Annotated in this window: 44 protein-coding genes, 7 tRNA genes and 1 pseudogene; 29 read left to right on the forward strand and 23 right to left on the reverse strand. The window is 54.3% G+C overall.

Annotated features, from left to right (window positions below; all coding sequences use genetic code 11):
- Positions 1-35: 35 nt before the first annotated feature.
- Positions 36-518, reverse strand: a complete 483-nt coding sequence (locus tag ACT3XD_RS14485; protein ID WP_192538964.1) for an FKBP-type peptidyl-prolyl cis-trans isomerase — start codon at positions 516-518, stop codon at positions 36-38.
- A gap of 180 nt (positions 519-698) precedes the next feature.
- Here ACT3XD_RS14485 and ACT3XD_RS14490 point away from each other — a divergent pair, with 180 nt between their 5' ends.
- On the forward strand, positions 699-977 hold the full coding sequence (locus ACT3XD_RS14490) for a hypothetical protein (protein WP_192538963.1): 279 nt from the start codon (positions 699-701) through the stop codon (positions 975-977).
- A 161-nt stretch (positions 978-1138) separates the two neighbouring features.
- Here ACT3XD_RS14490 and ACT3XD_RS14495 read toward each other — a convergent pair whose 3' ends face one another.
- The 9 genes from ACT3XD_RS14495 to ACT3XD_RS14535 all read right to left on the reverse strand — a co-directional run bounded on the left by ACT3XD_RS14495 (position 1139) and on the right by ACT3XD_RS14535 (position 9430).
- The gene (locus tag ACT3XD_RS14495; RefSeq protein ID WP_192538962.1) at positions 1139-1606 is read right to left on the reverse strand and encodes an outer membrane lipoprotein; all 468 of its coding nucleotides are present in this window, start codon (positions 1604-1606) and stop codon (positions 1139-1141) included.
- Positions 1607-1842: 236 nt separating this feature from the next.
- The gene (locus tag ACT3XD_RS14500; RefSeq protein WP_192538961.1) at positions 1843-3441 is read right to left on the reverse strand and encodes an isocitrate lyase; all 1599 of its coding nucleotides are present in this window, start codon (positions 3439-3441) and stop codon (positions 1843-1845) included.
- 45 nt (positions 3442-3486) lie between these two features.
- Positions 3487-3651: a hypothetical protein gene (locus tag ACT3XD_RS14505; RefSeq protein WP_192538960.1), complete on the reverse strand. Its 165-nt coding sequence runs from the start codon at positions 3649-3651 to the stop codon at positions 3487-3489.
- A gap of 176 nt (positions 3652-3827) precedes the next feature.
- On the reverse strand, positions 3828-5006 hold the full coding sequence (locus tag ACT3XD_RS14510) for a cupin domain-containing protein (protein ID WP_192538959.1): 1179 nt from the start codon (positions 5004-5006) through the stop codon (positions 3828-3830).
- A 30-nt stretch (positions 5007-5036) separates the two neighbouring features.
- Positions 5037-6425 carry an adenylosuccinate lyase gene (purB, locus tag ACT3XD_RS14515; RefSeq protein ID WP_192538958.1) on the reverse strand — a complete coding sequence of 463 codons (1389 nt, stop codon included), beginning with the start codon at positions 6423-6425 and terminating at the stop codon, positions 5037-5039.
- A 75-nt stretch (positions 6426-6500) separates the two neighbouring features.
- Positions 6501-7142, reverse strand: coding sequence for a high frequency lysogenization protein HflD (hflD, locus tag ACT3XD_RS14520; RefSeq protein ID WP_192538957.1), 642 nt, complete (start codon positions 7140-7142; stop codon positions 6501-6503).
- Positions 7139-8296 carry a tRNA 2-thiouridine(34) synthase MnmA gene (mnmA, locus tag ACT3XD_RS14525; protein ID WP_192538956.1) on the reverse strand — a complete coding sequence of 386 codons (1158 nt, stop codon included), beginning with the start codon at positions 8294-8296 and terminating at the stop codon, positions 7139-7141. The genes hflD and mnmA overlap by 4 nt, the downstream gene beginning before the upstream one ends.
- Before the next feature lie 73 nt (positions 8297-8369).
- Positions 8370-8825, reverse strand: coding sequence for an NUDIX domain-containing protein (locus ACT3XD_RS14530; protein ID WP_192538955.1), 456 nt, complete (start codon positions 8823-8825; stop codon positions 8370-8372).
- Entirely contained in the window at positions 8822-9430 is a 609-nt protein-coding gene (locus ACT3XD_RS14535) for a pseudouridine synthase (RefSeq protein ID WP_192538954.1), read from the reverse strand. Before ACT3XD_RS14535 ends, ACT3XD_RS14530 begins: the two co-directional genes overlap by 4 nt.
- A gap of 233 nt (positions 9431-9663) precedes the next feature.
- Between ACT3XD_RS14535 and ACT3XD_RS14540 the strand changes: the two genes are divergently transcribed.
- From ACT3XD_RS14540 to clpA, 3 genes are all read left to right on the forward strand, one after another.
- Entirely contained in the window at positions 9664-11898 is a 2235-nt protein-coding gene (locus ACT3XD_RS14540) for an NADP-dependent isocitrate dehydrogenase (protein WP_192538953.1), read from the forward strand.
- 269 nt (positions 11899-12167) lie between these two features.
- Positions 12168-12488 (forward strand): ATP-dependent Clp protease adapter ClpS, encoded by a 321-nt coding sequence (gene clpS, locus ACT3XD_RS14545; protein WP_371827760.1) that lies wholly within the window; start codon positions 12168-12170, stop codon positions 12486-12488.
- Between the two features lie 139 nt (positions 12489-12627).
- Positions 12628-14904, forward strand: a complete 2277-nt coding sequence (gene clpA, locus ACT3XD_RS14550; protein ID WP_192538952.1) for an ATP-dependent Clp protease ATP-binding subunit ClpA — start codon at positions 12628-12630, stop codon at positions 14902-14904.
- A gap of 138 nt (positions 14905-15042) precedes the next feature.
- On the opposite strand, the gene infA is transcribed toward clpA, so the two are convergent.
- The 3 genes from infA to aat all read right to left on the reverse strand — a co-directional run bounded on the left by infA (position 15043) and on the right by aat (position 16931).
- Positions 15043-15261, reverse strand: a complete 219-nt coding sequence (gene infA / locus ACT3XD_RS14555) for a translation initiation factor IF-1 (protein ID WP_007111068.1) — start codon at positions 15259-15261, stop codon at positions 15043-15045.
- Between the two features lie 148 nt (positions 15262-15409).
- Positions 15410-16144 (reverse strand): arginyltransferase, encoded by a 735-nt coding sequence (locus ACT3XD_RS14560; protein WP_192538951.1) that lies wholly within the window; start codon positions 16142-16144, stop codon positions 15410-15412.
- A gap of 40 nt (positions 16145-16184) precedes the next feature.
- A complete protein-coding gene (gene aat, locus ACT3XD_RS14565; RefSeq protein WP_192538950.1) occupies positions 16185-16931 on the reverse strand; it encodes a leucyl/phenylalanyl-tRNA--protein transferase in 747 nt (248 codons plus the stop codon).
- A 118-nt stretch (positions 16932-17049) separates the two neighbouring features.
- On the opposite strand from aat, the gene ACT3XD_RS14570 reads away from it, so the two are divergent.
- Positions 17050-20364, forward strand: a complete 3315-nt coding sequence (locus ACT3XD_RS14570; RefSeq protein ID WP_192538949.1) for a DNA translocase FtsK — start codon at positions 17050-17052, stop codon at positions 20362-20364.
- Positions 20365-20548: 184 nt separating this feature from the next.
- A complete protein-coding gene (gene lolA / locus ACT3XD_RS14575; protein ID WP_192538948.1) occupies positions 20549-21202 on the forward strand; it encodes an outer membrane lipoprotein chaperone LolA in 654 nt (217 codons plus the stop codon).
- Between the two features lie 80 nt (positions 21203-21282).
- Here the strand turns inward: lolA and ACT3XD_RS14580 are convergent, their stop codons facing one another.
- Complete coding sequence (locus tag ACT3XD_RS14580) at positions 21283-22617, reverse strand: replication-associated recombination protein A (RefSeq protein WP_192538947.1); 1335 nt, start codon at positions 22615-22617, stop codon at positions 21283-21285.
- A gap of 453 nt (positions 22618-23070) precedes the next feature.
- Here ACT3XD_RS14580 and ACT3XD_RS14585 point away from each other — a divergent pair, with 453 nt between their 5' ends.
- The 5 genes from ACT3XD_RS14585 (at position 23071) to ACT3XD_RS14605 (ending at position 31934) form a co-directional block, all read left to right on the forward strand.
- Positions 23071-23616: a hemerythrin domain-containing protein gene (locus ACT3XD_RS14585; RefSeq protein ID WP_192538946.1), complete on the forward strand. Its 546-nt coding sequence runs from the start codon at positions 23071-23073 to the stop codon at positions 23614-23616.
- A 142-nt stretch (positions 23617-23758) separates the two neighbouring features.
- Positions 23759-24547: a glutamate racemase gene (gene murI / locus ACT3XD_RS14590; RefSeq protein WP_192538945.1), complete on the forward strand. Its 789-nt coding sequence runs from the start codon at positions 23759-23761 to the stop codon at positions 24545-24547.
- Positions 24548-24626: 79 nt separating this feature from the next.
- Complete coding sequence (gene trmA, locus ACT3XD_RS14595; RefSeq protein WP_192538944.1) at positions 24627-25751, forward strand: tRNA (uridine(54)-C5)-methyltransferase TrmA; 1125 nt, start codon at positions 24627-24629, stop codon at positions 25749-25751.
- 145 nt (positions 25752-25896) lie between these two features.
- Complete coding sequence (locus ACT3XD_RS14600; protein ID WP_192538943.1) at positions 25897-30720, forward strand: NAD-glutamate dehydrogenase; 4824 nt, start codon at positions 25897-25899, stop codon at positions 30718-30720.
- Between the two features lie 200 nt (positions 30721-30920).
- Positions 30921-31934, forward strand: a complete 1014-nt coding sequence (locus ACT3XD_RS14605) for a quinone-dependent dihydroorotate dehydrogenase (protein ID WP_192538942.1) — start codon at positions 30921-30923, stop codon at positions 31932-31934.
- A 107-nt stretch (positions 31935-32041) separates the two neighbouring features.
- Here the strand turns inward: ACT3XD_RS14605 and rmf are convergent, their stop codons facing one another.
- The gene (gene rmf / locus ACT3XD_RS14610; RefSeq protein ID WP_192538941.1) at positions 32042-32251 is read right to left on the reverse strand and encodes a ribosome modulation factor; all 210 of its coding nucleotides are present in this window, start codon (positions 32249-32251) and stop codon (positions 32042-32044) included.
- Between the two features lie 343 nt (positions 32252-32594).
- On the opposite strand from rmf, the gene rlmKL reads away from it, so the two are divergent.
- Together rlmKL and ACT3XD_RS14620 are read left to right on the forward strand one after the other, a co-directional pair.
- On the forward strand, positions 32595-34799 hold the full coding sequence (gene rlmKL / locus ACT3XD_RS14615; RefSeq protein WP_192538967.1) for a bifunctional 23S rRNA (guanine(2069)-N(7))-methyltransferase RlmK/23S rRNA (guanine(2445)-N(2))-methyltransferase RlmL: 2205 nt from the start codon (positions 32595-32597) through the stop codon (positions 34797-34799).
- A 19-nt stretch (positions 34800-34818) separates the two neighbouring features.
- Positions 34819-35151 carry a glutaredoxin family protein gene (locus ACT3XD_RS14620; protein ID WP_192538940.1) on the forward strand — a complete coding sequence of 111 codons (333 nt, stop codon included), beginning with the start codon at positions 34819-34821 and terminating at the stop codon, positions 35149-35151.
- 60 nt (positions 35152-35211) lie between these two features.
- Here the strand turns inward: ACT3XD_RS14620 and ACT3XD_RS14625 are convergent, their stop codons facing one another.
- Positions 35212-35493 carry a hypothetical protein gene (locus ACT3XD_RS14625; protein WP_018916661.1) on the reverse strand — a complete coding sequence of 94 codons (282 nt, stop codon included), beginning with the start codon at positions 35491-35493 and terminating at the stop codon, positions 35212-35214.
- Positions 35494-35753: 260 nt separating this feature from the next.
- Here ACT3XD_RS14625 and pdxB point away from each other — a divergent pair, with 260 nt between their 5' ends.
- From pdxB to ACT3XD_RS14640, 3 genes are all read left to right on the forward strand, one after another.
- Positions 35754-36899 (forward strand): 4-phosphoerythronate dehydrogenase PdxB, encoded by a 1146-nt coding sequence (gene pdxB / locus ACT3XD_RS14630; protein ID WP_192538939.1) that lies wholly within the window; start codon positions 35754-35756, stop codon positions 36897-36899.
- A 171-nt stretch (positions 36900-37070) separates the two neighbouring features.
- On the forward strand, positions 37071-38186 hold the full coding sequence (locus tag ACT3XD_RS14635) for a cobalamin-independent methionine synthase II family protein (RefSeq protein WP_225736240.1): 1116 nt from the start codon (positions 37071-37073) through the stop codon (positions 38184-38186).
- Positions 38179-39123 carry a diguanylate cyclase gene (locus ACT3XD_RS14640; RefSeq protein WP_192538938.1) on the forward strand — a complete coding sequence of 315 codons (945 nt, stop codon included), beginning with the start codon at positions 38179-38181 and terminating at the stop codon, positions 39121-39123. The genes ACT3XD_RS14635 and ACT3XD_RS14640 overlap by 8 nt, the downstream gene beginning before the upstream one ends.
- A gap of 126 nt (positions 39124-39249) precedes the next feature.
- On the opposite strand, the pseudogene htpX reads toward ACT3XD_RS14640, so the two are convergent.
- From htpX to msrB, 4 genes and pseudogenes are all read right to left on the reverse strand, one after another.
- Positions 39250-40145: pseudogene (gene htpX, locus ACT3XD_RS14645) on the reverse strand (protease HtpX).
- A gap of 107 nt (positions 40146-40252) precedes the next feature.
- Positions 40253-41503: a pyridoxal phosphate-dependent aminotransferase gene (locus ACT3XD_RS14650; RefSeq protein ID WP_225736239.1), complete on the reverse strand. Its 1251-nt coding sequence runs from the start codon at positions 41501-41503 to the stop codon at positions 40253-40255.
- A 57-nt stretch (positions 41504-41560) separates the two neighbouring features.
- Positions 41561-42514, reverse strand: a complete 954-nt coding sequence (gene ylqF / locus ACT3XD_RS14655) for a ribosome biogenesis GTPase YlqF (RefSeq protein WP_192538936.1) — start codon at positions 42512-42514, stop codon at positions 41561-41563.
- A gap of 105 nt (positions 42515-42619) precedes the next feature.
- Positions 42620-43018: a peptide-methionine (R)-S-oxide reductase MsrB gene (gene msrB / locus ACT3XD_RS14660; protein ID WP_192538935.1), complete on the reverse strand. Its 399-nt coding sequence runs from the start codon at positions 43016-43018 to the stop codon at positions 42620-42622.
- 306 nt (positions 43019-43324) lie between these two features.
- On the opposite strand from msrB, the gene ACT3XD_RS14665 reads away from it, so the two are divergent.
- The 12 genes from ACT3XD_RS14665 to ACT3XD_RS14720 all read left to right on the forward strand — a co-directional run bounded on the left by ACT3XD_RS14665 (position 43325) and on the right by ACT3XD_RS14720 (position 48160).
- A tRNA-Glu gene (locus ACT3XD_RS14665) sits at positions 43325-43400 on the forward strand.
- Between the two features lie 24 nt (positions 43401-43424).
- Positions 43425-43499, forward strand: a tRNA-Gly gene (locus tag ACT3XD_RS14670).
- An 81-nt stretch (positions 43500-43580) separates the two neighbouring features.
- Positions 43581-43656 (forward strand) — tRNA-Glu (locus tag ACT3XD_RS14675).
- Positions 43657-43680: 24 nt separating this feature from the next.
- Positions 43681-43755: transfer RNA gene (locus ACT3XD_RS14680), tRNA-Gly, on the forward strand.
- A 35-nt stretch (positions 43756-43790) separates the two neighbouring features.
- Positions 43791-43866 (forward strand) — tRNA-Glu (locus ACT3XD_RS14685).
- Positions 43867-43889: 23 nt separating this feature from the next.
- Positions 43890-43964, forward strand: a tRNA-Gly gene (locus tag ACT3XD_RS14690).
- A gap of 229 nt (positions 43965-44193) precedes the next feature.
- Positions 44194-45162 (forward strand): ABC transporter ATP-binding protein, encoded by a 969-nt coding sequence (locus tag ACT3XD_RS14695; protein WP_192539787.1) that lies wholly within the window; start codon positions 44194-44196, stop codon positions 45160-45162.
- Positions 45159-45932, forward strand: coding sequence for an ABC transporter permease (locus ACT3XD_RS14700; RefSeq protein ID WP_192539786.1), 774 nt, complete (start codon positions 45159-45161; stop codon positions 45930-45932). The genes ACT3XD_RS14695 and ACT3XD_RS14700 overlap by 4 nt, the downstream gene beginning before the upstream one ends.
- A gap of 62 nt (positions 45933-45994) precedes the next feature.
- Positions 45995-46828 (forward strand): NADPH-dependent 7-cyano-7-deazaguanine reductase QueF, encoded by an 834-nt coding sequence (gene queF, locus ACT3XD_RS14705; RefSeq protein ID WP_192539785.1) that lies wholly within the window; start codon positions 45995-45997, stop codon positions 46826-46828.
- A 47-nt stretch (positions 46829-46875) separates the two neighbouring features.
- Entirely contained in the window at positions 46876-47436 is a 561-nt protein-coding gene (locus ACT3XD_RS14710) for a nitroreductase family protein (RefSeq protein WP_192539784.1), read from the forward strand.
- Between the two features lie 12 nt (positions 47437-47448).
- Positions 47449-47952: a YiiD C-terminal domain-containing protein gene (locus ACT3XD_RS14715; protein ID WP_192539783.1), complete on the forward strand. Its 504-nt coding sequence runs from the start codon at positions 47449-47451 to the stop codon at positions 47950-47952.
- A gap of 120 nt (positions 47953-48072) precedes the next feature.
- Positions 48073-48160, forward strand: a tRNA-Ser gene (locus tag ACT3XD_RS14720).
- Between the two features lie 418 nt (positions 48161-48578).
- Here the strand turns inward: ACT3XD_RS14720 and ACT3XD_RS14725 are convergent.
- Entirely contained in the window at positions 48579-49214 is a 636-nt protein-coding gene (locus ACT3XD_RS14725; RefSeq protein ID WP_192539782.1) for a recombinase family protein, read from the reverse strand.
- Between the two features lie 284 nt (positions 49215-49498).
- Between ACT3XD_RS14725 and ACT3XD_RS14730 the strand changes: the two genes are divergently transcribed.
- Positions 49499-49843 (forward strand): hypothetical protein, encoded by a 345-nt coding sequence (locus ACT3XD_RS14730; protein ID WP_192539781.1) that lies wholly within the window; start codon positions 49499-49501, stop codon positions 49841-49843.
- 384 nt (positions 49844-50227) lie between these two features.
- On the opposite strand, the gene ACT3XD_RS14735 is transcribed toward ACT3XD_RS14730, so the two are convergent.
- Together ACT3XD_RS14735 and ACT3XD_RS14740 are read right to left on the reverse strand one after the other, a co-directional pair.
- Positions 50228-50716, reverse strand: a complete 489-nt coding sequence (locus ACT3XD_RS14735) for a hypothetical protein (protein WP_192539780.1) — start codon at positions 50714-50716, stop codon at positions 50228-50230.
- A 257-nt stretch (positions 50717-50973) separates the two neighbouring features.
- Entirely contained in the window at positions 50974-52230 is a 1257-nt protein-coding gene (locus ACT3XD_RS14740; RefSeq protein ID WP_225736356.1) for a primase-helicase family protein, read from the reverse strand.
- Positions 52231-53344 lie beyond the last annotated feature (1114 nt).

A 53344-nucleotide genomic window follows, 5' to 3' on the forward strand; every position in this document is an offset into this window, starting at 1 on the left:
GCCTGCAGGCCGCCTTTTTCAGCAAACGTAAGCGATTAATGCTCAACGCCGCCTTCACCGTGCACGTGGCCGTGCTCGGTTTCTTCCTGGCTCGCTTCACGAACGGACGCAATCTCAACATCGAAGTTAAGATGTTCGCCCGCCAGAGGATGGTTGCCATCAACGATAACGGTGTCGCCTTCGATGTTCTTAACCGTCACCATCAGCGGGCCACCTTGAGTCTGGGCTTGGAACTGCATGCCCGGCTCAATGTTTTCGACGCCCTGGAAAGCATCACGCGGTACTTCTTGTACCAGCTGTTCTTGAACTTCGCCGTAACCCTCTTCCGGAGTTACTTTGACGTTCAGCTTGTCACCCGCTGCGCGGCCTTCAAGCTCTTTCTCCAGACCCGGGATAATGTTGCCCGCGCCATGGAGATACGTCAGAGGCTCACGGCCTTCGGAACTGTCTAGCACTTCACCTGAGTCATTGGTCAGGGTGTAGTGAAACGCGACAACCGAGTTTTGCGCAATTTGCATTGAATAGCCTTTCGGTGAGTGCATGTCCCAACATGGTAACGCGTGAAACGCGGCTTGTCAGGGGGTAAGCCAGGTTTTTACGCTCACTCGTTCATCGCGGTATTGCGCCGCACGGTGACCGGGGATACCCTACGCCAACAACTTTTGGCCTTTTTTAAATTCCATTCACCGGAGTTTGCTATGACGACTTTCCTTATTTGGCTTATCGCTTTTGGCGTAATTGCCTATTTTGTCAATCAAAAATGGCATAGCGGCGTTAGCTGCGGCCTAGATCGAATGCTGCCCAGCGTAATGAAAAGTCATGGCTCAAACCGCTATTTATGGGTCGGCACACTGGCTGTATTAGGTGCAACTACGCTGGTACGCCCGGTAGAAGTTCTGCTGGTAGCTATTCTGCTGGTAATTATTGGTCTAGTCGTTATGAAATTGGCTGAGTGGGCGAGCAGTATGGCGCACTGATTTATCACCGCGCTTAAATAAAAACGCCCGACCATTCAAAAAATGGTCGGGCGTTTTTTGTATTGCGGTTAACAACGTTTCTAAGTGACTGCGGTAGTGCGTAAAGATGCCAATCTGTTCACTGCCCACCATCAATCACGATAATGGGCAAGTGGCAATGATTAGTAAGGCGCGATACTAAGGTTGCCACCGCTACCAATCAGGCGCACGCGCTGACCAGCTTGGTACTGATGGTCAGCTCGCTGTACAACCACTACATCGCTACCGTCATCACGGCGAATTTCCATTTCTAAGGCGGCAACGCGGTTAGCCCGATCTTCGGCTGCTGAACCGGCAACGGAACCACCTAACGCACCGGCAACGGTGGCTAGCTGACGACCAGAACCGCCGCCCACTTGGCTACCTAAAAGGCCACCGATGATAGCACCGCCACCGGTACCTAACAGGCCCCCAGCACGGCTATCGGCCTGAATTTGTACCGGACGAATAGCAACAATCGTACCGTAAGAGACGCTTTGGCCTGTCTGTGCTTGGTTGCCGCGGTATACATCGCCCGAATAGGGTGAGGTGTTGGCACACCCGGCTAAGGTCAGGATGCTTAATGCAGCAACAGGTAGTAAACGTTTCATTAAAACCTCCAAGGTGTTGCAGCTCAAATGGCAATATCAAGATACTTCAATTATAAAACAGTGTTCGCTAAAAGATAACTGAAGCTGTTGGCTATGACCACTGATCATTCGAAAAGATCATAAATCTCAGTGTAGACAGTGAATAAGAAAACAGTGTGCAGATATAACGAAAAAACCAGGAGCCCAAAGGCTGCCTGGTTTGCAGGATTTTCATAGAACGATATTGCTAATAATAATTAGCCGAACTGGTTCATCGTATTATCCTTACCGCCCGCTTTAAGCGCGGCATCACCATGGAAGAATTCCTTATGGTCATCGCCAATATTGGAACCCGCCATATCCTGATGCTTTACAGTGGCAATTCCCTGGCGAATTTCTTCACGCTGAACGCCTTTTACGTAGGCAAGCATGCCTTCCTTGCCAAAATAGCCCTTGGCCAAGGTGTCGGTTGAGAGCGCGGCGGTGTGGTAGGTGGGCAGCGTAATCAGATGGTGGAAAATACCCGCTTCGCGAGAGGAGTCGCGCTGGAAATTGCGCGTCCATTCATCCGCCAGCTGGCCAAGCTCGGTATCGTCGTACTCAACGCTCATCAGCTTATCGCGCTGGTAGGCGGAGACATCCTTGCCGTCTTTTTCCCAGGCATCGAACACCTGTTGGCGGAAGTTAAGCGTCCAGTTGAACGAGGGCGAGTTGTTGTAAACCAGCTTGGCATCCGGCACAACGTCGCGGATACGGTTGACCATGCTGGCAATTTGGCCAACGTGAGGTTTTTCAGTTTCAATCCATAAAAGATCGGCGCCATTTTGCAAACTGGTAATGCAGTCAAGAATGACGCGGTCTTCGCCTGAACCCGATTTGAACTGGTAGAGGCCGGATGCTAAGCGCTTGGGTTTTACCAGTTGGCCGTTTTGTTTGATTACCACATCGCCATTATTGATATCGGCGGCGTTCTCGATAACGTCGCCATCCAGAAAGCTGTTGTACTGATCGCCAAGGTCCCCGGGCTCGTGGGTAACGGCAATCTTCTGCGTCAGGCCTGCGCCTAAAGAATCGGTGCGTGCCACAATCACACCGTCGTCTACGCCGAGCTCTAAAAATGCATAGCGAACCGCGTTGATCTTGGCCAGAAAGTCCTCGTGAGGGACGGTTACTTTGCCGTCCTGATGGCCGCATTGCTTCTCATCGGAGACTTGGTTTTCCAGCTGAATGCAGCAAGCGCCTGCCTGAATAAACTTCTTGGCCAGCAGGTAAGTCGCTTCTGCGTTGCCAAACCCCGCATCGATATCGGCAATGATCGGCACAATATGGGTTTCATAATTATCGATGCTGCTAATGATTTCCTGCTCTTTGGTTCTGTCGCCAGCGGCTTTGGCGTCGTCCAGGGCACGAAACAGATGGTTAAGCTCCCAAGAATCGGCCTGTTTTAAAAAGGTATATAGCTCCTCAATCAGGTTGGCGACCGAGGTTTTCTCATGCATGGACTGATCGGGCAGAGGACCAAACTCAGAGCGCAGTGCGGCCACCATCCAGCCCGAAAGGTACAGGTAGCTGCGCTTGGTGGTGCCGAAGTGCTTTTTAATCGAGATCAGCTTCTGCTGGCCAATAAAGCCGTGCCAGCAACCCAGTGACTGCGTGTACTGCGAAGTGTCTGCGTCGTAGGCGGCCATATCGTTACGCATGATCTTGGCGGTGTAACGGGCGATGTCGAGACCTGTATGAAAGCGGTTCTGAGTACGCATGCGGGCAGCGTATTCAGGTTTGATGGCATCCCACTTGCCACGCTGGGCCTCGCGTAATTGAGCCATGGCTTTAATATCGTTAAGCAGTCCAGTCATGAGTAATTTCTCCAGGGTCGTATGAGTACTTCGCAAGAGTGCTTCTCAAAAGTACTTCTCAAAGATACTTAGCAAGAGCACTTCGTAAGTTGTTTTATAGCGGTGCTGCGCTTGCGAAAACGTTTCCAGCTGCTTACCGGCAAAGGACGATAGCCAGTGAATAGCTGGGCAGGCTTGATAGCGCTGCAGTGCAATAACTATTGACGACAAAGGAGCATCTAACAATTGACACTTGGGGGCAGGTGGGGTTGTAACTTGACGACAATGGGTTAGCAAAACGCCGCGTTTATGTAGTCGTTTTTTGTCAGGAAGATAAACCAAATACAAAAAAGCGCCGCTTCGGGGCGGCGCTAAACATTTAATCGCTGGGTCGATAAAGGGCGTGACTATTCTTCGTCGTCTTCACCCATAAAGCCCAGGCTACCCGCGTTAACCAGCTGAGTGAGCAGCGGTGCAGCTCCTTCAAGCTCCAGTACGTCTTCGTACATGGGAGCCGGGTTAGCTAAGCGTTTTGCCAGCGCTTCGGCGCAGGGGTGGGCGTCGCCATCGACAAATAGCGTTACGCTGCCTGCATCCTTACGCCAGGCAAAGCGCGAGCCGGGCATGTGCAGGAGCGGCTCGCCCTCTTGAAGGTGTTCCATCAGCGCCGCTTCATCCATCGGCTCTTCAAGCGGAGCGACTTGATCGACGTATTTAGGTTGCGTCATTACTCGGCCAAACCATTGAGCGATTTGCGCGGGGTTATCAAGCGTTTTCAGCATGAATTGGCGCATGCGCTCGACAGCTGCGTCGTCCAGCTCACCGATCTGGCTGGCAGGCGCCATGCCCGCATCGCTATAGCGTTGCGAGGCGGGTAGCTGTTCGCCCAGGTAGTCGGCGTAAGAGGTGATTGACTCGTCGGCAGACGGTGCCCGAAAGCCGACTGAAATGGTCATGCAGTCATCCGTCTGGCTGACACCGTGGTGTGCCCAACCTGGCGGCAGATAAAGCATATCGCCCGGTGCCAGCGTCCAGTCAGAATCCTGCTCGACCTCAAAGGTTTCCAGAATACGCAGGTCAACGCCCTGGATAATGGGTGCGTCGTCTGCCTGCTTGCCACCCAGCTGCCAGCGACGGTGACCGCTGGCCTGTAGTAAAAAGACATCGTATTGATCGACATGCGGACCTACGCTTCCGCCGGGAGGCGCGTAGCTGATCATAATATCGTCTAACCGCCAGCGGGGCAGAAAGTCGAATTCATCCATCAGTGCCGCGACAGACGGCACGTAGTGATCCGCCGCCTGAACCAAAAGGCTCCAGTGGCCTTCAGGCAGACGCTCAAACGTTGTTTCGTCGAAGGGGCCGTGAGACACCTGCCAGGCGCCCTCTGGGCCGTCTTCTTCAACCAGGCGCGCTTCTACACCCGGCTCGCAGGCAAGTCCTGCAAGCTCATCAGGGTCGATTGGGCTGATGAAGTCGGGGATAGCGCCACGAATCAGCAGCGGTTTCTGTTGCCAGTAGTGGGCCAAAAATTCTGCCGGTGTTAAATCGCCCAGCAGGGTGAGTGGCTTATCGTGTTGGCTCATAGCGGTATCCTAGGTGAGTGGCCGCAGCGCTTATGACAAGTTGCCAAGGCGTTGGGTAAGCGCTTCGGCCTGCGCTTGTGCATTACCAATATAGCTCGCCGGCGAGAGGTCTTTAAGCTCGGCTTTTACGTCGGCTGGCAGCTCAAGAGTATCGATGAACGCGGCAAAGCCTGCCTGGTCGATGCGCTTGCCACGGGTCAGCTCTTTAAGTTTTTCGTACGGCTTTTCGATACCGTAGCGGCGCATGACGGTTTGAATCGGCTCGGCCAGCACTTCCCAGCTGTTGTTCAGGTCTTCTGCCAGGCGCTCAGGGTTGGCTTCCAGCTTGCTGATGCCTTTAAGGCCTGCGTGGTAACCGATCAGGCCGTACGCCAGGCCAACACCCAGGTTGCGTAGCACGGTAGAGTCGGTTAAGTCACGCTGCCAGCGGGAAATCGGCAGCTTTTGCGCCAGGTGGCTCAGTACCGCGTTGGCCAGACCTAGGTTGCCTTCAGAGTTTTCAAAATCAATCGGGTTGACCTTATGCGGCATGGTAGAAGAGCCGATTTCGCCCGCTACCGTGCGCTGCTTGAAGTAGCCCAGAGAAATATAGCCCCAGACATCGCGATTGAAGTCGATCAGGATGGTATTGAAACGGCATACCGCATCGAACAGCTCAGCGATGTAGTCGTGGGGTTCGATTTGCGTGGTGTAGGGATTGAAGCTTAACCCTAAGCCTTCGACAAAAGTCCGCGCGTTTTCTTCCCAGTCGATTTCGGGGTAAGTTGCCAGATGCGCATTGTAGTTGCCTACCGCGCCGTTGATTTTACCCAAAATCTCAACGCGCTCGATCTGCTTGAGCTGACGCTTCAAGCGATACGCCACGTTGGCCATTTCTTTGCCAAGCGTAGTCGGGCTTGCCGTTTGGCCATGGGTGCGCGAGAGCATCGGCTGAGCGGCATGGGCAATCGCAAGCTTAGCTACTTCATCGGCGACTTCATGCATGGTGGGCAGCAGTGCCTGCAGGCCGTCGGCCAGCATCACGCCGTAAGAAAGATTGTTGATATCTTCTGAGGTGCACGCGAAGTGAATGAATTCGGTCACTGCATTCAGTTCGGCGTTGCCAGCGATTTTTTCTTTCAGGAAGTACTCGACCGCTTTCACATCGTGATTGGTGGTGCGCTCGATCTCTTTGATACGCTCAGCGTCATCTAAGGAGAACTCACTAATCAATTGCTCAAGAAAGGCGGTCGCACCGGCAGAAAGCGGCGGTACTTCAACGATTTGGCTATGCTCAGCCAGGCGCTGTAACCAGCGGACTTCCACAATGACACGGGCACGGATCAGGCCGAATTCGCTGAAATGTTCGCGCAGCGCAGAGGCTTTGGAGCCGTAGCGGCCGTCAACGGGGGAGAGAGCAGTCAGAGCGGAGAGTTGCATGGCGTCGTTTCCAAGTAGTTCAAGAACAGGTGAGTCGGAAAAGGGGTATAGAGCGCACTATCATCAATCAAATGGCTAGCCGAGGCTATCCAGCGCGCGGCGCAGCGCTTTACGCTGGAACACCAGCTTCCAGCGGCGCCCGCCTTGCTGGTGCCATAAAAGCCCAAAGCGAATGCCTGACAATAAACAGGCCCGCACGCGCTCGGGCATCATCCGGCTTTGCAGTAGCGACGGGTCGCCCTGTACCACGATGCGCGTTTTAAAGGTGGAGATCGTGTCTTGGTAGGCTTCGCCCAAGCTTGCGATAACGTTTTCATGCGTCGGGCTAAAGTGCTCGGCCTGACCCTGGATGCGGGTAAGGTGCTGGCCCAGGGAATCCATCATGTCGCTGTTGGTACGCAGCTTGTTCATGACTAGTAGAATCGTAAAACCATAGCGCAGCACCACCGGATTGGCCTGCTTGCGGCCGACGAGTGCCTCAAGCGTTTCAAGACCGCGCCGCAGGTTATTCGGATGGCCACCGTAAATGGCTTCAAAGCTTTCCGGGTTGGTATCCACGGTCGCTTCAATCAGCGTATCCCAGGCACGGTTATCAACCTGGCCTGTGCGGGCTAGTTCATCGACCAGGCTGGCGGCTTGGAATACCCCGGCCAAGGCAAGCGCCTGGCGCACCGACGGTGAGTCGGGTGCGCGGTGAATGGGCGTTGTGGTACTCATGCGGGGTTCTCCGACGCTTTCCAGGTGGCGCGAATAACGCCGCCACCCAGGCAAATATCACCATCGTAAAGCACCAGCGATTGGCCGGGCGTTACCGCCCATTGGGGGTCATCGAACGTCACTTCAACGCCGCCATCGGGCAGGGTGCGCATTTCGCAGCCGCAGTCGCTTTGCCGATACCGGGTTTTGGCGGTAAATCGGCCGTGTTGAGCTGGCGGCTCGCCCGCAACCCAGTCCATGGCTTCAGTCGCCAGGGTGTCCGATAAAAGCAGCGGATGATGCTTACCCTGCACCACGATCAGCACGTTGCGTTCCAGATCTTTTGCCGCCACGTACCAAGGCTCTTCTGAGTAGTTGGCAAGCCCGCCAATCCCTAGCCCCTGGCGCTGACCCAGGGTGTAGTACATCAATCCCATATGATCGCCGATTACGTCGCCTTCGGGCGTTTCGATCTTGCCGGGTTGGGCGGGTAGGTATTGCTGTAGAAAGTCGCGGAAACGCCGCTCACCGATAAAACAGATACCGGTAGAGTCTTTTTTCTTGGCCGTGATCAGGTCGTGCGCTTCGGCAAGCGCGCGAACAGCGGGTTTTTCCAGCTCGCCCACCGGGAACAGCGTGCGGGCAATGGCGGCTTCAGGTACCGCGTGCAGGAAGTAGCTCTGATCCTTGTTACCGTCCAGCCCTTTAAGCAGGCGCGGGCGAACATCGCTAGTACCTTGGCGAACCCGTCCTTCACGAACGTAATGGCCGGTGGCGATCTTCTCGGCACCCAGCATTTCGGCGTATTCAAGAAATACCTTAAACTTGATCTCTCGATTACACAGAATGTCAGGGTTGGGGGTGCGTCCAGCCTTGTACTCTTCGAGGAAATGCTCGAAGACGTTATCCCAGTACTCGGCGGCAAAATTCGCCGTATGTAACTTAATGCCCAGCTTGGCGCACACTGCTTCGGCGTCGGCAAGGTCTTCCTTCGCCGTGCAGTATTCAGTGCCGTCGTCTTCGTCCCAGTTTTTCATAAACAGGCCTTCCACCTCGTACCCCTGCTGAAGCAGAAGCAAGGCAGAAACGGACGAGTCGACGCCACCAGACATGCCGACAATTACTTTGCCCGCAGCGGATGCCTCGGTGGTGGGTGTGCCATTGGTGGATGTCATTGGCATCCTCGGTTGAAGTGGTATGCAATTGGGCAGCGATTATACACGATAGGGGGTTGCTGCTTCGAGCGCTTCACTCCTGAATGACGCTTAATGGATAGCAGCATTCGCTGACAGCGTCCTCAATGCGCTTGAGTACCAGCGGGCTTCGTAGCCGCTGTTGCGCGCTTAAGGCACGAATTTCGGCAAGCGTGAGCCAGTGTGTCGCGATAATGTCAGTGTCCAGCGGCGTATTGAGAAACTCGGCGGGCTCGGCGGTAAACCCATGACTATGAAAGGTTTGGCCGCTATCGGTGTGAAAAATATAAAGTCCCAGGTAGCCGTTTAGCGTGACACGCCAGGCGGTCTCTTCCTCAACTTCACGTAAAATCGCTGCCATAGGCCCTTCGCCCGCCTCAATATGACCCGCCGGCTGGTTGAATACCGTAAAGGGGCCGCCCTTGGCTTCTTCAACCAGCAAGAACCGATTGTCGCGCTGAATAACGCAGGCGGCCGTGCTGTGAATGGCGATGGTTCGAATAGCGCTCATGAGGGTTTCCGGCGTGAAGCCACTGGCTTGCGCGAACGCTTGGACGCCTGGGCCGGGCGTGGGGCGTGCAGGGTTTCCTTACGCCATTCGCCGGGCTTCAGGTCGCCCAATTGCCAAGCGCCAATCGAGGCGCGAATTAATCTAAGCGTGGGAAATCCGACGTGGGCGGTCATTCGGCGTACCTGACGGTTGCGCCCTTCGCTAATGGTCAATTCCAGCCAACTGGTGGAAGGGTGGCGCTTGGGGTCAATGGCTGGCTCGCGTGGCGCCAGCGGCGGGGTGGCAATCAAGCGGGCCTTGGCCGGCCGGGTAGGGCCATCCTTTAAGGTAATACCCGTACGCAGCGCGTTAAGGGCGGTATCGTCTATCTGACCTTCAAGCTGCACCCAGTAGGTTTTAGGCTGCTTATGGCGAGGATGCGCAATGCGGTGGATGAGCGCGCCGTCATCGCTGAGTAACAAAAGCCCTTCAGAGTCGTAATCAAGTCGGCCAGCGGCATAAACGCCGGGCACTTCGATAACATCGGCGAGGGTAGCCCGTCCTTCACTGTCGGTAAATTGGGAGAGCATACGGTAGGGTTTATGCAGTAGGTATAGGCTGCTCATAAAGTCTCTTACGTCTTACGCCTGATTTGTCGACAATCTCTCATGCGGTTAAAGTGCAGCGCTGGTATACTCCTGCGTGACCGCTGGAGTCGTCGTCAACACCACCGAAGTGATAGTAAAGCAGCAAGATTGATACGCTGCCCCGCGCGCTTCGCGGCACGGTCTATCGTCGAATGAGCCGCGTAGCTTAGGATTTTATAACTAAAGCGACTAGAAAAGAGGTTAACGCAAAAATGTCCCAAACGCCGAAGATCATTTATACGCTCACCGACGAAGCCCCTGCGCTCGCGACATATTCACTGTTACCGATTATCGATGCATTTACCGATCCTGCCGGTATTGAGGTAGAGACTCGCGATATCTCCCTGGCAGCGCGTGTACTGGCTCAGTTCCCTGACCTGCTCAACGATGAGCAGCGCGTTAGTGATGATCTGGCTGAGCTGGGTAAGCTTGCGACTACGCCTGAAGCCAATATTATCAAACTGCCTAATATCAGTGCTTCCGGTCCGCAGCTAAAAGCCACCATTAAAGAGCTGCAAGGCCAGGGCTACCCGCTGCCGGATTACTCGGACGAGCCTAAGAACGATGAAGAAAAAGCCATCAAAGCGGCGTACGACAAGGCCAAGGGCAGTGCGGTAAACCCGGTGCTGCGTGAAGGCAACTCTGATCGCCGTGCGCCGAAGTCGGTCAAGAACTACGCGCGTAAATACCCGCATCGCATGGGCGAGTGGAGCGCTGATTCTCAGTCTCACGTAGCTCACATGAGCGAAGGCGACTTCTACGGCAGCGAGCAATCCGCGGTCATGGAAAAAGCCGGCAAGCTCAAGATTGAGCTGCAACAAAAAGATGGCACCACTACCGTTCTGAAAGACGGCCTGGCCGTTCTTGAAGGCGAAGTGATTGACGCGGCTTCCATGAGCAGCCGCCGCCTGCGCAGCTTTATCGACAGCGAAATCAACGATGCCAAAGCGCGCAACGTGCTGTTCTCTTTGCACCTGAAAGCCACCATGATGAAGGTTTCCGACCCGATCATGTTTGGTATCGTGGTTGAAGAGTTCTATAAAGCCGCACTTGAAAAGCATACCGATGCGCTCAAGTCCGTTGGCTTTAATGCCAACAGCGGTATTGGCGATCTCTACAGCGCCATTGAGTCGCTGCCCAGCGACCAGCAAGACGCTATTAAAGGTGATATCGAAGCACTTTATAAAGAGCGCCCGCCGATGGCGATGGTGAACTCCCATAAAGGCATCACCAACCTTCACGTGCCTTCTGATGTGATCATCGACGCTTCCATGCCGGCGATGATTCGTGATTCCGGTAAAATGTGGGGCGCTGACGATCAGCTGCACGACACCAAAGCCGTCATTCCGGATCGTTGCTACGCGACTATCTATCAGGCCGTGATCGAAGATTGTAAAAAGCACGGTGCGTTTGACCCAACCACCATGGGCAGCGTGCCTAACGTGGGCCTGATGGCGCAAAAAGCCGAAGAGTACGGTTCCCACGACAAAACCTTCCAGATCGCTGCCAACGGCACCGTGGTGGTTACTGACGAAAACGGCAATACGCTGTTCAGTCATGACGTTGAAGCGGGCGACATCTGGCGTATGTGCCAGACCAAAGACGCGCCGATTCAGGACTGGGTGAAGCTTGCGGTTACCCGTGCACGCGAAAGCGGCGTTCCGGCTATTTTCTGGCTGGATGCGAACCGCGCCCATGACGCGCAGCTGATCAAAAAGGTAGAAGCGTACCTTAAAGATTACGATACCAACGGTCTGGATATCCGTATCCTGGCGCCGGTCGATGCCATGGCGGTATCGCTTGAGCGTATCCGCAAAGGTGAAGACACCATTTCCGTCACCGGCAACGTGCTGCGCGACTACCTGACGGATCTGTTCCCGATCATGGAGCTGGGCACTAGCGCGAAAATGCTGTCTATCGTTCCGTTGATGAACGGCGGTGGCCTGTTTGAAACTGGCGCTGGCGGTAGTGCACCCAAGCACGTTCAGCAGTTCCTGGAAGAAAACCACCTGCGCTGGGATTCGCTGGGTGAGTTTCTGGCCCTGGCGGCGTCGCTTGAGCACCTGGGCAGCACCTTCGGCAATGCACGCGCCACCGTGCTGGCCAAGACGCTTGACGAAGCCAACGGCAAGTTTTTGGACAGTAACAAGTCACCGTCGCGTAAAGTGGGCGAGCTTGATAACCGCGGCAGCCACTTCTATCTGGCGCTTTACTGGGCAGAAGCCCTGGCCGCGCAGAACGACGACGCTGAATTGAAATCGCTCTTCGCGCAGTTGGCTGATAAGCTGAAAGCCAACGAAGACACCATTGTGAAAGAGCTTAATGGTGTTCAGGGACAGGCCGTGGATATTCAGGGCTACTTCCGTCCGAACGGTGAGCTGGCGAGTCAGGCCATGCGCCCAAGCAAAACGCTGAACGAAGCGTTAGCAGTGGTTGCAAAAGGCTGATGCTGAATCGCCCTGACTGCATGGGCGTGTAGCAAAACCCTCGTCCCGCTGGTGGGCGGGGGTTTTTTAGCTTTTGCGGTATGATATTTTTAATGCCATGTGAACCCTTGTAGAACTTGAGCGTCATAGCTATTGACTGGTCACTGTTGCGGGTTGCAATTGTTGATGAGCGCTGGCTAGGTCATTCATGAGTCTTGAGATAACCAACAGTGCAATCTATGCCTAATCTAGTGTTTGATAAGACAAAAGCGCCATGTGTAATGGCCGGTATGACACGACCCGAAATGCCTGACGATGGGGATGTTGCCGTTCAGTCTGCTGAACCGGCGCTGGCACAGCCTCCCTTGTATAAGGTCGTGTTGCATAACGATGACTACACGCCAATGGATTTTGTCATTGAAGTACTGCAGGAGTTTTTCAATATGGACAGCGAAAAGGCTGTTCAGATAATGCTTGCGGTACACACTCAGGGAAAAGCTACCTGTGGTGTCTTTACTCGCGACATCGCAGAGACTAAATGTCATCAGGTTAACGAGTATGCGCGTGAGTGCGAACACCCGCTAATGAGTGATATTGAAGCCGCAAATTGAGTGCGTTGATAAAAATTTGTCGGTGAGGCTTGCAACCCTGCCATTTGTACCCGATGTTGAAAGTGCCGGTCGACTAATTTGATCCGACGCAAGTCCTAGGTGGCGATACGCCCTAGGTAGTAGCGAAAAGGGGACTGCCATGCTGAGCAAAGAACTTGAACTGACCCTGAACACGGCCTTTACCGTGGCCCGCTCAAAGCGCCACGAATTCATGACCGTTGAACATCTGCTGCTAGCGTTGCTGGACAATGCCTCAGCCGTTGATGTTTTAAAGGCGTGTGGGGCTAACCTCGACAAGCTGCGGTCCGATCTGCAGGATTTTATCAACTCAACGACGCCGCTTATTCCCGAAGGTCACGGAGATCGTGAAACGCAGCCTACGCTCGGTTTTCAGCGTGTGTTGCAGCGTGCGGTTTTCCACGTTCAGTCGTCGGGCAAAAGTGAAGTAACCGGCGCCAACGTATTGGTAGCCATTTTCTCCGAACAGGAAAGCCAGGCGGTTTATTTCCTTAAGCAGCAAAGCGTTGCCCGTGTCGATGCGGTCAACTACATCGCCCATGGTATTTCCAAAGTGGCGGGGCATGGTCATTCACCCTCCAGCGCTTCTCAAGAGGGTGAAGACGTTGAAGAAGGCGCTTCTGAAAGCGGAACTCATCCGCTGACTGGCTATGCCACCAACCTTAACGAGCAGGCGCGGCTGGGTAAGATCGATCCGCTGATCGGCCGTGACCATGAGCTTGAGCGTGTTGTACAGATTCTGGCGCGTCGGCGTAAGAACAATCCGCTGCTGGTGGGTGAAGCTGGCGTGGGTAAAACGGCTGTAGCCGAAGGCCTTGCCAAGCGTATTGTTGAAGAAGACGTACCTGACGTTATCGCCGACGCTGTCGTGTACTCGTTGGATATGGGTGCGCTGCTTGCTGGCACCAAGTACCGCGGCGACTTTGAAAAGCGCCTGAAAAGCCTGCTAGGTGAGCTACGTAAGCAGCCTAATGCCGTGCTGTTTATTGACGAGATCCATACGGTCATTGGTGCGGGTGCGGCGTCCGGTGGTGTCATGGATGCCTCTAACCTGCTCAAACCGTTGTTATCGTCAGGTGAGCTGCGCTGCATTGGCTCAACCACTTTCCAAGAGTTCCGCGGTATTTTTGAAAAAGACCGCGCGCTGGCGCGTCGCTTCCAGAAAGTCGATGTACTGGCACCTTCGGTTGACGACACCATCAAGATTCTCAAGGGGCTGCGCTCACGCTTTGAAGAGCACCACGAAATCAAGTACACCGATGGCGCGCTGGAAAGCGCCGCACGGCTGGCTGATCGTTATATAAACGACCGTTATCTGCCGGACAAGGCCATTGACGTCATTGATGAAGCTGGAGCGCACCAGCGGCTGCTGCCGCCAGAAGCGCGTAAGGGCACGATCGATGTCGAGCAGGTCGAGGCGATCGTCGCTTCCATTGCCCGCATTCCGCCGAAGAGCGTTTCAAGCTCGGATCGTAAGCTGCTTGAAAAACTTGATCGCGATCTGAAAATGCTGGTGTTTGGTCAGGATGAAGCAATCGATACGCTCTCAGCCGCCATCAAGCTTTCCAGGGCCGGTCTAAAGTCGCCGGATAAGCCTGTGGGCAGCTTCCTGTTCGCAGGGCCTACGGGTGTCGGTAAAACCGAAGTGGCCAAGCAGCTTGCCCATATCATGGGTATTGAGCTTGTGCGCTTTGATATGTCGGAGTACATGGAGCGTCACACCGTATCGCGTCTGATTGGTGCGCCTCCCGGCTATGTCGGGTATGACCAGGGCGGCTTGCTGACTGAAGCCGTGACCAAGCAGCCGCACTGCGTGCTGTTGCTGGATGAAATTGAGAAAGCGCACCCTGAAGTCTTTAACCTGCTACTGCAGGTCATGGATCACGGTCGTCTGACCGATAATAACGGGCGGGAAGCTGACTTCCGTCACGTTATCGTTATCATGACCTCCAATGCCGGGGCCGAGCAGGCGTCACGTCGCTCTATCGGCTTCCAGCATCAGGACCACTCAACCGATGCCATGGAAGTTATCCGGCGGACGTTCTCGCCTGAATTCCGTAACCGGTTGGATGGCATCATTCAGTTCCATGCTTTGCAGACATCGGTGGTGCGCAACGTAGTCGACAAATTCCTGATCGAACTACAGGCGCAGTTAGACGAGAAACGCGTACAGCTGGAAGTAGATGATGTGGCGCGCGATTGGCTGGCTGAGAAAGGCTATGATCCGGATATGGGGGCCCGTCCCATGGCGCGTCTGATTCAAGAGAAGCTGAAGAAGCCACTTGCCGAAATGATTCTGTTTGGCGAGCTGGCCGAGCATGGCGGTATTGTGCATGTCAGTCTGGAGGAGGGCGAGCTTCATCTCTCCACCGAGACTGAAATGGCGGATGCGCCCTGAAAAGGGCGCTAAGATCGCCTTAGTGCGTAGCGCCTAATCATGCCGTAAAAATGCACAGCGCCCTGTCTTCGACGGGGCGTTGTCGTATACAGGTGACGGCGCCGTACTGCGTGCTGGCTGAAAAGGCGTTAGAAAGGCTTAGCGCGAACGGTAGACAATGCGGCCTTTAGAAAGATCGTACGGTGTCAGTTCCACTTTCACTTTATCGCCTGTCAGAATGCGGATATAGTTTTTACGCATCTTGCCAGAGATATGAGCAGTTACAACGTGGCCGTTTTCCAGTTCAACACGGAACATGGTATTAGGAAGGGTATCAACGATAACGCCTTCCATTTCAATATGATCTTCGCGTGCCATATAGGCAGATCCTCACTTATTTAACGTAGTTAGCAAACCAAAAACCGTTTCAGGTTTTAAGGGCCAAAGGACTGGCACTTAAGAAACAGCGCTATATTGTGCCGTAAGCCCGTCGTCAAGGCAAAAAAGCTGGGTTAATTTGTACGTTTTAACAAATTAGTGGCCGCCAATGGCGCCCATCCAGCCGCTCGATTGGGGAAAAATCTTGCTTGTAGCGCATTTTACGACACTCTGCGATCCAGTACCCCAAATATAGATGGGGCAGGGCTTTTTTATGGCTCAGCTCAATCAACTTTAAAATGGCAAGCGTGCCAAGCGAGCGTCTGTCGAGTTCGTCGTCAACGCCAAAAAAGGTATAGATCGCCGAAAGCCCATGCTCCAGCTGATCAAATGCCGAGACGCCCACGAGCTCCTCACCCAGGTACATTTCAAGTAAGTACGCGTAAGGCTCTTCCAGGGTTAGAAACGTACGGTACTGTTCACTGCTAGGCGGGTACATGTCACCATCGGCATGACGCTTTCGAATATAGTTTGCGTAAAGCTCGTAGTGGCGTGCTTCATAGCGCGCGGGTACCACGCGAGTGGTGATATCGGTATTGCGTCTCCACACCTTGCGCTGGGAACGGCTGGCCGCAAACTGCTCGACGGGGATGCGCACCGACTGGCAGGCGTTACAGTTTTCGCAGTGAGGACGGTATAAATGCCGCCCGCTGCGTCGAAAACCAAGCAGTGAAAGCGAATCGTAGACCCCCGTGACGGGAGACTCCAGCGGGTCGAGAAAAAGTGTCGTCGCCTCTTTGCTGGGTAAATAGCTGCAAGTATGGGGCACAGTAAGAAAAAAGCGCAGATCCTGTACCGGCTGACGCGGAGTATTACTACTCACAGCTTGCCTCCTTGGCAAATAAACCAGGGCTTTGCCAGCATTATGAATCGCCGTGGCTTGCTATCGACTGAAGCCATGGGGATGCAGGCACCGATGGTGCTCCAGCAAACGACGATGAGACGCTAAACGCCGTTTCGGGCAGCCACTGTTCAAGATAGTTGATGAACGTCTCGCGGGCGACTGTTGTTGCTCCCAGACTTTCAAGGTGCGGCGTATGCATTTGACAGTCAATCAGCTTACCGCCATGGGCTTGCATGGCACCTGCCAGGCGGGCAAGCGCTATTTTGGAGGCATCAGGCGCATTGGAGAACATGGATTCCCCGAAAAACACAGGCCCCATCGCCAACCCATACAAGCCGCCCACCAATTGGCCCGCTTGATGTACCTCGATACTGTGTGCAATCCCTAGACGATGAAGCGTAACGTAGGCATTGTACATGTCGTCGGTGATCCAGGTGCCGGTGTCTTCATCGCGTGGCGCGGCGCAGGCATTAATTACGTGCTCAAAATGTTGATTCAGGGTAACGTCAAACCCCCCATTGCGCAGCCGTTTTGCTAAGCTACGGCGCAGCTTGAATTGCTCAGGACGTAGTACCATGCGCGGATCGGGACTCCACCATAAAATGGGGTCATCATCGCTGTACCATGGGAAGATGCCGCGACGGTACGCTTCTACCAGCCAGTGCGGAGAAAGATCGCCGCCCGCGGCCAGCAGGCCATTGGGCGAATCCAGCGCAATGGCGGTAGATGGAAATATTGGATATGGCGAAGAAAGCCAAGGTAGCATTATTTGCTCCTGTTACTGAGCACTTGTAGAGAAGCTCTGTGACGGCGGAAGGATGCTCGGTATGATGCAAACTCGCAAGTGGATTAAAGACGCCATTGAGGTGTAAAGGGAGAATCGCTTGAAAGTGAATAAGGCGGTAGACAAGCGAACGCAGCGTAATTCGCGTCAAGCACCATCTTCAGCCTCTTCTGCGCGGGTTAAAGCCGCGAAAGATAAAGCTCGCCGGGTTGGCCTGCGTTTACAGGGCTCGGTGCGTGAAGGCGTAGTGGTGGTACTGCTCGCGCTGTGTGTTTTTTTATTATTAGCACTGTTTAGCTACCAGCCGGAAGACCCGGGCTGGTCTTACCAGGGGCCGGAAACGGATGTTCGCAATTGGATGGGGCCCGTCGGTGCTTGGCTGGCGGATGTACTTTATTCGCTCCTGGGGGCGAGTGCGCTCTGGTGGCCGGGCATGTTTGGCTTTGCTGCCTGGTGGCTGATGCGCTCGCGTCAGGTGCGCTTTGAATTAGATCCGGTTGCCATTGCCGTGCACGCCGGTGGTCTCGTGCTGCTGATGTTTGGCACTACCATGCTCGGTGCGCTGCATTTTTATCATCCTGACAGCATTTTGCCCTATGCCTCCGGCGGTATTTTAGGCGAAGGGCTGGTGGGTACGCTCAAGCCCCTGGTGGGCAGTGGAGGCGTGGGCCTGATTGCCGCAGCCTTGATCCTAATCGGGTTCCCGCTGTTTAGCGGCATGTCGTGGCTGCAGGTGGCCGATGAAGTAGGGCGTCGTTTATGCCGGGTAGGCGGCTGGTTTAGTTCGCGCAGGGAAAAGCGCCGTGAGAAACGTCGTGAACGAGCCGCGCTGCGTGCCTCTTTAAAACCCGCGCCAAAAGAGGAAGAGCCTACGCGGGCGCCTAAGCCCAAGCGTGATACGGGCCGTGAGCGCAGAGAGCCTGGCTTCTCGGCGGATGTTGCGGATGATATCAATCGCCAGAGCGAAGCACCGTCTGAGGCGCGAAAAGCTGAACCAACCGACACCTCCATTCCCTGGGAGGCCGCCGCTTTTGCAGCGGCAGAGCCAGCGGTGAAAACACCGGCTAAGCCCGCCGTTGCCAGCGCGCCAGAGCCAACGTTAGCGCCTGAGCCAGCGCTCAAGCCTCAGGCTGAACCAGAGCCCGCACCGGCTAGCCCGAATAGAGTCCTGGAGAGAACTCCGGAGAGAACCCCAGAAATAACGCCTGAAGTTCGTGAGCCGAGCGTATCGGTACCGAACACACCTCGTGCGGATGCTTTCGCGGCTCGTACCCAAGAGCCAGCTCTGACACCTTCGCCTGCGGTGTCTTCACGGGGGCCAGAAGACGAACCTGCCGCTGAAGCGCCTACCGCTACTGTTGAGCCAGCGCGCGAGCAGGCCGAGCCATCGATGATGATGCGGGCTTCTCGCGAAGAAGACGCCGCTGTGCCCATTGCCAAGCACTTCTTTGCCCAGGAAGAGGCTGACGATGCGCCAGAAGACGAGCAAAGCGCACAGGATGAGCAGGACGAGAGCGACGACTATAACGATGAGAGGCAGCGTGGCGAGTGGCACAGCGAAGAACCTGCTGTGTCCCGCGGCGTACCGTTCCGCTCTGAGCCCACATTAAGCGATGCTGAGCCGCTTGACGAGGCCGCGCGCTCTGAGCCTTCACTGACAGCCGAGCCGCGTCGTGAACGCGTGCCTGAAGTGGTTCCCGAGCCGGTATGGGAAGATGACGAAGACGATGTGATGCTGGCTGCAACGCCAACGCCAACGCCAACGCCAACGCCAATGCCGACAAACGCTGCACGCCATGAGCCCACTTTCTCGGCTGACGACGTGGCAGGTGAGGTGGACAGCGGCCCAACGCTTTGGACGGTCGAGCATCTGCAGAGCCAGCGCCCAGCCTTTGAAACGCTGCCTGAGCCCGAAGGCGAGGTGCCCAGCCTTCAATTGCTGACACCCGCTGAACCGCATCAGCCTAACTACACGGAAGAACAGCTTGCCGATATGGCCGAGCTTCTAGAAGTGCGGTTGCGCGAGTATGGCGTCAAAGCAGAAGTGGTCGATACCTGGCCCGGCCCGGTTATCACCCGGTTTGAAATCAAGCCGGCAGCAGGTGTCAAAGCTTCCAAGATAAGCAACCTTGCCAAAGACCTGGCCCGCTCGCTGATGGTGAAAAGCGTACGCGTGGTGGAAGTCATCCCTGGGCGGCCGACTGTCGGGATCGAGATTCCCAACCCGCATCGAGCCATGATCCGCCTGCGCGAAGTCATCGATTCCGAGCGTTTTCAGCAGGAAACATCGCCGCTCACTATGGCGCTAGGGCAGGATATCGGCGGTGGCCCGGTGATTGCCAACCTGGGCAAAATGCCCCACTTGTTAGTGGCGGGTACTACCGGTTCGGGTAAATCGGTCGGCGTTAACGCAATGCTGATTTCGATGTTGCTTAAGGCCAAGCCCGATGAGTTGAAGCTCATCATGGTCGATCCCAAGATGCTGGAGCTTTCGGTATACGACGGTATTCCACACCTGCTGGCGCCGGTCGTGACGGATATGAAAGAAGCCGCCAACAGCCTGCGCTGGTGCGTGGCCGAAATGGAGCGTCGCTATAAGCTGATGGCGGCCATGGGCGTTCGTAATATTGCTGGTTTCAATGCGCGTCTGGATGAAGCAGAGCGCGCGGGCGCTCAGGTAGCTGACCCCTTATGGGAGCCGCAGCCCTGGGAAATGCATCAGCCGCCGCCGGTACTTGCCAAGCTGCCATATATCGTCGTCGTGATCGACGAATTTGCCGATATGTTCATGATCGTCGGTAAAAAAGTCGAAGAGCTGATCGCCCGCCTGGCGCAAAAAGCCCGGGCTGCGGGTATACACTTGATCCTGGCCACCCAGCGCCCCTCGGTGGACGTGGTAACAGGCCTGATCAAGGCGAATATTCCCTCGCGCATGGCGTTCCAGGTTTCTTCACGCATAGACTCACGCACCATTCTCGATCAGGGCGGTGCTGAAAGCCTGCTGGGCCACGGCGATATGCTGTATTTGCCCGCGGGTTCCGGCCCGCCTAACCGGGTGCATGGCGCATTTGTGGATGATGACGAAGTGCACCGCGTAGTCGATGACTGGAAGCGTCGCGGAGAGCCTGAGTACATTGAGGAGATTCTTTCGGGCGGCGTGTCAGCCGATGCCTTGACCGGCCTTGAAGCCGAAGGCAGTGAAGGCGACGACGCTGAGCAGGACGCGCTTTATGACGAGGCCGTTCAGTTCGTGACCGAAACCCGTAAAGCGTCAATTTCAGCGGTGCAGCGGCGTTTTAAGATTGGCTATAACCGCGCCGCCCGCCTGGTTGATGCCATGGAAATGGCTGGCGTTGTTTCCTCAATGGGAACCAACGGTGCCCGTGAAGTGCTGGCACCGGCGGCTGCGCGCTGATGCTGCGCCGGTTAATCGTGCAATAAGCGTGAAAGTCGCGCCGCAGGTGAAACCCTGCGGCGCGTTTTGCGTCTGACTAACCACATGGACGTTGTTGACGGTCCTCAGTACGATTCCTCAGTACGATTTTAATTCGGCAGCGTATGTCTATTGAATCTGACAACGTATGCCCAGGGAGATTTCTATGCGCGATACGCAAACTCTGCTTTCTTCACCATTATCATTGGCAGCTGCCGCCCTTGGTTTAACGTTTGCTGCCCCGGCTGCTTGGGCGAACGATGCCGCTGGGCGCCTGACTGAACGGCTTGAGCCGCTGGAAAACTATCAGGCTACCTTCGATCAAAAAATTCTCGATGGTGCTGGCGAGCGTTTGCAGAATGCACGCGGTGAAATGTGGCTTTCACGCCCGGGCATGCTGCGCTGGGAAGTAGAAGCCCCTTATTCGCAGGTTGTGGTATCCGACGGTAACGATGTGTATTTATACGACCCGGATCTTGAGCAGGTGACGGTTCAGCCGATGGATGACCGTGTAACGCATACGCCGGCACTACTGCTTTCGGGCAATGTCAGTGATCTGACCGAAAGCTACGATGTGGTGTATGAGCAGGAAGGCGGCGAAGACATCTTTACACTAGTGCCTAACTCTGCAGATACGCTGTTTGAAGAGCTGAGCCTGGTGTTTGACAACGAAACCCTGACCGAGCTGTGGATGATGGACAGCACCGGCCAGAAAACCATGATTACCTTTAGCGATATAACCCGTAACGGCTCTATCAACCGTAGCCTGTTTAACTTTGATATTCCTGAGGGAACCGACGTCATCCGTGAAGAGTTTTAGTTGTGATTAGGGATTGGTGATTAGTGAGTTGTGATTGGTGAGTTGTGAATAGTAAGTGGTAACAATAACGATCAGGCGCCCTAGGGCGCCTGATCTGCTTCCTGGTCGCGGCTTTCCCGCCACGCCATAATCTCAGCAAAGCGTTTTTCCTGGCCAAGCGCGCTGGGTTCAAAAAAGCGTGCCTGGGGTAAGTCCTCCGGCCAGCAGTTATGCGCGCTGCCAGCCGGGTAGCCGTCCGGCTCGTTATGGGCGTAGCGGTAGCCTTCACCATGCCCTAGCCGCTCCATTAGCTTGGTAGGTGCATTGCGTAAATAGGTGGGCACCTCTACCTGAGGCTGTTGGCTGACAAACTGCTTGGCGGTCTTCCAGGCGCGATCAATCCGGTTACTCTTTGGCGCCACGGCCAGATGAATGGCCGCATGAGCAATCGCACGCTGGCCTTCATAATCCCCTAAACGCAGATAAGCATCCCAGGCGGCTATCACCAACGGCAGCGCCCTTGGGTCGGCATTACCGACATCTTCTGAGGCAATCGCGGCAAGCCTTCGCACCACGTCCAGCGGGTCGCCGCCCCCCTGCATAAATCGCGCCATATAGAGTAGAGCGGCGTCCGGGCGTGATGAGCGTATTGATTTATGAATAGCCGAGAGCAGGTCGTAATAGGCGTCACCCTGCTTATCAAACGCGCTTGCCTGATGGCCGATTACATCCGCCAGTACTGCCATGGGCAGCACCTCCTGGCCATTTTCCGGCTGGGTAAAATCACACGCGGTTTCCAGCAGGCCCAAGGCCCGCCGGGCATCGCCAGCGCTTGCATGCGCCAGGGCCGCAAGTACCTCGTCATCAACGTGGATATTACGCTTGCCAAGCCCGCGCTGGTCGTCGCTCAGCGCTTGGCGCATCACGCTGATCAGCTCTTCTTGGTCGAGCGCTTTAAGCACGTAAACGCGAGCGCGTGAAAGCAGGGCGGAGTTAACCTCGAACGACGGATTTTCCGTTGTCGCGCCGATCAGGGTCAACAGGCCAGATTCAACGTGGGGCAGCAGCGCATCCTGCTGGCTTTTGTTTAAGCGGTGAATCTCATCCAAAAAGAGAATAACCGGAGAAGTCTGCTGCTGGGCACGCTCTACCGCCGCACGTATTTCTTTTACCCCGGCCATTACCGCGCTTAAATGCTCAAGCTGAGCATTGGAGGCATGGGCGAGCAGTTCGGCAAGCGTCGTTTTACCAACGCCGGGAGGCCCCCATAAAATCATTGAACGGACAAGGCCCGCCTCTGCCATACGGCGAAGCGGTTTGCCGGGTCCCACCAGCGCCTGTTGGCCTACGTAGTCATCTAGCGTTTGCGGGCGCATCCGGTAGGCGAGCGGGGCATCATCGCTGGGTGTTGAGCGCTGAGAGTCAAACAGGTCCATGTAAACTTCCGTTGTAAATCTAGACGTTGAGCAGCAAAGTAACTACAAGTGTGTATGGTAAACGGCGCATTGTCAGGCTACCTTTTGCATAACCCTCATTACAAAATGATACGAACAATACGCTTGCTAGGGTAGTGTCTTAAGTGCATGGTGACACTAGCCATCGTACTTATCGAAAGTGTTTATTTGGTGTACTTATGGGCAGAGCTAGCTTGAAAAACTAGCCTGAAGCATTTGATTAACACACATGATTTAAGTACTTAGCCATCGTGTATGGGTATATCGTGTATAGGCATGTCTTGTGTAAACATGTCTTGTAAACATGTCTTGTAAACATGGCGTCTTGTAAACATAGTGTCTTATAAACATAGTGTAGTGAACCCGCTTATAATTGCGTGCCCACGCCACTTATGGATTCGGCGGCCGGCATGACACAACCAAGGAGACGGCACGATGTTAAACCAACTGCGTCTAGATCATGCCAACATGGCGCGAATGCTCCATGTATTGCAGCTTAAACAAAAAACGCTGGCCGTGGGCGAGCGGCCTAATTTTCAGCTGATGCGTGAAGTAGTGGATTACATTCTGGCCTACATGGAAGGTTTTGCTGCACCATTAGAGCGTATATGCGTTGACCGTCTGGAGACTAAAGCGCCTGAACATTTGGCGCTAATGGAGCAGATGGCAAGTGATTACCTTAAGCTCAAGCCTCGGCTACAGCAGCTTTCGGACAACATCGATACGATCCTGATGGATAATATTCTGCCTATGGATCGTTTTGCAGAGGACCTGGGCGATTATCTTGAAGCGCACCGGGCGTATCTTCGTCATGAGCGTGAAGGCCTCTTTCCGCTGATAGATCAGCATTTTACTCAAGAAGACATGCAGGAGTTGCTGCAAGCCCTGCCGGAAGGTGCCGAGCAGGATCTTGAGCGCCTGCAGCAAGCTTACCCAGAACTTTATGCTGAACTACGCGGTGCGGAAGTGCCTCCGGTCTAGCTAAGCGGTCTAGTCACGAAGCTTCCTTCAGCGGCCAGCGGGGCGTGTTAAACTAGCGCCCCGTGACTGAGCGGCTGAAGGAGAAGCATGTGTATCTATTCAAACAAAAGGCCAAGGCCCAACAAAAGGCAAAGGGGCAGTAATGACTGGCCCTGTGCTGATTTTTGACTCAGGCGTAGGCGGGCTTTCCGTGGCTCGATCGCTGCGCCAGCATTACCCCAATACGGCCATGTGCTACGCCTGTGATAACGCGTGGATGCCCTATGGGCTGCGCGATGACATCACGCTTTCGGCACGCATCGTGGCCGTTTGCCAAGCTGCTGTTCGGGCCTGCCAGCCAAGCGTTCTGGTGGTCGCCTGTAATACTGCCAGCACGCTTGCACTCGATGGCCTGCGCAAAGCCCTAACGATTCCAGTGGTCGGCACAGTGCCCGCTATAAAACCCGCTGCTGCCATCAGTCAAACGCGCCATATTGGCCTGCTGGCCACCCGCGCGACGGTAAGCAGGCCTTATACGCAAAAGCTTATCGAGAGTTTTGCCAGCGACTGCATCATTACCCGAGTCGCGGCAGACGCGCTGGTGCTTGAAGCCGAGGCGCTACTTGGCGGCGTTTCTCCCAACCGCGAACGACTTCAGCAAGCCCTATACCCCCTTTGGCAAGCGGTCGACCATCAGCTGCCCGTGGATACCGTGGTACTCGGCTGCACTCATTTCCCCCTACTCAAACCCTGGCTTGAGGCGCTTGCGCCAACGCCTGTGAGTTGGGTTGATTCCGGCGATGCCATTGCCCGGCGCGTTGGCCAGATCGCCCCGGCGTTAAAAAACGGGCAGGATGGCCGCTTTTTTACCACTGCTTCTGCTGAGGCACTCGGCGAAGGCTTTTCCCAGTACGGCTTTTACACTCCAGGCCGGCTGGAATTAAGCGCCTAGGGCGCGTATTTTCAGCCTGAGCCGACACGACTGTTATTAGCATCGTTATTAATACCGTTTATGAAAAAGAGGCGCCGACTTGGCTATCCCCGTGATACAACCCGAACGTTATGACGAGCAGCTCGCCGAGAAGCGTGCATACCTGGAAAGCACCTTTGCGGTGTTTAATCCGCCTGCGCTTGAAGTGTTTGCCTCGCCGCCGAGCCGTTACCGTCAGCGCTGTGAGTTTCGGATATGGCACGAAGGTGATGACCTTTTCTACGCCATGTTCGAGGTCGACCCTGCCGACCCTAAGAACAAGCGCGTGGTACGCCTGGATCAGTTTGATGTCGCGAGCGAGTCCATCAACGCGTTAATGCCGCGCCTGCGCGAGGCTTTTTTAGCCAGTAATGAGTTGCGACGTAAGCTTTTTCAGGTGGAGTTTCTCACTACGCTGTCAGGCGAGGCGCTGGTAACACTGGTTTATCACCGCCCGCTGGAAGCGTCCTGGGAGCAAGAAGCGCGCGCCCTGGAAGCCGAGCTTGGCATTATGATTATCGGCCGCTCGCGCAAGCAGCGCTTAGTGCTAACCCGTGACCACGTCTGGGAGCGTCTAACGGTTGATGGGCGAGCGCTCGATTATCAGCAAGTTGAAAATAGCTTTACCCAGCCAAACGCGCATATCTGCCAGAAAATGTTGAGCTGGGCGCGGGAAGTCACCGCAGGCCGCCAGACAGAAGATCTGGTGGAGCTTTATTGCGGCAATGGCAACTTCACCATTGCCCTGGCCGATAATTTTCGGCGCGTATTGGCGACCGAAATCTCGCGCACGTCGGTAGCTAGTGCCAACGTCAATCTTGACGCCAATAACATCACCAATGCGCATGTAGCCCGCATGTCGGCTGAAGAGTTTGCCCTGGCGCTCAAAGGTGAGAAAGGGGGGCGTCGTGTGGCCGAAATGGCGCTGGGCGAATATCGCTTCTCCACCGTGTTGGTAGACCCGCCTCGCGCAGGCCTGGACGCCCAGAGCTGCGAGCAGATCAGCGAATATGATCAGATCGTCTATATTTCATGCAACCCGGCAACACTTGCCGATAATTTAGCGCTGCTTACTAAAACGCATCAGATAGAGCGTTTTGCATTATTTGACCAGTTTCCGTTCACCAACCATTGTGAATGTGGTGTATGGCTCACGCGACGCGAGATTAATCAAGAGGGCGCATGATGCGAAAGTGGCATACACCATGAAGAACATGTCAGATGGATAGAGTGGCGACCCTGGGTAGCGTAAGCTAGTCGTTATATTGGCCTAAAGGCCTATTGTCCTACGTTTTTTTGGCCAAATGTGGCCCCGGCAGTCGAGGTGATGGATGGATTACGTTGCGAGTGAAGAGAGTCGGCAAGACCTTTTGAAGCAGCTTTTTGAGCGCTTGGAAGCGCGGCTGGAACCGGACCGAGCAACGGCGATATCAGCGTTTGCACGACGATTTTACGCAAGCGTGCCGGTAGAGGATCTTATCGATCGTCGCCTGGATGACCTGTACGGCGCCACGCTATCCATTTGGCAGTTTCTACAGCACCACGATGCCCAACGCCCTAAAGTGCGCGTGTTTAATCCTGATTTTGAAGAAAACGGCTGGCAGTCGACCCATACCTTTGTGGCGATATTGCATGAGGATATGCCGTTTCTGGTCGACTCGGTGCGCATTGAGCTGAATCGCCGCGGTCTTACCGTGCATGCGATCCAGAACTCCGTGTTTGCCGTTGCCCGCAATGAACAGAACCAGCTGCAGGCGTTGGCCTCACCCCGCGACGCTAACGCGCCTGAAGCGCGTGAGTCACTGATCGTAATTGAAGTTGATCGTCATACTGACCCTGAAGCGCTTTCCAATATCGAAAAGCAGCTGCATCAGGTACTGCGCGATGTGCGCACGGCGGTGAGCGATTACGACGCGATCTGTGGGCAAATCACCGCCACGATCCAAGAGCTTGAAAAAAACTGCCCGCCACAGATTGACCCCGATGACCACGAAGAAGCCATTGCCTTCTTAGAGTGGCTGGTGAAAGATAATTTCACCTTCCTGGGATACGACGAATACCTGCTTGAAGGTAGTGAGCTGCAGCGCGACCCCAACAGCCTCTTAGGCGTGTTCCGCCTGGACGAGCCGCGCTACGATGAGCGCATTCGTTCTGAAGAAGGCATTGATGAGCACGGTAACTACGAGCTGGTGCCTCAACTGCTCTCGTTTGCCAAAAGCGCCCACCACTCGCGGGTACATCGGCCTACCTATCCTGACTACATCACCGTGGATCGTTACGACGATGACGGCAATGTCATCGGTGAACGCCGCTTCTTCGGCCTGTTTACCTCAACGGTATACAACGAGTCGCCGCGCAATATCCCGCTGCTGCGCCGCAAGCTTAAAGCCGTGATGGATATCGCCGGATTTAATCCCCAGGGGCATAACGGTAAGCAGCTTTTACAAGTGCTTGAAGTCTATCCTCGCGATGATCTATTTCAGATCAGCACGGAGTCGCTGGCACATACTGCGCTGGGCATTCTCGATATTCGCGAACGTCGTCAGGTACGCCTGTTTATCCGTGCCGATGTTAGCGGCAAGTTTTACTCGTGCTTGGTGTTCGTTCCGCGTGATGTCTTTTCAACCGATTTGCGCCAGCGTATTCAGAACCTGCTGTGTGACGAGCTTGATGCTCACTTTGGCGATTTCAACACCTACCTGTCTGAGTCGGTGCTGGCGCGTATCCAGCTGATTTTACGTTTCAACGGCAGTGCGCCAAGCCAGTTCGACCTTAAACGCCTGGAAAGCAAGGTTGCCCGCCTCGCGCGTAGCTGGCGCGATGAGCTGATGGCCGCCATGGTAGAAGGGTTTGGGGAAGAGAGCGCCAATCACCAAATGGAGCAGTTCCAGAATGCGTTTTCAGCAAGCTATCGTGAAGATTTTACCGCGCGTACGGCGGTATTTGATGTCCAGCATCTGCTAACGCTCAATAACGGTGATGATCTATCACTGTCGCTTTATCGGCCGTTAGAAGAGAAGGGCAGTGGGGTTAATCTCAAGCTGTACCACCGTGGCTCACAGATTCCGCTTTCTGATGTGCTACCGATGATGGAAAACCTGGGCCTACGGGTTATTGGTGAGCGCCCCTACGAAATTAATGCCCCCGAGCAGCGCTACTGGATTCATGACTTTGAGCTTGAACATGGCAATAAAGATGTCAGCCTGGGCGAAATGCGTGAAACCTTCAGTGAAGCCTTCAAGCGTATCTGGGCGGGCGAGGCCGATAACGACGCCTTCAACCGGCTGATCATTGCCGCTGGGTTGGATTGGCATGAAGTGGCGATGCTACGTGGCTACGCGCGCTATCTTAAGCAGATCCGCTTTGGTATGTCGCAACATTACATCGCGGCGACACTGGCTAACTATCCGGCGATTACCCAAGAACTGGTCGAAATGTTCCGTTTGCGCTTCGATCCCACGCTTATCTCTCATGATACCGACGAGTGTGTGGCGCGGCTTAATGAACACCTGGAAGCGGTGGCCAGCCTTAACGATGACCAGCTGTTACGTCGCTTTATGGAGCTTATCCAGGCAACACTGCGTACCAATTATTACCAGCGTGCAGAGAGTGGCCGTGTTAAAGACTACATCGCCTTTAAATTAGAGCCTTCCAAGGTCACTGGAATGCCCAAGCCGCGGCCGATGTTCGAAATTTTCGTCTGCTCGCCGCGGGTGGAAGGTGTTCACCTGCGTGGCGGCAAGGTCGCCCGGGGTGGCTTGCGCTGGTCTGATCGCCACGAAGATTTCCGTACCGAAGTACTCGGCCTGGTAAAAGCTCAGCAGGTTAAAAACGCGGTGATCGTGCCGGTCGGCGCCAAGGGCGGTTTCGTGTGTAAACGGATGCCGGAAAACGCTGACCGCGAAACCCAGCAGAAAGAAGGCATCGCCTGTTATAAAATTTTTATCCGTGCACTTTTGGATGTCACTGATAATCTGGACGGTGGTGACGTTGTGCCACCTGAAAATGTCGTGCGCCACGATGAGGATGATGCCTATCTGGTGGTGGCTGCCGATAAAGGCACCGCCACGTTCTCAGATATCGCGAATGAAATCTCTATTGAATACGGTCACTGGCTGGGCGATGCGTTTGCTTCCGGCGGCGCTAACGGCTATGACCATAAGAAAATGGGCATTACCGCACGCGGTGCCTGGCAGTCGGTTAAGCGCCACTTTAAGAACCTGGGTATCGACACCCAGCAAGATCTGTTCAGCGTGGTAGGCGTAGGCGATATGGCTGGCGACGTGTTCGGTAACGGCATGCTGCTGTCTGATAAGATTCAATTGGTCGGGGCTTTCAACCATCTGCATATCTTTGTGGACCCCAACCCCGATGCCGAAGCAGCGTTCGCCGAACGTACCCGGCTCTTTAATCTGCCGCGTTCCAGCTGGGAAGACTACAGTGTCGAGCTGATTTCTCAGGGCGGCGGTATCTTTAGCCGCAGTGCCAAATCGATTGCGATTTCCCCCGAAATGCAGCAGGTGTTTGGTATTCAGGAAGAACGCCTGTCGCCCAATGAACTCATTCGCGCCATGCTTCAATCCAAGGTGGATTTGATCTGGAACGGCGGTATCGGCACCTATGTGAAAAGCTCGGATGAAACCGATGCTGACGTGGGCGATAAGGCCAACGATGCGCTGCGCATTAACGGCGCTGACCTCAACTGCCGCGTGGTAGGTGAGGGCGGTAACCTGGGCCTTACCCAGCGTGGGCGGATGGAAGCCGCCGCCAACGGCGTGCGCGTTTATACCGACTTTATCGATAATGCGGGCGGCGTAAACTGCTCTGACCACGAGGTCAATATTAAGATATTGATTGATGACGTGGTCAAGCGTGGCGATATGACCGAGAAGCAGCGTAATGAACTGCTTGCCGAAATGACCGATGAAGTGGCCGATCTGGTGATTTTGGATAACTATCGCCAAGCGCAGGCGCTAGATCTTTCGGAGATTCTTTCTCTCCAGGGTATCGGACCGTATCGCCGCTTTATTAGTGAGCTGGAGGCCGCAGGCCAAATTGATCGTGAACTTGAGTTCCTGCCCACCGATGACGTATTAAAAGAGCGTGCCAGTAATCAGCAGGGAATGCGCTTGCCTGAACTTTCGGTGCTGATTTCCTACGCCAAAAGCACGCTTAAAGGTGATCTGATTACCTCTGATGTGCCTGATGATACGTATATTCATCGCCACCTTGAGCGGTTGTTCCCGTCGGTCTTGACCGAGCGCTATCAGCCAGAAATGTATGAGCACCGCCTGAAGCGCGAGATTGTGGCTACGCAAGTTGCCAATGATCTGGTCGATCATATGGGCATCGTGTTTGTCCGCCGGTTAAGAGACTCCACTGGTGCAGGCCGGGCCGATATCGCGCGTAACTACGTGATTGCCCGCGACAGCTTTAACTTGCTTTCTCTATGGGCACAGATTGAAGCCCTGGATAATCAAGTGCCAAGCAAAGTACAGCACTCGATGATGCTGGATCTCATGCGTTTGATTCGCCGTTCGACACGCTGGTTCCTGCGCCAGCATCTGGGGCTTTCCACGCAAGACACGATCGAGTATTTCGGTCCTCGCTTGGCGCAGTTGCAAGAAGACATGGGTGAGCTGTTAAGCGGTGAAGAGCTGGATGCATGGCGTCTTCGTCGTAATGAGCTGCAGGAAGCAGGTGTGCCTGAAGCGCTGGCCTCAACGGTTGCGGGAGCCCCTAACCTGTATGCTGGGCTGGGTATTATTCAGGCTGCGCGGATTACCAGCGAGAAGCCCCAGCGAGTAGCCGAGGTGTTCTACGAAATCGGCAGCCGCCTGGAGCTACCCTGGATGAGCCAGCAGGTCACGCAGCTTGAAGTGCGTGACGCGTGGCAAGTACAGGCGCGGGAAACCTTCCGCGATGATATCGACCGTCAGCAGCTGGCGCTTACCACCAGCGTGCTGAAACTTGAAGCCGGCAGTCGTGACACTCAAGAGCGTGTGGATCAGTGGCTTGAGCAGCACGATCACCTGCATAACCGCTGGCGCCGTTTGCTTGAAGAAGTGCGCGGTGGCAGTGAAGGTGGGTTTGCGCTGTTTGCGGTAGCCGTGCGCGAGTTGGTAGACCTTGCTGAAAGCGACAGCGAAGCCTGAGCGCCACGGCGTTAGCTAGGTTAAACGCTTAAGCGCTGTAAATAAGCGTTGTGAAAAAAAGTAACCGTGCCTGGGCAATCCAGGCACGGTTTTTTTAGGCCTTTACCACCGGTAATTGTTGTGTGCCGTGCGCCAAAAGGGCAGTTTGCGCTATACTCGGCGCCGCTCAGCACCGCTCACCTTCAAAAGAGATTTAGTCGATGTACTCACTTGCACGCTCGCTGCTCTTTCGTATTGACCCTGAAACCTCGCACGGATTGGCTTTAGGGACGTTAGACGCCTTGCATCGCGTGGGTGGCGTAGCGCCACTGGTGGGTAAGTCGATCGGCGATCCGGTCGAACTGATGGGACTGCGATTTGCCAACCGCGTGGGGTTAGCCGCAGGACTTGATAAAGATGCCGACCATCTTGACGCGCTGGGCGCGCTAGGTTTCGGGTTTGTCGAAGTAGGCACCGTGACGCCCAAAGCGCAGCCGGGTAACCCTAAGCCACGCCTGTTTCGTTTGGCCGGCCATGACGCTATCATCAACCGCTTTGGGTTTAACAACAAAGGCGTTGAGCATCTAGTGGCGCAGGTTAAAAAGCGCCATTATCAGGGCGTGGTAGGGATCAATATCGGCAAAAATCTCAGCACCGCTGTGGACAATGCCCTGGATGACTATCTGATCTGCTTGGACGCTGTTCACTCGGTAGCCGACTATATTACGGTGAATATTTCCTCGCCCAATACGCCAGGGCTACGCACGCTGCAGTTTGGTGAGCAATTGGATGGCTTGCTCGGGCCAATTCGTGAGCGCAGCCGGGCCCTGGACGCGCAAGCTGAGCGCAAGGTGCCGCTATTAATTAAGATTGCACCGGATATGAGCGAAGAGGAAGTTGCGCTGGTGGCAGAAAGCATCGCCCGCAATGAGCTGGATGGCGTGATTGCCACCAACACGACCGTGTCCCGTGAAGCGGTGCAAAGCGACCCGCAGGCGAGTGAGGCGGGTGGGCTTTCTGGCAAGCCTGTTTTTGAGGCGTCTAACGTGGTCATTCGCCTGCTACGTCAGCATTTGCCAACGCTTCCGATTATCGGCGTAGGCGGCATTGATAGCGCGGAAGCTGCGAAGGCCAAGATAGCGGCGGGCGCTGACTTGATTCAGCTCTACTCGGGGCTTATTTATCAAGGACCCAAACTGGTCAATGAGTGTGCCCGTGCGTTAAAGGCGCATTAATTTTTCAGCGTGAATTAAAAAATGCGCATTAAAAAAACATGAGCTAAAAAGCCCGCTGAAACGCGGGCTCCATGTTCCAAAATGAAAATTAAGGAATATATAAATTGCTAGGTCATGACAAGGGGGTTTTTGTGGATACCGGAAATGCCGGTCATTCCGTCCCACTGGTCTCCGCGACCTTCACGCCAACCGCTCATCCAGTATTCGCGTAAATTGACATCTTGACTGGGACAATCATCACGGGAACGGCCGATAACACCTGCTTTATACCCGTGAACATAGGCCCGCTGGAAGCGGTCACGTTTTTGTCGTTTCATTGGCTAACCTCTTTTCATGAAAGCCTTTAAAAAGAAATAGTGCACTATGCCTTTGGCGTTAGGCCCCTATTTCGAGAGCTGACTTCAAGAGCAGGCTGCCAGCCGTGCGCTAATGTCTAGCACTCACGAGCTGAACCGGCTAGGCGGCAACCAAAACAAGCCTTTAGTCCATTAATGACCCGTTAGTCTATTAATGACCAAGACAAGCAACGCATGCGTTTTCAGTAGCTACTCTTTTATTCTTAGATCATGATGGGGGCACTTGTCGACCCCCAAATTGTCATAAGATGTAAATACATTTGCCATATATAGGAATATCGCGCGGTTACGCGCTGCCATGACTATGACCGAAACGAGTCAAAACGCCCCCCTGAACCTGCTGGCGACTTGCCCTAAAGGCATTGAAGGCCTGCTGGCCGATGAGCTGGCAGCGCTAGGCGCGACGCCTGGAAAAACCACCGTGGCCGGCGTGTACTTTACCGCCAGCCAAGCCATCGCCTACCGTGTATGCCTGTGGTCACGCCTTGCCAACCGGATAATTCTGCAGCTGGTTCGCGAGCCGATGATTGAAACGCCGGAGCAACTACGCGACGTGGTTGCCCGCATTGCCTGGACCCAGCACTTGGCGGTTGGCAAAACCCTGGCGGTGGATTTTCATGGCCGCAGTGATCACATTCGCCATACTCGATTTGGCGCCCAAACGGTAAAAGATGGCGTGGTGGACGCGCTACAGCTTGCCGGGCAGGAGCGTCCTTCCATCGATACCAAAACGCCGGATTTGCGTCTCTACGCACATCTGCATCGCGCCAACCTGACCATCGGCATCGACCTTTCGGGGGAGAGCTTGCACCGCCGGGGATATCGTCGTGATGTCGGCCATGCGCCGCTCAAGGAAAACCTCGCGGCAGCGTTGCTGATCCGTGCTGGCTGGCCCGAGCGGGCGAAAGCCGGCGAGCCGTTGATCGATCCGCTGTGTGGTGCCGGCACGCTGCTGATTGAAGCCGCACTGATGGCCGCCGACCAGGCGCCGAACCTGGACCGTGAACGGTTCGGTTTCAAGGGCTGGGCCGGGCACGATGAGACGCTTTGGCTTGAGCAGAAGCGTGAGGCTGAAGCACGCGCCTCGATTGGTCGCAAGCGGTGTAAAACCCAGCTGTTGGGTTTTGACCAAAGCCCGGCGGCGCTATCGGCTGCAAAAACCAACGCGATGCGCGCAGGTATTCCGGCACTTATCACTCTGCACGGGCAGGGCCTTGCTCAGTTGACTCGCCCCGAAACGCTATCGGCAGAACGCGGGCTTCTGATCACTAACCCGCCTTACGGTGAGCGGTTGGGCGAGCTGCCCGAGCTTGTGCGCCTGTATTCCCAGCTGGGTGAAAAAGCCAAAGCGCTGTTTCCTGGCTGGACACTGGCGATGTTTACCGGCAATCCCGACTTAGGACACCGGCTGGGCTTGCGGGCGCACAAGCAGTATGCGCTTAAAAACGGCGCGCTGGATGCCAAGCTGTTGCTGATGGATATTGGTGTGCCAGCGACGGATAGCGGCGCTCAGGCGGAAGCGGAAGTTAAGGGTGTTGATACGCCGCCTAAAACAGCGCCTGCCGTGTCTGAAAACGCGCAGATGTTCGCCAACCGGCTGGGCAAAAACCAGAAACGCCTCAAAAAGTGGCTAAAGCAGAGCGGTGAAACCTGTTATCGGATCTATGATGCCGATATGCCCGAGTTTGCGCTGGCGATTGACCGCTACGGCGACCGCGTACACGTTCAGGAGTACGCCGCACCTAGCTCTATCAATCCAGCTCAGGCTCAAAAGCGCCTGTTTGATGCGCTGGAAGTGCTGCCTGATGCGTTAGGCGTTGACCCCAGCAAGGTGTATATCAAACGCCGTGAGCGGCAAACCGGCACTGCCCAGTACCAAAAGCGTGAGGCCAGCGGTGAGCGTTTTGAAGTGCGTGAAGGCGATGCGCGGCTATGGGTCAACCTGCGCGATTACCTGGATACAGGGCTGTTCCTGGATCACCGGCCGGTACGCCGTATGCTGGGCGAAATGGCCCGCGGCAAGCGCTTTTTGAACCTGTTCTGCTATACCGCCACGGCCACCGTTCAGGCAGCCTTGGGCGGCGCCAGCGACAGCGTCAGCGTCGATATGTCCAACACTTACCTTGAGTGGGCGAAGGATAACTTTACCCTGAACAAGCTCGATCTACGCCTTCACCGCGTGGTACGCGATGACTGTTTCCGCTGGCTGGAAACCGCCGACGCCGAGTTTGATCTGATCTTTATGGATCCGCCGACGTTCTCCAACTCAAAGAAAATGCGCGATACGCTGGATATACAGCGTGACCATCCGCGCCTGGTGGAACTGGCCATGGCCCGGCTCGCCCCAGGTGGCACATTGGTGTTCTCGAACAACCAGCGTCGCTTCAAGCTTGATGACGCGCTTAGCCAGCACTACGCGGTAGAAGAGATCACCTCGCGCACCTTTGATCCAGACTTTCAGCGGCGCACCAACATGCACCACGTGTTCCTGCTGCGTCACCGCCGCTAGAACGTAAAGGCTTGCGGCAGTGATTTCACTTACGCTGTACACCACCCTGGGTTGCCATCTGTGCACCCAGGTGGAAGCCTTGCTGTCAGCGCTTGCCAATCAACCGGTAGCGCTTAAGCGCGTGGAGATCAGCGAGCATGCGGCCTTGCTTGAGCGCTACGGTGAGCTTATTCCGGTGGTGGTGGATAGCCAGGGCAGGGAGCTGACACGTGGATTTGAAGTGGCGCGTATGAGCGATTGGCTAGGCGAGCGCGGCTGGCTTGATGAGCACGCGCTCGCGTCGTTGATGGCGCCTGAAGATTCGCCGCCAAAAGGCATGCGCCTGCATAACGGGCGGCGTTTTCTGGGTTAGTGAGTACTCAGCCCGCTGGGTTTACGCAGGCGTGCTTAAACCTGGCTTAAAAAATAGTGCTTAGAGCAGATCCAGCAGCGAAAGCTGACGCATGGCTTCCTGGCCTTCCGGGGTGTGGTCATCAACGTCCAGCACCTTATGAAAACCGCGCGACTTTTGAATCGTCGTCTCATCTTCCAGCCACATCTGAGCCTGCTCAAGGGTGTCGGCCAGTTGGTGCTTTAAACCGCCAAACTGGGTGCCGATTTGCCCCCAGGCACGACTGAAGATCCAGTCGCCAAACATGTCTTGATGAATATGAACCAGCACATAGTCATGGTCGGTTTCCCACCTAACGATCACAAGCTTACTCCATTGATTGTTCTTAACGCTGGCCTGCCCATGAGGCACTCCCTGTCCCAAATACGATTCTCAAATACCGTTCCTAAATGCCGTTCCCAAATGCTGTTCCCAAATACCATTTCCCAATTCGGTGTGGCGGGCGGTATTGTAAAGCTCGTTATCGCAAACGACCATGTCTGGCGATAAATAGCCTGGGTCTGACTGTAAATAGGCCTGACTGAAATAGATCTGTTTGTCCTGGGGCTTATAAGGATACCGCTGTGAAGCTGATTGTAGATGCCAACATACCCGCCGCCGAGCGCTGCTTTGGTGATTTTGGCTCACTGACCCGCGTGCCGGGGCGTGAGATAAACGCTGAGCACGTCAAAGACGCCGATGCGCTGATCGTTCGCTCCATCACCCAGGTAAATGCCGCGCTGCTTGCCGAGAGCCCGGTACGCTTTGTCGGCACCTGTACGATTGGCACTGACCACATCGACCATGCCGTACTTGCCGAACAGGGCATTGGCTTTGCAAGCGCCCCTGGCTGCAATGCCGAAGCCGTGGTGGACTACGTGCTAAGCAGCCTGCTAACGCTTGCTGAGCGCGATGGCTGGTCGCTTCTGACGCGCACCGTCGGCGTTGTCGGCGTGGGCAATGTGGGCAGCCGTTTGTTGGCGCGGCTAACGGCGTTGGGGATTAAAACGCTGGCCTGTGATCCGCCCAGAGCGGAGCAGGAAGGCGAGCAGGGCTTTGAGTCGTTGGATACGCTGATTGACCGCTGCGATATTCTTTGCCTGCACACGCCGCTGGTAGCGCAGGGGCCGCATGCCACCTATCAGCTGCTTGATGCTCAGCGGATCAACGAGCTGGCCCCCGGCACCGTATTGTTGAATGCAGGGCGGGGCGACTGTGTCGATGGGCTGGCACTGCGCAGCCGCTTAACGGGTAAAGGTGATATTGCCGTCGTTTTGGATGTATGGGAGAGCGAGCCTGAAATCGATGCGAGTTTGCGTGACCTGGTAGCGCTCGCGACTCCGCATATTGCCGGGCATAGCCTGGATGGCAAACTGCGCGGCACCTGGATGATTCAGCAGTCGCTCGCCAGCCATCTTGGCCTTGCCAGTCAGGTGGCGTTTGCCGATATTTGCCCGCCGCCAGCCTTGGCGTCGCTGCATTTGCAGGATGCGCTACCCGTTGAGGATGCCCTGCGTGTGTGCATGCGCGCGGTATACGATGTACGCCGGGATCACGATAGCCTGCAGCGTCAGGTACTCAAGCAGGGTGTTAGGCAGGGTTTTGATACCTGCCGGGCGAACTACCCGCTGCGCCGCGAGTTTGCAACGCTTGGCATAACGCTATCTGGTGGCGCGTTAGCCCTTGAAAGCATACTGCGTGGAGCAGGTTTTAATATACTCACAATGTGACGTCTGTATGCATACAAGTATTGTTGCCCGGCGCTGAGAGCAGCGTCGCTCGATACGGTATATGACTGATTGGCGATAAACGATTTCAGATGAAAGCGCGGCTGAGGAGTGGTAAAAGTAACTTATATCAATAAATAACTAAATTTAGTACAACCGGGCATGGGACATTAAATGACTAATTTACCGACTGGTTTACCGATAGATTTACCGACAGAGGCCATCGGCAGCATACCGCGCTCTGAAACGTTGATGCAGGCACAGCGTCAGTACGATGCAGGACAAATTGATGCGGCGGCCATGAACGCTTTTTATGATGAAGCCGTTCAACAGACGATACGCGAGCTGGAAAATACAGGGTCTCGCATTATTACTGATGGTGAGCAACGCAAGACGCATAGCTTTGCTACCTATTCAGTGGAAGGCGGTAAAAACTTTGCTCCTGATGGCCTCGAAATACCTTTCAGTGATGGTCATGTACGCCGATTGCCGCGCTTGACTGCAGGGCCTTTTCGCTACGCTTTATCCGCAGCAGAAACCCTGCCGATGGCTAAGCAGTATACTCAGCTGCCCATGAAGCAAGCCATTATTTCTGTGTCGGCACTAAGCTTGTTTTATCCTTCAGAGGCCATTGCTGGCTATAGCCGTGAAGCTTTTTTGGACGACTTGATTGACGAGCAGGAAAAAGAGATACGCGGCTGCTTCGCCGCCGGTGCACAAAAGGTGCAGATCGATTTTACGGAGGGGCGGTTGGCTCTTAAGCTCGATCCAAGCGGCAGTGTACTCAACAGCTTTATCGAGCTGAATAACCGGGTTCTGGCGCGGCTCACCGATGCCGAGCGCCAGTCCATTGGCATCCATACTTGTCCTGGCGCCGACCATGACGCCACGCATAGCGCCGATGTGGATTACGCTGAACTTCTTCCCAGCCTCTTTGAACTCAATGCCGGCAGTTTCTATATTGCCATGGCCGCGGAAGCAGACCCTGAACGTGGATTAAAAATCGTCGCCCGCTATCTGAAACCATGGCAGCGCGCGTTTATCGGGGTTATTGATGTCAATAACCCCGATATTGAAACACCTGAAGAGGTTTGCGCTCGCATAATGCAGGCGGCACGCTACATACCCTTGGAGCAGCTAGGCACCACCGATGATTGCGGATTTTCACCGTTCTGTGATGACATCTCTACATCTCGGGCAACCGCTTTTGCAAAAATTAAAGCACGCGTGGAGGGGACAGCGATGGCAGTAGAGCAACTGGCATCGCAAAATGGCGTGCTGCATGGATAAAGCGCCCTTCACCCAAAGCGTAGCCATTTTCGATGCAAGCGAGCGCCTGGTCGACTGGAGCGCGGGGTTCGGCGAAGAGTTTGCGGATGCCGCATCCATCTTGAGCCAGGGCATCAGCGCACGGGATATTTACGCTATGTGCCTGCTACCAGAGCGAGCGCTGGATCTTTCCTGGGCATCAGGCGGCACCCCACCGCCTGTTTTTGAATATATCAATAACCGGCGCTCTATCGCGGTCGAGCAACACCTGGGTGCCAATGGCTATGTTTTTCGTATTGCTCAAAGCACTCAGGCCACGCCTCAGCTTCACCCTTCCATGCTTGATGAAAGCGCTGAACTGCTGCGCTCAGCCGCGTTGCAAATTTCAGCCGCGGTACTTAAACGCCGTGAACAGGAAACCCATCGCCTGCATGAGCTTGCGCTCACAGACGGCCTGACAGGCATCGCCAACCGACGCTACTTCGATGAATTGCTTGATATTGAATGGCAGCGTTGTAAAAAAAGCCGACTACCCCTTTCGACCATTTTCATCGATATCGATTTTTTTAAACGCTATAACGATTTTTACGGACATCTAAGTGGAGATGTATGTCTAAAAATCATTGCCTCGACGCTAAGGGCCAATTTGCACCGTCCAAGAGATCTTGTGGCACGCTATGGTGGCGAAGAGTTTACCTGTTTATTGCCAGAAACCGACCTGCGCGATGCTGCTCATAAAGCCGCAGAACTTGAGAAGGCCATTAGAGCGCTGGCTATTCCGCATGGAAAATCAGAGGCCGCATCCATTGTGACCATTAGTCTGGGCGTTTCCACGGCGCAGTGCATTATGGGCGATGATTCGTCGGTGCTGATAAGAGCTGCTGATCAATTACTTTACGATGCCAAGGCAGCCGGAAGGGGGTGTGTACGCTCGGCGCTTTGCACATCCATGGGTTAGCCGTATCGGGCTTGTGTACGGAAAAGTACATCAAAAAGTGGATAGTAAAGCGTTGCAACGTGGCAATCTCAGCCTGCAATAGCAGGGCAGTATCGAGATCGCCACGTGATATTGGCTAATTAAGACTTACTGGCGATAAGCCGCTTCTTTCAGCGCCCGAATACGCTCATCTAGCGGCGGGTGACTAGCAAACAGCTGCTCAAGCAACGAGCGCGTCTGGCCTTTGGTGATCGCCATGGCACGCATGGTGTCAGGCATTTGGTCCGGCAGTTCGGTTTCCGCTTTCAGCCGGGCGAGGGCGTTCACCATGGAGCCCGTACCTGCTAACCGAGCACCAGCTTCGTCGGCACGGTATTCGCGGTAGCGTGAGAACCACGCAACGATAGCCGAAGCCACAATTCCAAATACAATTTCCGCAACAATGACTACCGCGAAGTAGCCCATAAAGCCCAGACCGCCTTCGCCGCCGCTACGGCTTTTAAGAAAACCATCCACCAGCTGAGCCACCACGCGGGCAAAGAACATTACAAAGGTGTTTACCACGCCCTGAATCAGCGCCAGCGTTACCATGTCGCCATTGGCCACGTGGCCAATTTCGTGGGCAAGCACCGCGCGCACCTCGTCAGGGCGCATCCGGTTTAAAAGCCCGGCTGACACCGCCACCAGCGCGTCATCCTTATTCCAGCCCGTAGCAAAGGCGGGGCAGGGAAGATGCCTACCTCGGGCGTTTTAATGCCTGCCTCGCGGGAGAGCTCTGCCACCGTATCTACCAGCCACTGCTCGGTGGCGTTGGAGGGAGACTCAATAATTACCGTGCCGGTACTACGTTTCGCCATCCATTTGGAAATAAACAGCGAGATCAGCGAGCCGACCATGCCGAAGATAAAGCAGAAGATCAGCAGGCTGGTAAAGTTGATTCCCTGGCTGCGTAAGTAACCCTCAACGCCAAACAGGCGCAGCGTAATACTGGCGACAAGCAGCACCGCCAGGTTGGTGGCTAAAAACAGCACAATTCGCATCATGGTGCAGGTTCTCCGTAAGAGGTCATCAATGCGTTACCGGGTTTTCAAGCCCTAGAATGCTTGTTTAGATACGTACACTTCATGGCAGTTTCAAGTCACAGCGCGCTTTATTGGCGGTAGCGCGACAGGAAATTAGCGAATCTGTCCAGAGCGTCGCCTAGCTGGTCGGCCCAGGGCAACGTCACGATGCGCACGTGATCGGGTTCCGGCCAGTTAAACGCCGTGCCCTGCACCAGCAGAATCTTCTCCTGCAAAAGCAGGTCCAGCACCAGTTTCTGGTCATCCTGAATATTGAAGACCTTGGGATCTAGGCGCGGAAACGCATAGAGCGCGCCTTTCGGCTTGACGCAGGATACCCCAGGGATGGCATTGAGCTTCTCCACCGTGATATCGCGCTGAGCCAATAAGCGGCCACCCGGCAGAATTAAATCATTGATGGACTGGTAACCACCCAGCGCCGTTTGAATCGCATGCTGGGCAGGTACGTTGGCGCACAGACGCATGGAGGCCAGCATGGTCAGGCCCTGAATAAAGTCTTTGGCGCGCTGTTTGGCAGTCGTGCCGGAAATCGTCATCCAGCCGGAGCGAAAGCCCGCGCAGCGGTAGCTTTTCGACAGCCCGTTCATGGTAATCACCAACTGGTCATCGTCTGCCAGGGCGCCGGTCGCGGTATGTTCTACGCCGTCATAAAGGATCTTGTCGTAGATCTCATCAGAGAACACTACTAGGTTGTGCTCTTTGGCCACGGCCAATACGTCGCGCACCACGGCCGGTGGATAAACTGCGCCGGTCGGGTTGTTGGGGTTAATCAACACAATCGCGCGGGTACGGCTGGTGATCTTGGTGCGGATATCGGCAATATCCGGGGTCCAGTCGGCCTGCTCATCGCATAAGTAATGCACCCCGTGACCACCTGAAAGGTGGGCGGCTGCAGTCCATAGCGGGTAGTCCGGCGCGGGGATCAGGACTTCATCGCCATCGTTTAATAGCGCCTGCATGCACATCACGATCAGCTCGGATACACCGTTGCCGATGTAAATATCTTCAATGCCAACGCCCGGAATTTCCTTGCGCTGGCACTCCTGCATGATCGCCTTGCGCGCCGAGTATAGGCCTTTGGAATCACAATAGCCCTGGGCGGTGGGCAAGTTGCGCATCACATCCTGCAAAATCTCTTCAGGTGCTTCAAACCCAAACGGTGCCGGGTTGCCAATATTAAGCTTTAAAATCCGCTGGCCTTCATCTTCCAGCCGTTTGGCGTGGTCAAGAACCGGGCCACGGATGTCGTAGCAGACGTTATGCAGCTTGTGGGATTTTTTTAGCATCTGGGGAGGCGCTTGAAGCTGAGAGGTTTCCATGTGTGATTTATCCAAGAGTGTCCAAAGGCCGTGCGACGGCACCGGTCGGTTTGCTCATTATGCGTCGGAAAGTACTTGATTGTCTTCGTCGTTATGCACAATAGGCGGCGGAATATCGTTAGGCGTTTCAAGCGTCAGGCGGCCAAGCTTGCCATCACGCAGTTCGTGGAGCAGCACTTCGGCACCACGGTGCAAATCCACTTCGCCGCCCGCGCGTAGACCGCCCCGTTTACCGGCAATTTCTTTCAAAATGGCATGGCCATCAAACCCGGCAATCGCCAGGAAGTCCGGTTTTTTTGGCCCATCCGCATCGACTTCATTGCTAACCGGCGCCTCATAGGTGGGCAGGGCCTTTAGCTTATAGCGAGCGGTCAGCTCAGTGGGGTAGCGCTTGGCAAGCTCGGCGCTGGTCACAATCGCCACGTCGGTATACTCGATCGCGGTATCCCGAATAGCCCCGCTTGCCGCCAGCCGGTAGGCGCTTGCCTGGTCTTCAATTTTGGGCCACAGCACCCCAGGCGTATCAATCAACGCCACGCGCCCATCAATACGTACCTTTTGCTGGCGCTTGGTTACCGCCGGCTCGTTGCCGGTTTTAGCAATTTTTCGCCCAGCCAGGCCGTTAATCAGCGTGGATTTCCCCACGTTGGGAATGCCCATCACCATCACCCGAACGTCGCGGTCGGCGCGTACGGCACCTGCAAGCTCGTGGCAAAGCTTGGGGATTTTCTTGAGCTCACGGGTGTTGGTCGTGGTGATCGCAAGCGCTCGGGTATCGTCCTGGGCATCAAAAAACGCCACCCATTCGGCGGTGCGCTCAGGGTCGGCAAGGTCCGTCCGGGAGAGGATTTTCAGCACCGGCTTGTGCCGGGTCAGCTCGGCCAGCATCGGGTTGGCGCTGGAGTAGGGCAGGCGTGCGTCCAATACTTCAATGACCACGTCGATTTCCGGCAGCGCATCCTTTATCTGGCGGCGGGCCTTGTTCATATGTCCGGGGAACCAGCCGAGCATGAGTTTCTCCTACAAGCACAAAAAACGGGCATAAAAAAGCGAGCAACCATTCTACCAGATGGTGCCCGCTTTGCCGGAGTTCGTTATACGTTTATGGCGTAACGCTTACTCGTCCGGATGGAACTCAAGCGATACGGAGTTGATGCAGTAGCGAAGCCCCGTAGATTCCGGCGGCCCGTCAGGAAACACGTGACCCAAATGAGCATCGCAGTGGGAACACACTACTTCCGTACGCACCATGCCGTGAGACGTATCGCTATGCTCTTCAACACGGTGGCTGCCAAGCGGCCTGTCGAAGCTTGGCCAGCCACAGCCAGCATCAAACTTGTGCTCGTTTTCAAACAGCGGCGCATGGCAGCAGACGCAGTGATAAATACCCTGAGCGTCGCGAACCTGATAATCGCCCGTAAAAGGGCGCTCGGTGCCTTTCTCACGTGCTACCCGGTACTGCTCGGGGGTCAGCTGTTCACGCCACTGCTCGGGGGATTTTTCAATTTTGGCCATTTAATGTCTCCTTTCCCTCTATTACTTGCAGGCTAGCGTACTCTTTTCAGTAAAGACAGATTTTGGTAAGACAGAACACATCAGTAAACACACAACCTCTGATGGTTAAGAGCAGGGTCTGCTGAGACAGCATAGCATCCACCTGAGTTCGGTGGGCTAAAGGACGTAACCGCCGGTTAATAGTAAAGGTAAGCACGGGGCTTAACAGAGCTTTGTGCACAGATAGAAAGCAGAGCGATATCAGAGTACTTGACAGAAACTCATGCTCTGAGTAATATACGCGCCACCTCGACGAGGCAATGAAACGTCCCATTCGTCTAGTGGTCTAGGACACCGCCCTTTCACGGCGGTAACAGGGGTTCGAACCCCCTATGGGACGCCAATTACATCGTTAGGGTATCGGAGTGCGGGAATAGCTCAGTGGTAGAGCATCGCCTTGCCAAGGCGAGGGTCGAGAGTTCGAATCTCTTTTCCCGCTCCAATTTGGTTGTGTGGTTAAGTAAGTGCAGGTCGAGAGCTGGTGCGCCAGTCCGATCGAATCTCTTTTCCCGCTCCAAAAAACGTCCCATTCGTCTAGTGGTCTAGGACACCGCCCTTTCACGGCGGTAACAGGGGTTCGAACCCCCTATGGGACGCCAATCCGATTACGAAAAATTGATTAAGCGGGAATAGCTCAGTGGTAGAGCATCGCCTTGCCAAGGCGAGGGTCGAGAGTTCGAATCTCTTTTCCCGCTCCAATCAAGCAAAATATTGATAAGTTAGATGTTTATACGTCCCATTCGTCTAGTGGCCTAGGACACCGCCCTTTCACGGCGGTAACAGGGGTTCGAACCCCCTATGGGACGCCATCTAGCAAGTGCATGTTTACGTTGCGGGAATAGCTCAGTGGTAGAGCATCGCCTTGCCAAGGCGAGGGTCGAGAGTTCGAATCTCTTTTCCCGCTCCATGTAAACACCTGCCCAGGTTTGATTTGTTGTACTTTCCCTCGCTGTAACCTTTCTATTGCATCATGTGTTTATTAGTGGCGCCCTTGAGCGTTATTTCGCATGTCTGCTACTTCGTTAAGCTTATTGCACTTTACTACGCTGGCTTGAAAAAAAAGCGCAATGCCCCGATATCATGGCTTTTCAAGCTCAAGCATTTTTATGCCCCTATTTTGCTGACAGGACATCTTTATGGCCGAACCGGCATTGTCTATCCGTGGCCTTACAAAGGTGTACGGCAACGGCTTTCAAGCGTTAAAAGGTATTGATCTCGACGTCCAACAGGGCGATTTTTTTGCCTTGTTGGGCCCCAACGGCGCGGGTAAATCCACCACCCTCGGCGTGGTGTGCTCACTGGTGCAGAAGTCGGAAGGCAAGGTGTCGATTTTTGGTATCGATATCGACAAGGACTTCGCCAAGGCCAAGTATCAGCTGGGTGTGGTTCCCCAGGAGTTCAACTTTAACCAGTTCGAGAAGGTGCTTGATATCGTGCTAGCCCAGGCGGGCTATTACGGCATGACCCGCCGTGAAGCGCTGCCGCGTGCCGAGCAGCTACTGCGTGACCTTGGCCTATGGGACAAGCGCAACGGCAACGCGCGCATGCTTTCCGGCGGTATGAAGCGTCGCCTGATGATTGCTCGGGCGCTGATGCACCGCCCCAAGCTATTAATTCTAGATGAGCCTACGGCAGGTGTGGATATCGAACTGCGCCGCAGCATGTGGGAATACATGCGCCGCATCAATCAGGATGAAGGCACCACGATTATTCTGACCACTCACTATCTGGAAGAAGCGGAAAGCCTGTGCCGCAATATCGCGATCATCAATCATGGCGAAATTGTCCGCAATACCAGCGTGCGCCAACTGCTCGCCGAGCTTAATACCGAAACCTTCCTGCTTGATTTAGCCGAGCCGGTTAGTTCGCCGCCTGTGATCGAAGGGTTTGAAATTACCCAGGTTGAGCCTTCGCAGCTGGCGCTGGTGATTCATCGCGGCCAGCAGTTGAACGATGTGTTTAAAGTGTTAAGCGAGCAGGGGATGCAGGTGGTTTCCATGCGCAACCGCGCCAACCGGCTGGAAGAGATGTTCGTATCAATGGTAGAGGCAGGCAACAACGCGATAGATAAGCGCGCCGAACTGGATAAGGAGGCGCAGGCATGAATGCAACGCAAACGTTCGTAGCGCTCTGGACACTGGTACTTAAAGAGATCAAGCGCTTTACGCGCATCTGGCCGCAAACGCTGCTGCCGCCGTCTATCACCATGGCGATGTACTTCATCATTTTCGGCAATCTGATTGGCTCGCGTATTGGGGATATGGACGGTTTCTCCTACATGGACTTTATCGTCCCCGGCCTGATCATGATGTCGGTGATCACCAACAGCTACTCTAACGTGGCCTCAAGCTTCTTCTCGAACAAGTTTCAGCGCTCGGTGGAAGAGCTGATGGTTTCGCCCATGCCGAACTGGGTGATTCTATCCGGGTTTATTTTAGGCGGCATGGCGCGTGGTTTGGGCGTCGGCCTGATCGTCACGCTGGTATCGCTATTCTTTACCCAACTGACGGTCGAGCATCCGTTATTAACCATACTGGTGGTGGTATTAACCTCGGCGCTGTTCTCGATTGGCGGCTTTATCAACGCGCTGCTGGCCAACAAGTTTGACGATATTTCTATCGTGCCGACGTTTATTCTGACCCCGCTGACCTACCTGGGCGGCGTGTTCTACTCCATTTCCATGCTGCCCAATTTCTGGCAGGGCGTGTCGATGTTGAACCCCATCCTGTACATGGTTAACGTCTTCCGTTACGGGTTCCTGGGCGTATCGGATATTCCGGTAGGCTGGGCGCTGGCGGCCATCTTTGGCTTTATCATTGTGCTATTTTTCGTCGCGCTAAGCATGCTGGAGCGTGGCAAAGGCATTCGCAGTTAAGCGTATTACCGTTATCAAGATACCGTTGATAAAGTTACCGTTTATAAAGAGAGCACTGCCCTATGGCACATCGCCCCGATACCTTAGAGCACGCGCCCCTGGGGCGCGATTCCGCCTACCCAGAGCAGTACGATGCCGAGCTACTGTTCCCCATTCCGCGCGCCGCCAACCGCGCGCCGCTAGGGATTGAAGAGGGCAAGCTGCCTTTCGTGGGTGAGGATGAATGGCACGCCTTTGAGGTTTCCTGGCTGAACGCCCGCGGCAAGCCCATCGTGGCCGTGGCGCGTTTTCGCCTGCCGGCGGATTCGCCGAGCCTGATCGAATCCAAATCCTGGAAGCTCTACCTCAACAGCTTTAACCAGACGCGTGTGGAAAGCCGCGAGGCAGTGGTCGAAACGTTGACGCGCGACTTGAGCGCGGCTGCCGGTGCCCCGGTAAGCGTTGAGCTACTCGGTGTGGAAGACGCCGAGCTTGCCCCTCAGCCGTTACCTGGCGACTGCCTGGATGAGCTGGACATCGAAGTAAGCGATTACACACCCAGCGCTGCCCATTTAGCGGTAAGCGATGAGGTGGTGGAAGAAACGTTGCACTCGCACCTGCTCAAATCCAACTGCCCGGTGACCGGTCAGCCCGACTGGGGCAGCGTGATGATTCGCTATAAAGGCCCGAAGCTTGATCGCGAAGGGGTGCTGCGCTACCTGATCGGCTATCGCCAGCATCAGGACTTTCACGAGCACTGTGTCGAGCATATCTTCACCGACCTGATGGCGTACGCCAAACCCACCGAGCTTTTGGTACTCGCGCGCTATGTGCGCCGGGGCGGGTTGGATATCAGCCCCTGGCGCGCCACGCCCGGCCTTGCGCCGCCAAGCCCCTTGCGTCTGGCAAGACAGTAAGCGACTGCGCTACAGTAGTGGCTAACTGATTGATAGGATGAAACCAAATGGATGGACTCACGCTTCTTCATAGCCGTAGCTCAATGGGCAAGTTGGTTGAGCCTGCGCCCACTGCCGAGCAGATGGACGCCATTTACCAGGCAGCCCTACGTGCCCCCGACCACAAAGAGCTACGCCCCTGGCGGTTTATTGAGTTCACCGGGGAAGGGCGTACGCGCCTGGGTGAGCTGTTTGCTGAAGCTGAGTTTCAGGAAGACCCCAGTGCCGACGACGACACGCTGAATTCAGCCCGTAAAAAGCCGCTGCGCGCGCCGATGATTATCGCCGTGATTGCCAAGGTAACGCCGGATCTTCCCAAAGTGCCCAAAATGGAGCAGGTGATTTCCGCAGGCTGTGCCGCCCACGGCATCTTGCTGGCGGCCCACGCACAGGAGCTGGGTGCCATGTGGCGTAGCGGCAAGTACGCCTTTGACCCCGTGGTACGCAAAGGGCTTTCTCTGGAAGAAGACGACGAAGTGGTCGCGTTTATCTACCTGGGCAACCTGGGCGGGCGCCATAAGCCGCTGGCCGAGCACAATGTGGCTGACTTTGTAGAGCGTTGGACATAGGGGGCAATAGCCATGCGACAGCCCGGTGTACCTCATCCACGTTTGCCACTTCCTGAAGGCCAGGAAGACTTGGCCGCCTTTCAGAAGTGGTTAAGTGAAGCAATCCCGATGGTAGGTGCCATGGGGATTGAAAGCATGTCGCTGCATAACCAGTCGCTTACCTGGCAGTTGGCCCTGATGCCCAACCTGAACGATAAAGGCACTGGCTTTGGTGGCGCGCTAAGTGCGCAAACCACGCTACAGGGCTGGTGTTGGGTAACGCTGTGGCTGCGTGGGCAGGGGCTCGCACGCGATGTAGTGGTTGCCGAGGCCACGCAGCGCTTCCTGGCCCCGGTAACCGGCGACTACCGCCTGATATGCACGCCAGAAGAGCCTGATGGCGTTGAGCAGCTAACTCAAAAGCTTGCCGAACGGGGCAAAGGGCGCATCGTGCTAACCCAGCAGCTCTACTGTGGCGATGCGCTCTGCCTGGAAGCCCACGGCAGCTACGCGGTGTTATCAAGCAGCGATGCTTAGCACTAATGAATAGCGGCAAGCCACTGATTCTGAAAAAGGCTTGCTATTTGGCCGTTTAAACCATAGTATATGCGCCGTTCTGTCGCGAAAGGCACAGCCTAAGTGATTGAACCAAAATGTGGAGAGGTGTCCGAGTGGTCGAAGGAGCACGCCTGGAAAGTGTGTAAGTCGTAAGGCTTCGAGGGTTCGAATCCCTCCCCCTCCGCCAGAATTAAAAAAGCCCCGTAAATCAATAGATTGCGGGGTTTTTTGTTTGCCAATTTCACTACTCAATTTCACCACTTTTTTCACTACTTTCCCTACCTGTAGCTTGAAGAGCTAAGTGCAGAAATGCACTTTGACCCAGTAGAATATCTGGCGTGTGAGCATCGGTGCTAAGCAAGGCCAAGAGCTACCCCCTAGGAAAGCTCTGACAATTACAGAATATCGAGCAGGGTTCTTTTAATACTGGAATTCCAGTAATTACGGGAATTCCCCGTGGTTAGCACAAGCATGGCCCTATAAGCTCCTACAGGCGCGATGGAGAGGCTTTAGGGTTTGGGGTATGGTAAGTAGTAGGTTGCCTGTAAGCAGCCTTAAATCAGCGTACAGGCGAGAAGGGTTAAGCTGTTCGACTTGCCAAGGGTTTACGCAGTGGCAGAGTGTGCCTCTTTCACTTCAGTCTGCACCGCATAAACAGTGCTGGTACTTGCTGGCGCTAGCTTGGCTACTTTCCTAACGCTGAAACCTGCTGCTAACAATTCTCGTATACGCTGGCGCTTTTCTTCATCCGCTGGGCGTCCCTTGTATTTACCCTCTTGCTTTGCCTTTACTATGCCTTGTTGCTGGCGCTCACGTCTCTGTTCGTAGTCCTTGCGGGCGATAGCAGCCATCATATCTAGCATCATTGAGTTGATTGCATCTAGCATGCGAGCAGTAAACTCATCTCCGCTGGTGTCCTTCATGCTTTGGTGGCTGGTGGGCAGGTCTACGGCGACCACACGCAGCCCTTTGGCATCAATCTCAGCACGTAGGCGCTTCCAGTCGTCACGCGGCAGACGTGACAAGCGGTCGATAGCTTCCACTAACAGTACATCTCCTGGCTGCGCGTCGTTCAGAAGGCGTCGCAATTCCAAGCGTTCAGCTTTGGCCCCTGAAGCGTTCTCCGTGTAGTAGTTGGCGATGCTGCTACCTTGGCCTTTAGCGAAAGCAGTCAGTTGCTCACGGGCACGGCTGGCATCTTGATCTTCTGTACTGGCGCGTAGGTAGGCACGAATAAACATCAGTTAGGCTCGCTTTGTGGTGAGGTGTATCGGTTTGGGTTGAGTTCGTTAAGTGTATCGGTTTGAGTTAATTTCCGATAATAACGATACGCTATAAGCCGCTCACTTTTTATATCGGTTGAGGTATACCCTATTCGATACACCTTTGACACCATGCACTATCAGCGTATGCACCCTTGGGGTGGGGCTTGGCAATCCTGCTAGGCATTCTTAGGTAGATTCTAGTAAAGTGACTAAGGCAGGGCATTGAAGCTACTACTTACGCTAATCGAGGGAAGACAACCATGAAAACCAAACTAGCTATTGCAGCCTTGATCCTAGCATCATCCACTAACGCATTAGCTTCATCCCCAGACTACAATCCAGAAAACAACCTTGAGGTGTGTACTCGCATCGAAGGGCTGGCTAAGGAGGCATTAGACCTACGTATTCAGGGAGGAACCTACACGCAATTAGTCTCCACATTCCGCCCCTACCAGGCTTTATTGCTTGAGGCATTTGACTATCCTTTGAATCAGAGTCGATCTAGTGAAGAGCTAATTAACGCCTTTGGTGAGAATATGTATCGTACCTGTATCACTGGTGGTATGGTGTTTATGAATGGTCAACGTCTAGTGATTCTGCTTTGATCTCCGATTTCGGAGATTTTGAGGGTGGCACCATTTCTAATTTTGAACTGATTGCAACCTTGCCTGATTGCACTCATGTAGGGGTATGGCCTCAGCTATGCTCCTGAGAGCTCCTGAGAGCTTCTGTAGGCGTGCTAGAGGCGTTTTAAGGGGCTAGGGTAGGCTACCCTACTGGGAGGTGCTAGAGCGTCTAATTTTAAGGGTTTTCTAGGCGCTATTGTAGAGAAGAGGAGGGCTTAACACTTAGCACAAACAAAAAGAGCCAGAACCCCGTATAAACGAGGCTCTAGCTCTGCTGAGTGACTGAGGGGGCATTTTAGCCACTCTCTTAGTTGATCATTATTTGATCAATAATGGTGGGGAGTCTTCCCTTGCGCTGTTGCCTTAATCTGGGATGTTCAGGGGTGTGTAGGTGGCTGCTGCTTGCTGTTTGAACTTCTCTATCAGCTTCTCTCGCTCTGCTTCTTGCTTAGCACGTTGCTTCTCCTCTTCTGCTTCAAGGAGCTGCTGTAGTAGGAGAGACTGGTAGTGTTGGTGTTCTGCTTCCAGTTCTTCAACATAGCGTTGCTTAGTTTCTTTCTTTACTGCTTCAAGGTCTTCAGTTAGTAGATGCTCTGGTTTGATGAGGGCAATAACATAAGGGCTAAAGTTGAGATCCATCAAAGGTAGTTGAGTCTCTAATCTGTACCCTTCTAAGATAAGCCTCTCAAACTCTTCTAGAAGAGGCTTGTGGAGACTGTGGCGGATAAGGTGCTTACTCTGGGGGGATTGTTCATAGTGGGTTACTGCAGCCTCAATCTTGGCATCTAGCTCTTCTTGGTTAAACTGGCGGGGTGTGCCTTTGATTGTAGTTTTCTCTTTTGCTTTAGACATGTTTAGTTCTCCTGTTATGGATAGTTGGTTTGCTCTTTGTGGGCGCTCTTAAAGGCGGGAAAAACACTCTCGCTTTCAGCTCGGCAATAGTCACTACGCTTTGCTACGTTCCTATTGCTACTGCAACCTAGTTTTAAAAAAGGCTGTGCAAACCCTTCATACCCTTCATAAACGCTCTGGGAGCCACGGATCGTGGGGGGTAGAGGCTATGAGGGCTTGCATAAATAGCCTTCATAGTGGTTTCATAGCCTTCATAGTCAGAGTGAGGTTTTCGGTAGAGATGCCTCTAACTGCTTTGGTGGAGTGGCTTTACTGAACCCCTCTTCAAGTCCTTTTGGCGTTATGTAGTACTTCTGGGATGATCCTCTTTTGTCTTTGCAACCTGATTTAAGTAAGGTGCTTGCGATAGCTACATCTGATACCGACCGATCAAAGTTGCCAGCAATCTTGCCCTTCACCCACTGAAGAGTAAGAACGGGGTGCTCTTCGATGATGGGAAGTAGTAGCTCTTCTAACCTGTCTTCAGTAGAAAAGCCCATCATCTCCTTTTTGCTGTCTGTAGATGGAGGGGCATCTGTTGCCCTAAAATTGCTCAGGTTGACTTGCTGTAGGTAGTCCCTTACTAGCTGAAAGCCACCATCTAACAGCCAGGGCTTCAATTTGTCATTTATGAAGGCTGAGGTTTCCGTTTGGCTTTCTTTGTGGCTTATGAACTCAGGAACCCAGAACCTTCTGTCTCCTTTCTCTAGTATCAGTGGTACGTGGCTATTGCTGGTTACGATGAAGTTAATGTAGTTGTCTATGGTGATGGTCGACTTGTGCTTCCGTTTAAGCGGTATTGTGGAATTGCCTTGGAAAGACTTTAAAGCGTCTGTGGTAGACTTCTTGCTCTTATACACTTCATCAATCAATAGCAGAGTTTTACCCTGAACTATGTCGTTGAAGTCTCCTACGACGTCCTTCAGCCCACACACTGCTACACTCTGCTTTCCTATCAAGTTAGATAAAAGTGTTTCGACAAGAAAGCCTTTCCCGACTCCATGATCACTTTTTAAAACAGGGGTGGCAATTATCCTTTGTTCTGGCTTTCTTACCGCGTGGGCTAACCACCACCCAAAATACTTGCGCTCCATATCGTTTGGGAACCATCTTTCCAGAAACTCTAAAAACAAAGATACTTGAGAGCGGTCTACTTTATTGCCGGAAGGCTTTAAAGCAGGAGGCTGCCAAAGGTTTAGGGTTCCGTCTGACACTCTGGGGCCATTTGGTAAGAAGACTTCTCCGTATACCCAATCTAGGCATTTAAGTAGGTATCGGGGTTCTGGTGAAGGGTTGTTGCTGTGTTTGGAGTAGTAGTCGCAAAGAATATCAAGGTCAGCCTGTTCACTGTTGGTAACAACATCTTTGATGCGAGGAAAGGAGTTGCCAGAAGAAAGGCGAATAAAGCGACTCTTTACGGCTTCAATTGCTTGTAAGTTAAATTGTTTTGGGATCTGGTGTGCAGTTTTGGTCATTGTTTACCTCGATTAAATGGGCATGGGAGTTTGTCTTCATATCAGCAAAAGTCTTAGAGATGATTACGTTTATGGTGTGGTTGGTGCTGGTAAAGCCGTAGAGATCCATTAGCTCTAGCAGCTCTTTGGAGGCGCGTTCGCTCAAGTGGGTTCGCATTCGCATAGTGCAAGCTCCTGATAGTAGCCAATAGATTCCTTAACCGACTTCAGGCTATCTAGGAGCTGGTTAAGGGGGTGAGGGTTAAAGGGGTGTGGCAAGCCATCAGCAATTCTTTGCTTGATAAAGTTTTGGTATTGGCGGTCGGTCATGGCTGGATGCTCTGATTGGCGAAGGCGTCTAACTCTTACTTGGCAAGTTGAAGAGCAGAATACCTTGTCAATACGCTTGCCTGTGATTGGCTTCCCGCAGCAGATACAGAGTGATTTGTAGTGTTTAGGCAATAGTTATCCTCCAATGGTGTTTGGTGATTTGAGTTATGAGCTTGGGGATAGCAGACACAAAAAAAAAAGGAGGCTCCGTGGGCCTCCTCCAAAGTGCTGCTTTTTGAGGGTACAGTGTGGAGTGTCCGTGACAACACTTTTTTCCCACCTAGTCATTTCATCTTACCATGGAATAATGCCAAATGTCAAGCATTTTCAGACAAAAAAGTCAAGTTTTTTTTCTCAATATTTCTGGAGGCCGCATTCTGCCTAGGGTTTTGGCTTTAACAGGTAATTCTTGGGAGTGACTGAAGTGAAGCAAGGCGGGGATTCCTGCCGCACTAATTATGCGGATTCGCACATTTACCCTGTCGAGTCTAAGCGGGGCCGTAATGGAGGAACCTACGTCGTCAAGGATCTTGTGTGGGCGTGTTAGAGGCGTTTAATAGGTGAGGGTAGGCTACCCTGCTGGGTAAGGGCTAGGTCGGCTCACAGACGCTTACAGATGCCTTCTAGGGCATTCTTGAAGTTAACCAGGGTGGGTGAAGTTGTAGTGAAGTAGCTCAATGGCTTCCCGCTTCTGTTCCATTGAAGCGCCAGCACTGTAGACATCGAACGTTATTGAACCAGTCTCATGTCCAACGATTGCAGGGATAACTAGCGCTGGCGCTCCTTTATGTTGCATTTGGGTTAC

Origin of the sequence: Halomonas sp. AOP7-B1-5 (genome assembly GCF_052353045.1) — a bacterium.
Taxonomy (GTDB): Bacteria; Pseudomonadota; Gammaproteobacteria; order Pseudomonadales; family Halomonadaceae; genus Vreelandella; species Vreelandella colorata.

Coding starts and splice junctions, on each gene's coding strand:
- aat (WP_192538950.1), bottom strand. CDS start 16,931: ATGCTACCTTGGCTTTCTTCGCCATATCCAATATTTCCATCTACCGCC.
- ACT3XD_RS14485 (WP_192538964.1), bottom strand. CDS start 518: ATGCAAATTGCGCAAAACTCGGTTGTCGCGTTTCACTACACCCTGACC.
- ACT3XD_RS14540 (WP_192538953.1), top strand. CDS start 9,664: ATGTCCCAAACGCCGAAGATCATTTATACGCTCACCGACGAAGCCCCT.
- mnmA (WP_192538956.1), bottom strand. CDS start 8,296: ATGACATCCACCAATGGCACACCCACCACCGAGGCATCCGCTGCGGGC.
- ACT3XD_RS14650 (WP_225736239.1), bottom strand. CDS start 41,503: ATGGAAACCTCTCAGCTTCAAGCGCCTCCCCAGATGCTAAAAAAATCC.
- ACT3XD_RS14635 (WP_225736240.1), top strand. CDS start 37,071: ATGACTAATTTACCGACTGGTTTACCGATAGATTTACCGACAGAGGCC.
- ACT3XD_RS14700 (WP_192539786.1), top strand. CDS start 45,159: ATGAATGCAACGCAAACGTTCGTAGCGCTCTGGACACTGGTACTTAAA.
- ACT3XD_RS14710 (WP_192539784.1), top strand. CDS start 46,876: ATGGATGGACTCACGCTTCTTCATAGCCGTAGCTCAATGGGCAAGTTG.
- ACT3XD_RS14585 (WP_192538946.1), top strand. CDS start 23,071: ATGTTAAACCAACTGCGTCTAGATCATGCCAACATGGCGCGAATGCTC.
- infA (WP_007111068.1), bottom strand. CDS start 15,261: ATGGCACGCGAAGATCATATTGAAATGGAAGGCGTTATCGTTGATACC.
- ACT3XD_RS14730 (WP_192539781.1), top strand. CDS start 49,499: ATGAAAACCAAACTAGCTATTGCAGCCTTGATCCTAGCATCATCCACT.
- ACT3XD_RS14530 (WP_192538955.1), bottom strand. CDS start 8,825: ATGAGCGCTATTCGAACCATCGCCATTCACAGCACGGCCGCCTGCGTT.
- rmf (WP_192538941.1), bottom strand. CDS start 32,251: ATGAAACGACAAAAACGTGACCGCTTCCAGCGGGCCTATGTTCACGGG.
- ACT3XD_RS14600 (WP_192538943.1), top strand. CDS start 25,897: ATGGATTACGTTGCGAGTGAAGAGAGTCGGCAAGACCTTTTGAAGCAG.
- ACT3XD_RS14735 (WP_192539780.1), bottom strand. CDS start 50,716: ATGTCTAAAGCAAAAGAGAAAACTACAATCAAAGGCACACCCCGCCAG.
- msrB (WP_192538935.1), bottom strand. CDS start 43,018: ATGGCCAAAATTGAAAAATCCCCCGAGCAGTGGCGTGAACAGCTGACC.
- clpS (WP_371827760.1), top strand. CDS start 12,168: ATGACACGACCCGAAATGCCTGACGATGGGGATGTTGCCGTTCAGTCT.
- queF (WP_192539785.1), top strand. CDS start 45,995: ATGGCACATCGCCCCGATACCTTAGAGCACGCGCCCCTGGGGCGCGAT.
- ACT3XD_RS14695 (WP_192539787.1), top strand. CDS start 44,194: ATGGCCGAACCGGCATTGTCTATCCGTGGCCTTACAAAGGTGTACGGC.
- clpA (WP_192538952.1), top strand. CDS start 12,628: ATGCTGAGCAAAGAACTTGAACTGACCCTGAACACGGCCTTTACCGTG.
- lolA (WP_192538948.1), top strand. CDS start 20,549: ATGCGCGATACGCAAACTCTGCTTTCTTCACCATTATCATTGGCAGCT.
- ACT3XD_RS14490 (WP_192538963.1), top strand. CDS start 699: ATGACGACTTTCCTTATTTGGCTTATCGCTTTTGGCGTAATTGCCTAT.
- hflD (WP_192538957.1), bottom strand. CDS start 7,142: ATGAGTACCACAACGCCCATTCACCGCGCACCCGACTCACCGTCGGTG.
- ACT3XD_RS14535 (WP_192538954.1), bottom strand. CDS start 9,430: ATGAGCAGCCTATACCTACTGCATAAACCCTACCGTATGCTCTCCCAA.
- ACT3XD_RS14605 (WP_192538942.1), top strand. CDS start 30,921: ATGTACTCACTTGCACGCTCGCTGCTCTTTCGTATTGACCCTGAAACC.
- ACT3XD_RS14640 (WP_192538938.1), top strand. CDS start 38,179: ATGGATAAAGCGCCCTTCACCCAAAGCGTAGCCATTTTCGATGCAAGC.
- murI (WP_192538945.1), top strand. CDS start 23,759: ATGACTGGCCCTGTGCTGATTTTTGACTCAGGCGTAGGCGGGCTTTCC.
- rlmKL (WP_192538967.1), top strand. CDS start 32,595: ATGACCGAAACGAGTCAAAACGCCCCCCTGAACCTGCTGGCGACTTGC.
- ACT3XD_RS14495 (WP_192538962.1), bottom strand. CDS start 1,606: ATGAAACGTTTACTACCTGTTGCTGCATTAAGCATCCTGACCTTAGCC.
- ylqF (WP_192538936.1), bottom strand. CDS start 42,514: ATGCTCGGCTGGTTCCCCGGACATATGAACAAGGCCCGCCGCCAGATA.
- ACT3XD_RS14580 (WP_192538947.1), bottom strand. CDS start 22,617: ATGGACCTGTTTGACTCTCAGCGCTCAACACCCAGCGATGATGCCCCG.
- ACT3XD_RS14740 (WP_225736356.1), bottom strand. CDS start 52,230: ATGACCAAAACTGCACACCAGATCCCAAAACAATTTAACTTACAAGCA.
- ACT3XD_RS14510 (WP_192538959.1), bottom strand. CDS start 5,006: ATGAGCCAACACGATAAGCCACTCACCCTGCTGGGCGATTTAACACCG.
- ACT3XD_RS14725 (WP_192539782.1), bottom strand. CDS start 49,214: ATGTTTATTCGTGCCTACCTACGCGCCAGTACAGAAGATCAAGATGCC.
- ACT3XD_RS14715 (WP_192539783.1), top strand. CDS start 47,449: ATGCGACAGCCCGGTGTACCTCATCCACGTTTGCCACTTCCTGAAGGC.
- ACT3XD_RS14500 (WP_192538961.1), bottom strand. CDS start 3,441: ATGACTGGACTGCTTAACGATATTAAAGCCATGGCTCAATTACGCGAG.
- purB (WP_192538958.1), bottom strand. CDS start 6,425: ATGCAACTCTCCGCTCTGACTGCTCTCTCCCCCGTTGACGGCCGCTAC.